This window comes from Janthinobacterium sp. UMAB-56, from assembly GCF_900095265.1.
Taxonomy (GTDB): domain Bacteria; phylum Pseudomonadota; class Gammaproteobacteria; order Burkholderiales; family Burkholderiaceae_D; genus Janthinobacterium.
Map to the genome: position 1 here is coordinate 437241 of NZ_LT607651.1, position 55797 is coordinate 493037.

At 60.8% G+C, this 55797-nt stretch carries 61 protein-coding genes and 1 tRNA gene (2 of these 62 running past the window's edge); 8 read left to right on the top strand and 54 right to left on the bottom strand.

The genetic code is table 11. The annotated features are described in order from the left end of the window. Positions 1–364, bottom strand: partial view of a TetR/AcrR family transcriptional regulator gene (locus K0F85_RS02010; RefSeq protein ID WP_219114317.1) — the 5' portion only. The gene continues 257 nt to the left of window position 1, outside the view; 364 of the gene's 621 nt are visible here — the first part of the coding sequence; the start codon lies at positions 362–364; the stop codon falls past the left edge of the window. Between the two features lie 92 nt (positions 365–456). Here K0F85_RS02010 and K0F85_RS02015 point away from each other — a divergent pair, with 92 nt between their 5' ends. Continuing rightward, complete coding sequence (locus K0F85_RS02015; RefSeq protein WP_219114318.1) at positions 457–1674, top strand: MFS transporter; 1218 nt, start codon at positions 457–459, stop codon at positions 1672–1674. 13 nt (positions 1675–1687) lie between these two features. On the opposite strand, the gene K0F85_RS02020 is transcribed toward K0F85_RS02015, so the two are convergent. From K0F85_RS02020 to rpsO, 31 genes are all read right to left on the bottom strand, one after another. After that, positions 1688–1990, bottom strand: coding sequence for a hypothetical protein (locus K0F85_RS02020; protein ID WP_219114319.1), 303 nt, complete (start codon positions 1988–1990; stop codon positions 1688–1690). Between the two features lie 57 nt (positions 1991–2047). After that, positions 2048–3211 (bottom strand): PQQ-dependent sugar dehydrogenase, encoded by a 1164-nt coding sequence (locus K0F85_RS02025; protein WP_219114320.1) that lies wholly within the window; start codon positions 3209–3211, stop codon positions 2048–2050. A gap of 36 nt (positions 3212–3247) precedes the next feature. Next, complete coding sequence (gene ispF / locus K0F85_RS02030; RefSeq protein WP_219114321.1) at positions 3248–3751, bottom strand: 2-C-methyl-D-erythritol 2,4-cyclodiphosphate synthase; 504 nt, start codon at positions 3749–3751, stop codon at positions 3248–3250. Positions 3752–3771: 20 nt separating this feature from the next. Next, a complete protein-coding gene (gene ispD, locus K0F85_RS02035) occupies positions 3772–4476 on the bottom strand; it encodes a 2-C-methyl-D-erythritol 4-phosphate cytidylyltransferase (RefSeq protein WP_219114322.1) in 705 nt (234 codons plus the stop codon). 16 nt (positions 4477–4492) lie between these two features. Continuing rightward, a complete protein-coding gene (locus K0F85_RS02040; protein WP_219114323.1) occupies positions 4493–5191 on the bottom strand; it encodes a hypothetical protein in 699 nt (232 codons plus the stop codon). Between the two features lie 8 nt (positions 5192–5199). Next, positions 5200–5772: an NUDIX domain-containing protein gene (locus K0F85_RS02045; RefSeq protein ID WP_219114324.1), complete on the bottom strand. Its 573-nt coding sequence runs from the start codon at positions 5770–5772 to the stop codon at positions 5200–5202. Positions 5773–5830: 58 nt separating this feature from the next. Then, positions 5831–6160, bottom strand: coding sequence for a DUF2818 family protein (locus K0F85_RS02050; protein WP_219114325.1), 330 nt, complete (start codon positions 6158–6160; stop codon positions 5831–5833). A gap of 3 nt (positions 6161–6163) precedes the next feature. Next, positions 6164–7666, bottom strand: a complete 1503-nt coding sequence (gene nuoN / locus K0F85_RS02055) for an NADH-quinone oxidoreductase subunit NuoN (protein ID WP_219114326.1) — start codon at positions 7664–7666, stop codon at positions 6164–6166. Between the two features lie 16 nt (positions 7667–7682). After that, positions 7683–9182, bottom strand: coding sequence for an NADH-quinone oxidoreductase subunit M (locus tag K0F85_RS02060; protein ID WP_219114327.1), 1500 nt, complete (start codon positions 9180–9182; stop codon positions 7683–7685). Between the two features lie 29 nt (positions 9183–9211). After that, entirely contained in the window at positions 9212–11296 is a 2085-nt protein-coding gene (gene nuoL, locus K0F85_RS02065; RefSeq protein WP_219114328.1) for an NADH-quinone oxidoreductase subunit L, read from the bottom strand. A 46-nt stretch (positions 11297–11342) separates the two neighbouring features. Beyond that, positions 11343–11651 carry an NADH-quinone oxidoreductase subunit NuoK gene (gene nuoK, locus K0F85_RS02070; protein WP_010399724.1) on the bottom strand — a complete coding sequence of 103 codons (309 nt, stop codon included), beginning with the start codon at positions 11649–11651 and terminating at the stop codon, positions 11343–11345. Continuing rightward, the gene (locus K0F85_RS02075; protein WP_076567084.1) at positions 11648–12280 is read right to left on the bottom strand and encodes an NADH-quinone oxidoreductase subunit J; all 633 of its coding nucleotides are present in this window, start codon (positions 12278–12280) and stop codon (positions 11648–11650) included. Before K0F85_RS02075 ends, nuoK begins: the two co-directional genes overlap by 4 nt. A gap of 66 nt (positions 12281–12346) precedes the next feature. Then, complete coding sequence (nuoI, locus tag K0F85_RS02080; RefSeq protein ID WP_010399726.1) at positions 12347–12835, bottom strand: NADH-quinone oxidoreductase subunit NuoI; 489 nt, start codon at positions 12833–12835, stop codon at positions 12347–12349. A gap of 14 nt (positions 12836–12849) precedes the next feature. After that, positions 12850–13932: an NADH-quinone oxidoreductase subunit NuoH gene (gene nuoH / locus K0F85_RS02085; protein WP_070255609.1), complete on the bottom strand. Its 1083-nt coding sequence runs from the start codon at positions 13930–13932 to the stop codon at positions 12850–12852. Beyond that, positions 13932–16265: an NADH-quinone oxidoreductase subunit NuoG gene (gene nuoG / locus K0F85_RS02090; protein ID WP_219114329.1), complete on the bottom strand. Its 2334-nt coding sequence runs from the start codon at positions 16263–16265 to the stop codon at positions 13932–13934. Before nuoG ends, nuoH begins: the two co-directional genes overlap by 1 nt. A 22-nt stretch (positions 16266–16287) precedes the next feature. Then, the gene (gene nuoF / locus K0F85_RS02095; RefSeq protein ID WP_141170144.1) at positions 16288–17583 is read right to left on the bottom strand and encodes an NADH-quinone oxidoreductase subunit NuoF; all 1296 of its coding nucleotides are present in this window, start codon (positions 17581–17583) and stop codon (positions 16288–16290) included. Further along, positions 17580–18059: an NADH-quinone oxidoreductase subunit NuoE gene (gene nuoE, locus K0F85_RS02100; protein WP_035820520.1), complete on the bottom strand. Its 480-nt coding sequence runs from the start codon at positions 18057–18059 to the stop codon at positions 17580–17582. The genes nuoF and nuoE overlap by 4 nt, the downstream gene beginning before the upstream one ends. 12 nt (positions 18060–18071) lie before the next feature. Continuing rightward, on the bottom strand, positions 18072–19325 hold the full coding sequence (locus tag K0F85_RS02105) for an NADH-quinone oxidoreductase subunit D (protein ID WP_034749992.1): 1254 nt from the start codon (positions 19323–19325) through the stop codon (positions 18072–18074). Continuing rightward, entirely contained in the window at positions 19325–19918 is a 594-nt protein-coding gene (locus K0F85_RS02110; RefSeq protein WP_219114330.1) for an NADH-quinone oxidoreductase subunit C, read from the bottom strand. Before K0F85_RS02110 ends, K0F85_RS02105 begins: the two co-directional genes overlap by 1 nt. Before the next feature lie 17 nt (positions 19919–19935). After that, positions 19936–20412, bottom strand: coding sequence for an NADH-quinone oxidoreductase subunit B family protein (locus K0F85_RS02115; RefSeq protein WP_010399733.1), 477 nt, complete (start codon positions 20410–20412; stop codon positions 19936–19938). Between the two features lie 3 nt (positions 20413–20415). Next, on the bottom strand, positions 20416–20775 hold the full coding sequence (locus K0F85_RS02120; RefSeq protein WP_010399734.1) for an NADH-quinone oxidoreductase subunit A: 360 nt from the start codon (positions 20773–20775) through the stop codon (positions 20416–20418). Positions 20776–20952: 177 nt separating this feature from the next. Continuing rightward, positions 20953–21037 (bottom strand) — tRNA-Leu (locus tag K0F85_RS02125). Positions 21038–21228: 191 nt separating this feature from the next. Continuing rightward, on the bottom strand, positions 21229–21630 hold the full coding sequence (secG, locus tag K0F85_RS02130; protein ID WP_219114331.1) for a preprotein translocase subunit SecG: 402 nt from the start codon (positions 21628–21630) through the stop codon (positions 21229–21231). Positions 21631–21658: 28 nt separating this feature from the next. Beyond that, entirely contained in the window at positions 21659–22408 is a 750-nt protein-coding gene (gene tpiA, locus K0F85_RS02135) for a triose-phosphate isomerase (RefSeq protein WP_219114332.1), read from the bottom strand. Between the two features lie 72 nt (positions 22409–22480). Then, positions 22481–23461 carry an NAD(P)H-quinone oxidoreductase gene (locus K0F85_RS02140; protein ID WP_219114333.1) on the bottom strand — a complete coding sequence of 327 codons (981 nt, stop codon included), beginning with the start codon at positions 23459–23461 and terminating at the stop codon, positions 22481–22483. A gap of 73 nt (positions 23462–23534) precedes the next feature. Then, the gene (locus K0F85_RS02145) at positions 23535–24143 is read right to left on the bottom strand and encodes a tetratricopeptide repeat protein (RefSeq protein WP_219114334.1); all 609 of its coding nucleotides are present in this window, start codon (positions 24141–24143) and stop codon (positions 23535–23537) included. Between the two features lie 60 nt (positions 24144–24203). Next, the gene (locus tag K0F85_RS02150; protein ID WP_219114335.1) at positions 24204–24965 is read right to left on the bottom strand and encodes a GIN domain-containing protein; all 762 of its coding nucleotides are present in this window, start codon (positions 24963–24965) and stop codon (positions 24204–24206) included. A 108-nt stretch (positions 24966–25073) separates the two neighbouring features. After that, positions 25074–25283, bottom strand: coding sequence for a hypothetical protein (locus K0F85_RS02155; protein ID WP_219114336.1), 210 nt, complete (start codon positions 25281–25283; stop codon positions 25074–25076). A gap of 164 nt (positions 25284–25447) precedes the next feature. Beyond that, entirely contained in the window at positions 25448–27400 is a 1953-nt protein-coding gene (locus tag K0F85_RS02160; protein WP_219114337.1) for a methyl-accepting chemotaxis protein, read from the bottom strand. Positions 27401–27657: 257 nt separating this feature from the next. After that, complete coding sequence (pnp, locus tag K0F85_RS02165) at positions 27658–29775, bottom strand: polyribonucleotide nucleotidyltransferase (RefSeq protein ID WP_219114338.1); 2118 nt, start codon at positions 29773–29775, stop codon at positions 27658–27660. Positions 29776–29996: 221 nt separating this feature from the next. Beyond that, positions 29997–30266 carry a 30S ribosomal protein S15 gene (gene rpsO, locus K0F85_RS02170; RefSeq protein ID WP_010399743.1) on the bottom strand — a complete coding sequence of 90 codons (270 nt, stop codon included), beginning with the start codon at positions 30264–30266 and terminating at the stop codon, positions 29997–29999. A 185-nt stretch (positions 30267–30451) separates the two neighbouring features. Here rpsO and bamE point away from each other — a divergent pair, with 185 nt between their 5' ends. Together bamE and K0F85_RS02180 are read left to right on the top strand one after the other, a co-directional pair. Next, the gene (bamE, locus tag K0F85_RS02175; protein ID WP_219114339.1) at positions 30452–30949 is read left to right on the top strand and encodes an outer membrane protein assembly factor BamE; all 498 of its coding nucleotides are present in this window, start codon (positions 30452–30454) and stop codon (positions 30947–30949) included. Positions 30950–31080: 131 nt separating this feature from the next. Further along, positions 31081–33135: an Ig-like domain-containing protein gene (locus K0F85_RS02180; RefSeq protein ID WP_219114340.1), complete on the top strand. Its 2055-nt coding sequence runs from the start codon at positions 31081–31083 to the stop codon at positions 33133–33135. Positions 33136–33154: 19 nt separating this feature from the next. On the opposite strand, the gene K0F85_RS02185 is transcribed toward K0F85_RS02180, so the two are convergent. From K0F85_RS02185 to K0F85_RS02225, 9 genes are all read right to left on the bottom strand, one after another. Then, on the bottom strand, positions 33155–34699 hold the full coding sequence (locus K0F85_RS02185; protein WP_219114341.1) for a 2-isopropylmalate synthase: 1545 nt from the start codon (positions 34697–34699) through the stop codon (positions 33155–33157). A 48-nt stretch (positions 34700–34747) separates the two neighbouring features. Continuing rightward, a complete protein-coding gene (pssA, locus tag K0F85_RS02190; protein WP_219114342.1) occupies positions 34748–35599 on the bottom strand; it encodes a CDP-diacylglycerol--serine O-phosphatidyltransferase in 852 nt (283 codons plus the stop codon). Positions 35600–35754: 155 nt separating this feature from the next. Next, positions 35755–36510: an SIMPL domain-containing protein gene (locus K0F85_RS02195; RefSeq protein ID WP_219114343.1), complete on the bottom strand. Its 756-nt coding sequence runs from the start codon at positions 36508–36510 to the stop codon at positions 35755–35757. 103 nt (positions 36511–36613) lie between these two features. Next, positions 36614–37369, bottom strand: a complete 756-nt coding sequence (locus K0F85_RS02200; protein WP_219114344.1) for an SIMPL domain-containing protein — start codon at positions 37367–37369, stop codon at positions 36614–36616. Positions 37370–37576: 207 nt separating this feature from the next. Beyond that, entirely contained in the window at positions 37577–38803 is a 1227-nt protein-coding gene (locus K0F85_RS02205) for an MFS transporter (RefSeq protein WP_219114345.1), read from the bottom strand. A 179-nt stretch (positions 38804–38982) separates the two neighbouring features. Continuing rightward, a complete protein-coding gene (locus tag K0F85_RS02210; RefSeq protein ID WP_219114346.1) occupies positions 38983–39393 on the bottom strand; it encodes a hypothetical protein in 411 nt (136 codons plus the stop codon). 149 nt (positions 39394–39542) lie between these two features. Continuing rightward, positions 39543–40559 carry a ketol-acid reductoisomerase gene (ilvC, locus tag K0F85_RS02215; RefSeq protein ID WP_219114347.1) on the bottom strand — a complete coding sequence of 339 codons (1017 nt, stop codon included), beginning with the start codon at positions 40557–40559 and terminating at the stop codon, positions 39543–39545. A 76-nt stretch (positions 40560–40635) separates the two neighbouring features. Further along, on the bottom strand, positions 40636–41127 hold the full coding sequence (ilvN, locus tag K0F85_RS02220; RefSeq protein WP_010399754.1) for an acetolactate synthase small subunit: 492 nt from the start codon (positions 41125–41127) through the stop codon (positions 40636–40638). 2 nt (positions 41128–41129) lie between these two features. After that, positions 41130–42860 (bottom strand): acetolactate synthase 3 catalytic subunit, encoded by a 1731-nt coding sequence (locus K0F85_RS02225; protein ID WP_219114348.1) that lies wholly within the window; start codon positions 42858–42860, stop codon positions 41130–41132. 497 nt (positions 42861–43357) lie between these two features. Here K0F85_RS02225 and K0F85_RS02230 point away from each other — a divergent pair, with 497 nt between their 5' ends. From K0F85_RS02230 to K0F85_RS02250, 5 genes are all read left to right on the top strand, one after another. After that, positions 43358–43927, top strand: coding sequence for an RNA polymerase sigma factor (locus K0F85_RS02230; protein ID WP_034779551.1), 570 nt, complete (start codon positions 43358–43360; stop codon positions 43925–43927). Next, positions 43924–44328 (top strand): DUF3619 family protein, encoded by a 405-nt coding sequence (locus K0F85_RS02235; RefSeq protein ID WP_219114349.1) that lies wholly within the window; start codon positions 43924–43926, stop codon positions 44326–44328. Before K0F85_RS02230 ends, K0F85_RS02235 begins: the two co-directional genes overlap by 4 nt. A gap of 2 nt (positions 44329–44330) precedes the next feature. Next, the gene (locus tag K0F85_RS02240; RefSeq protein ID WP_219114350.1) at positions 44331–45095 is read left to right on the top strand and encodes a DUF3106 domain-containing protein; all 765 of its coding nucleotides are present in this window, start codon (positions 44331–44333) and stop codon (positions 45093–45095) included. Then, on the top strand, positions 45085–45618 hold the full coding sequence (locus K0F85_RS02245) for an RDD family protein (protein ID WP_219114351.1): 534 nt from the start codon (positions 45085–45087) through the stop codon (positions 45616–45618). Before K0F85_RS02240 ends, K0F85_RS02245 begins: the two co-directional genes overlap by 11 nt. 63 nt (positions 45619–45681) lie before the next feature. After that, positions 45682–46110 (top strand): group III truncated hemoglobin, encoded by a 429-nt coding sequence (locus tag K0F85_RS02250; RefSeq protein WP_219114352.1) that lies wholly within the window; start codon positions 45682–45684, stop codon positions 46108–46110. Here K0F85_RS02250 and K0F85_RS02255 read toward each other — a convergent pair. The 13 genes from K0F85_RS02255 to maiA all read right to left on the bottom strand — a co-directional run. Beyond that, complete coding sequence (locus tag K0F85_RS02255; RefSeq protein ID WP_219114353.1) at positions 46107–46865, bottom strand: rRNA pseudouridine synthase; 759 nt, start codon at positions 46863–46865, stop codon at positions 46107–46109. The two genes, K0F85_RS02250 and K0F85_RS02255, sit on opposite strands and share 4 nt — an antisense overlap. 80 nt (positions 46866–46945) lie before the next feature. Next, a complete protein-coding gene (locus K0F85_RS02260) occupies positions 46946–47863 on the bottom strand; it encodes an SAM-dependent methyltransferase (RefSeq protein WP_219114354.1) in 918 nt (305 codons plus the stop codon). Next, positions 47850–48044 (bottom strand): Fe-S cluster assembly protein IscX, encoded by a 195-nt coding sequence (gene iscX / locus K0F85_RS02265; RefSeq protein WP_219114355.1) that lies wholly within the window; start codon positions 48042–48044, stop codon positions 47850–47852. The genes K0F85_RS02260 and iscX overlap by 14 nt, the downstream gene beginning before the upstream one ends. 1 nt (position 48045) lies before the next feature. Then, positions 48046–48387: an ISC system 2Fe-2S type ferredoxin gene (gene fdx / locus K0F85_RS02270; protein WP_034750070.1), complete on the bottom strand. Its 342-nt coding sequence runs from the start codon at positions 48385–48387 to the stop codon at positions 48046–48048. A gap of 71 nt (positions 48388–48458) precedes the next feature. Then, a complete protein-coding gene (gene hscA, locus K0F85_RS02275; protein WP_219114356.1) occupies positions 48459–50339 on the bottom strand; it encodes a Fe-S protein assembly chaperone HscA in 1881 nt (626 codons plus the stop codon). A gap of 124 nt (positions 50340–50463) precedes the next feature. After that, positions 50464–50979: a Fe-S protein assembly co-chaperone HscB gene (gene hscB / locus K0F85_RS02280; RefSeq protein WP_219114357.1), complete on the bottom strand. Its 516-nt coding sequence runs from the start codon at positions 50977–50979 to the stop codon at positions 50464–50466. A 66-nt stretch (positions 50980–51045) separates the two neighbouring features. Beyond that, positions 51046–51366: an iron-sulfur cluster assembly protein IscA gene (gene iscA / locus K0F85_RS02285; protein WP_010399774.1), complete on the bottom strand. Its 321-nt coding sequence runs from the start codon at positions 51364–51366 to the stop codon at positions 51046–51048. A gap of 51 nt (positions 51367–51417) precedes the next feature. Then, entirely contained in the window at positions 51418–51807 is a 390-nt protein-coding gene (iscU, locus tag K0F85_RS02290; protein ID WP_102122353.1) for a Fe-S cluster assembly scaffold IscU, read from the bottom strand. A 54-nt stretch (positions 51808–51861) separates the two neighbouring features. After that, the gene (locus K0F85_RS02295; RefSeq protein WP_219114358.1) at positions 51862–53118 is read right to left on the bottom strand and encodes an IscS subfamily cysteine desulfurase; all 1257 of its coding nucleotides are present in this window, start codon (positions 53116–53118) and stop codon (positions 51862–51864) included. A 40-nt stretch (positions 53119–53158) separates the two neighbouring features. Beyond that, positions 53159–53635 (bottom strand): Fe-S cluster assembly transcriptional regulator IscR, encoded by a 477-nt coding sequence (gene iscR / locus K0F85_RS02300; protein ID WP_219114359.1) that lies wholly within the window; start codon positions 53633–53635, stop codon positions 53159–53161. Positions 53636–53849: 214 nt separating this feature from the next. Next, positions 53850–54401, bottom strand: a complete 552-nt coding sequence (locus K0F85_RS02305; protein ID WP_219114360.1) for an NADAR family protein — start codon at positions 54399–54401, stop codon at positions 53850–53852. Between the two features lie 38 nt (positions 54402–54439). Further along, positions 54440–55219: a uracil-DNA glycosylase gene (locus K0F85_RS02310; protein WP_219114361.1), complete on the bottom strand. Its 780-nt coding sequence runs from the start codon at positions 55217–55219 to the stop codon at positions 54440–54442. A gap of 130 nt (positions 55220–55349) precedes the next feature. Then, positions 55350–55797, bottom strand: the 3' portion of a protein-coding gene (gene maiA, locus K0F85_RS02315; RefSeq protein WP_219114362.1) for a maleylacetoacetate isomerase. 203 nt of this gene lie beyond the right edge of the window; the window shows 448 of its 651 coding nt (coding positions 204–651); the start codon falls outside the window, past its right edge; it ends in the stop codon at positions 55350–55352.

Below are 55797 nucleotides of genomic sequence, written 5' to 3' on the forward strand. Positions count from 1 at the left end.
CTGCATTCACGCCCATGCAACCGTGCGGTCCGTCCGGCATGGTTTGCGCGTCGACATATTGCGTCAGCAGGGCTTCCACCACCTGGCGCGCCGTCGGCTGTTCCAGCGCCGCATCGAAAAACCGCATGCGCGTGTCGCTGTAGCGCTCGAGCGCCTTGTGGAACAGCTGCTCCTTGTTGCCGAAGACGGCATACAGGCTGGGGCGGTTCATGCCCATCGCTTTCGTCAATTCCGGCAAGGAACTGCCCTCATAGCCCTTTTCCCAGAACACTTTCATGGCGCAATCGAGCGCCTCGTCCGCGTCGAAGGTGCGTGGCCGCCCCGTTTTCGCCTTGGCTACTGGCTCTTTTTTATTTTGTTTCATACCGTTCGGTAAAAAATTGTTGACAACAATGTCTGCCTGCCCTGATTATATACCGACCGGTTAAAAACCTCCCGGCTTTTCAGGAACCTCCCATGCACACATCTTCCAACGCTACTGGCGACGACACCACCGTGGCGCCGTGGCTGGCCGTCTTATCCGTCGGCATCGGCGCCTTCGCCCTCGTTACTTCCGAATTCCTGCCCGTCGGCCTGCTGCCGGCCATGGCCGCCGAATTGGCCATCAGCAAGGGCCAGGCGGGACTGATGATCACCACGCCCGGCATCGTTGCCGCATTTGCCGCCATCTTCGTGACCGTCGGCTCGGGCCGCATGGACCGCCGCATCGTGCTGCTGGCGCTCACGGCCCTGCTCGTCGCCTCGAACCTGCTGGTGGCGCTGGCGCCCTCATATGCGTGGATATTGCTGGGCCGCGCCATGCTGGGCGTGGGCGTGGGCGGCTTCTGGGCCATCGGCAGCGCCATCGGCCCGCGCCTGGTGGCGCCACAGCATGCGTCGCGCGCCATGTCCATCATCTTCGCCGGCGTCTCGCTGGGGACGGTGGCGGGCGTGCCGGCCGGCGCGCTGGTGGGCGAGCTGGTCGGTTGGCGCGTGGCTTTCGGCGCAGCCAGCGCCATTGCCGTGCTGGTCTTTCTCGGACAGCTATTGCTGCTGCCCAAGCTGCCGCCGACACAAGCCATCCGCTTGCGCCAGTTGCCGATGATTTTCGGCATCCGCAAAGCCAGGCTGGGCCTGGTCGCCACGGCCATGCTGTTTACGGGCCAGTTCGCCGCCTACACGTATATCGCGCCTTTCCTCACGCAGATCTCGCACCTGGCGGCCGGCACGGTCAGCGCCATGCTGCTGGTGTATGGCGCTTCCGGCTTCATCGGCAATCTGGTGGGCGGCTGGGCGGCTGGCCGCTACGAACGGGCCGCGCTGATGCTGACGGGCGTCGTGCTGGGCTTGTCCACCCTGGCGCTGGCCGCGTTCGGCAGCCATGCTCTCACCGCCATGCTGCTGGTGGCCGTGTGGGGCTTCGGTTTCGGCGCCATGCCGATCGCCGTACAGACGTGGATGTTCAAGGCCGCGCCACACTTGATGGAAGGCAGCAGCGCGCTCTTCGTTGCCATCGTGCAAGTGTCGCTGGCGTCGGGCGCCTTGCTCGGTGGCCTGGCCGTCGACCAACTGGGCGTATCGAGCGCGATGCTGGTCGGCGGTCTGTTTGCCCTCGGCTGCGCCATGACGATCGCGCTCTTCGGCAAGCCGCAAACGAGCGCCAAGGCGTGCGCCAGCGCGGCCTGCGAAGCCTAGCAATGAAGTCGGTTCAGATGCGGCCGCGGCGGAATTCCCCGAGGAACTTCGTCACTTCGGCCGGCGTCATCGGCACGTCTGCATCGCCGTGAAACGCATACAGGAACGGCGTGCCGCCCAGGCGGTCCGTCAGCTTGGCAAAGAGCAAAAAACGGCTGCCCAGCGGATAGCGCTGCAGGTCGACCAGGCGGCGCGAGCACTGCACGGCCAGTTCGGGCGAAAAAGCCTGGCCCGGCACGGGGCGCACTTCCACGCGACCATGGATCGCGCGCGATTCGACGGCAACGTGCCGGTATGCATAAGTATCACGGGCCATGCCACCACCTTGAATGGAGTAAAGGCGCCATCTTAAGCGAAGTGGGCGCCTGGCGTGTTACTGCGGCACGATGCGCAGCAAGCGGCCGTTGTCTTCATCCGTCAGCGCATACAAGTAGCCATCCGGCCCCTGGCGCACGTCGCGCACGCGCGCGCCGATGGCCAGGCGGTCCTGCCCCGTCACCTTGCCGCTGGCATCGACGGCGATGCGGCGGATATCCTTGGCCGCCAGGCCGCCGCTGAAGATGCTGCCACGCCAGGCGGCAATCTTGTCGCCCGTGTAGACGGCCAGCCCTGACGGCGCCGGCGATGGCACCCAGGCCACGCTCGGCTTGAGCATGCCCGGCACTTCATGCTGGCCGACGGCTTCATGCGTCTTGTAGTCGGCGCCATAGCTTTGCAGGGGCCAGCCATAGTTGCCGCCCGCCACCACCAGGTTCAGCTCATCACCGCCGTACGGACCGTGTTCCGTGGCCCATACGCGGCCGGAAACAGGATCGAGCGCCAGGCCCTGCACGTTGCGGTGACCAAGCGACCAGATTTCCGGCAAGGCACCCTTGGCCGCCAGCGGATTGCCGGGCGCCGGCTTGCCGTCTTCCGTCAGGCGCAGGATGGAACCCTGGTGCGTGGCCAGGTTTTGCGCCTGCTCGCGCGCCAGGCGGTCGCCGATGCGCAAGGGCGGATTGCCGCCATCTGCCACGCTCATCAGCAAAGTGCCATCCGGCAGCCACAGCAGGCGTGAACCGAAGTGCTGGCCGCCGCTTTTGTCCGTGGCCACCTTGAACAGGGTCTGGATGCCCGTCACCTTCTTGCCATCGAACACGCCGCGCACCAGGGTCGTGCGGTTGGCGTCACTGGTGCCCGTCGACACTGTCATGTACACGCGCGGGTTCGGTTTGTTGACATCCTGCGGGTGCAGCACGATATCGAGCAAGCCGCCCTGCCCGCCCGTAAACACCTTGGGCATGCCTTCCAGCGTCACGTCGGCGAAGCTCTTGCCATTCAGCAGATGCAAGCTGCCCTGCTTGCTGGTGACGAGCGCGCGCCCCTCGCCCAGCCAGGCGATGCCCCACGGCTGGCGCACGCCCTGCGCTACGGTCTCGGCCTTCCAGCCCTGCCTGGCGGCGGGCGGCTCGCCCGTGGCTTGCAGTTCGGCCCAGGCCGCTGGCGCGGCGGTCAGTGCCCATGCAAGCAAGATACTGTTACGGCGTAGCTGGAACATGCTCTCTCCTGTCAGTGGTCGATCGTCGGTGGCGTATCAGGCGCGCAGCAGCAAGGCCACGGCTTCGGCCGCGATGCCTTCTTCCCGGCCCAGGTAGCCCAGTTTCTCATTCGTCTTGGCCTTGATGTTGACCTGGCCCACGGTGACGCCCAGGTCTTCGGCCACGTTGGCGCACATGGCGGCGATATGCGGCGCCATTTTCGGGCGCTGGGCGATGATGGTGGCGTCGATATTGCCGATGATATATCCGGCGCCTTGCACGCGGCGCACGGCTTCGCGCAGCAGGGTGCGCGAATCGGCGCCCTTGAATTGCGCATCCGTATCGGGAAAATGGCGGCCAATGTCGCCCAGCGCGGCGGCGCCGAAGATGGCGTCCGTGATGGCGTGCAGCAGCACGTCGGCGTCGGAATGACCGAGCAAGCCCAGGTGATGGGGGATTTTCACGCCGCCGATGATCAGGTCGCGGTGCTCCACCAGCGCGTGGCAGTCATAGCCCTGGCCGATGCGGAAAGGCAGTACGGGAGTGGTGATGGTCGTCATGCGGTCTTTCTGTTCAGGATTCAAGGATGGGCCAGGTACAGCTCGGCCGTGTGTATGTCGCGCGGCAAGGTCACCTTCAGGTTGCGCGGGTGGCCTTCGACGAGCCGGGGCGCCAGGCCCAGCGCTTCGACGGCGCTGGCGTCGTCCGTGATGGCGTGCGGGTCGGCTGCCTCGGACAAGGCCCGGTGCAGCAAGGCATAGGAAAACATTTGCGGCGTCTGCGCCAGCCACAGGCCGTCGCGCGGCACCGTCTGCGCCGACACGCTCGCCGGACCGGCCCGCTTGACGGTGTCGACCACGGGCAAGGCCAGCAAGCCGCCGGCCGCATGCTCGCCCACTTCCGTGATCAGCTTTGCGATCAAGGCCGGGGTCAGGCCGGGCCGGGCCGCATCGTGCACCAGCACCTGGTCGTAGGCGGCCAGGCTGCCGTGCAAGGCTTGCAGGGCATTCAATATCGTTTCCATGCGCGTGGCGCCGCCGCAGCGCAGCACAGTCACGCCCTGCTCGGGCACGACAGTATCAATCAATCCATCCTCGGCGCTGACGACAATATAGGTATGCGCGATCAGGGGGCTGGCGAGAAAGGCGTCGAGCGCGTGGCGCAGCATGGGTTTGCCGGCGATGGGCAAATACTGCTTGGGACTGCCCGCCTCCATGCGCGCGCCCACGCCGGCGGCGGGGATCAGCGCAAAGTAACGGACCTGCTTCGGTGCTGCTGCTGTCATGCGGTTCCTTGTCTTGTCACTGCCGGGCGGGCTGTACCTTGCCCGCCAATATATTCTGGATTTCACCCTTGCACGCCTTGCCCAGGCGCGCATATTCCTGCGGCGAATCGATGGCCGCCTGCAGGGTTTCCACCTTGCGCATTTCGGCCTTGATGTAGGGCAACCAGCCCGTGTCGATCTCGCGCGCCAGCGCCGCCTTGGCCGTGCCGCTGGGCGCATACAGTGGCCGCGCCTCGAAGCGTTTGGCGAGCGCGGCGCGCACGGTCTTTTCCACGCGCGGCAAGTGTTCCATATAGGTTTTCATGTGCCGCAGCTCGTGCGCGAGTATCTCATCATACGCGCAAGTGCCAGGGGCAAACTCGCGACCGATATAGATCACCACGGGCGCATAGGTGAGCGTCACGCTAATCTGCGGCGCCACGCATTCATAGCCGCTGGCCGGGTCTTGCAGCATGGGTCCGGCCAGGCCGATGGCCACGCGTGAATCCGTCTTGGTCAATCCCAGCACCCAGGTATTGGCGCGCGCCGTGCCCTTCATCACGGTCAGGGCCTTGTACGGCAGATGCGTGTCGATGCTGTAACCGTTCTGCTGCGCCGTCAGCACCGACACCGTCTTGCTGATCGTGTCTTCGCAGCGCACCTGGAACGGCGTGCGCGGTGCGGCCAGCGCATCCAGGCCGGCAAACGCCAACAGCAAGCAGAGAGCCTTATGCATGGGCTAAATCAGGCCGCTTGCCAGGCGCCGCTGGTGATCTTGTCGAGCCAAAAGATGCCGATGACCGTTTTCACATCCGTGATGCTGCCATCCTTCACCCAGTCGAGCAATTGCGGCACCGTGGCCGTAAACGTTTCCAGGAATTCGCCGTCGTCGAGCTGGCGTTCGCCCGCTACCAGGCCACGCGCCAAAAACAGTTCCAGGTGTTCGTCGGAATAGGCGATGGCGTTGTGGATGGTGGAAACGAACTGCCAGTCGCTGGCTGTGTAGCCTGTTTCTTCCAGCAACTCGCGCTGGGCGCAAGCGAGGTGCGATTCGCCCGCATCGATCTTGCCAGCAGGGAATTCAATGAAGACCCGGTCCAGCGGATAGCGGTACTGGCGCTCCATCAGCACCGTGCCGTCGTCGAGCAGCGGCAGGATGACGACGGCGCCCGGGTGCAGGATGAATTCGCGCGCCGTGATCTTGCCGTCAGGCAGGGCGACCCGGTCGCGCTGCACGCGCAGGAAGCCGCCCTCGTAGACGAGCTCGCCGTCCACTTTGGTTTCAATCAATTGCGTATCGGTGGATTGGGTATCCATGCATTTCCTTATGTTCAATAAAAAACGGCGCCAGAGGCGCCGCTTTCGGTCGATGCTGCTAACGGCGTTTACGCAAGTAGCGTCCGACAAAGCCGGGAAAAGCCAGCACCAGAAACAGACAGCCGGTGATGGCATAGAACTCCCACGTCTGCGGGAAACCGTTGCCGATGCGCGCTTCGAGCGCGAACGCCACGGCGCCGACGATGAAGTACAGCATCACCATCTCCAGCAGGCGTAGTGCCAGTGGCTTGCGCCAGCCTTCCCTCCCCTCTGTCTGCGCCGCCCTTTTCAGGGGCACGGCAGCAAACAGTTTCTCGTTCAGGAAAGGCAGGTTGGCGCCCAGGATGCCCAGGGCGATCACCAGCCAGCTCGATGCGCTGACATCCATCGGTCAGGACGCCAGGGTCTTGCTGATGGCGGTTGCGCAGGCAGCCAGGATGCTGTTAGGCATCACGCCCAGCGCCAGGACGAACACGCCGTTCAGGGCCAGCACGACGCGCATGTCGCCATGCACGACCAGCGCGTTGCTGTCGGTCGGCTCGTCGAACCACATCATTTTCACGACGCGCAGGTAGTAGAAAGCACCGATCAGCGAGAACAGCACGGCAGCGATGGTCAGCCACAGCTGGCCCGTGGCCAGCACGGAAGCGAGCACCGAGTACTTGGCCATGAAGCCCATCAGCGGTGGCACGCCGGCCAGCGAGAACATGAACAGGGTCATCACCAGCGCAAAGATCGGGCTGCGTTTGCCCAGGCCCTTGAAGTCGGCCAGTTCTTCTGCTTCGAAACCATTACGTGCCAACAACATGATCACGCCAAAGGTACCCAAGGTGGTAAACACGTAGGTGATGACGTAATACATCGAAGCGCCGTAGGCGGTGGCTGCGCCAGCCGCGTTCAGGGTGTTGTTCGGTGCATCAACGGTACCGGACAGCAGGCCCAGCAGCACGAAGCCCATTTGCGCGATGGTCGAGTACGCCAGCATGCGCTTCAGATTCGTTTGCGCGATGGCGGTGAAGTTACCGATGGCCAGCGACATCACGGCCAGCACCAGCAGCATTTGCTGCCAGTCATGTGCCATCGGCAGCAAGCCCTCGCCCAGCAAACGCAGGGTGATGGCAAACGCGGCCAGTTTCGGCGCACCGCCCAGCAGCAGGGTCACGGCCGTCGGCGAACCTTGATACACGTCAGGCACCCACATGTGGAATGGCACGACGCCCAGTTTGAAGGCCAGGCCGGCGACCAGGAAGACCAGGCCGAAGACCATGATGGTGCCGTTGGTCTTGCCGTTTTCCAGCGCCACGCGCAGTTCGCCCAGATCCAGCGTGCCCGAGGCGCCGTACAGCATCGAGATACCGTACAACATGAAACCGGAAGCCAGCGCGCCCAGGATGAAGTATTTCATGGCCGCTTCCGTGGCCTTGGCATTGTCACGGCGCAAGGCGATCAGTGCGTACAGCGACAGCGACATCAGTTCCAGACCCAGGTAAATGATCAGGAAGTTGTTGGCCGAGATCATGATCATCTGGCCCAGCAGTGCAAACAGGGCCAGCACGTAGAACTCACCGCCCAGGTTACCCGACAGCATGTTGCGGTCGGTGGCATAGGCGCGCGAGTAGATCAGGGTCAGCGCCACGGCGCCGTAGGAGAACAGTTTCAACAACTGCGACATCGGGTCCGACACGAACATATTGTGGAACGTGTAGACGGTGGTGCCCGCATTGAAGTCGCCCACGGTCAGCAAGGCGCAGCCTGCCAAGGTCAGCAAGGACAGCGCATAGGTGATCGAACGCTTCGCCGCAGGCAAGAACATATCGATCAGCAAGAGCGCCGAGGTGGCGATCAGCAGAAAGATTTCCGCGTACAGCGGTAGCAGATTAGGTGCATTAGTCATGTTATCGGTCTTCTATTTAAGGCAACTTGCTGATGGCGACATGCTGCAGCAGGTCGGCAACCGAAGTTTGCATCGTGTCGGTGAACGGGGCTGGGTACAGACCCATCACGAGCACGGCGATGGCCAGCACGGCAAGCATGAAGAACTCACGTTTGTTGATGTCGGTCAGTTCGGCCACATGCTTGTTCTTGATCTTGCCGAACACCACGCGCTTGGCCATCCACAGCGAGTACGCCGCGCCCCAGATCAATGCCGTTGCAGCCAGCAAACCTATCCAGAAGTTGAATTGCACCGCGCCCAGGATCACCATGAATTCGCCGACGAAGCCGGAGGTGGCTGGCAAGCCGCAGTTGGCCATCGAGAACAGCAGGAAGAAGGCGGCAAATTTCGGCATGCGGTTCACGACGCCGCCGTAGTCGGCGATGTTGCGGGTATGCATGCGGTCATACAGCACGCCGATGCACAGGAACATTGCGCCGGAGATAAAGCCGTGCGAGACCATTTGCACGATACCGCCCTGCACCGAGATGTCATTGAACATGAAGAAGCCCAGGGTGACGAAACCCATGTGCGCGATCGACGAATAGGCGACCAGTTTTTTCATGTCGGTTTGCACCAGGGCAACCAGACCGATGTAGATGACGGCGATCAGCGACAAGGCGATCATGAAGCCCGACAGGTAGTGGCTGGCGTCCGGCGTGATCGGCAGCGAAAAACGCAAGAAACCATACGCGCCCAGTTTCAGCATGATGGCGGCCAGCACGGCGGAACCGCCCGTAGGCGCTTCCACGTGGACGTCCGGTAACCACGTGTGGACAGGGAACATCGGCACTTTTACGGCAAACGCCATCAGGAAGGCCAGGAAGATGAAGATCTGCTCGTTCATCGTCAGCTTGAACGCATGCCAGGCCAGGATGTCGAAGCTACCCGTCACATTGCGCAAGTAGATGATGGCAACCAGGGTCAGCAGCGAACCGAAGAAGGTGTACAGGAAGAACTTGAACGAGGCGTACACGCGGTTCGAGCCGCCCCAGATACCGATGATGATGAACATCGGGATCAGGGTTGCTTCAAAGAAGAAGTAGAACAGCAAGCCGTCCAGCGCGCAGAACACGCCGATCATCAGGCCCGACAGGATCAAAAAGGCACCCATGTACTGGGCGATGCGCTTCTCGATCACTTGCCAAGCCGAAATGACGACGATGACCGTGATGAAGGCCGTCAGTGGAATGAACCACAGCGACAGGCCGTCGATACCCAGCGAGTACCAGATATTGAAGGTGGCTATCCACGGTGCTTTTTCGACGAATTGCATGCCGTGTGCGGCGTTGTCGAAATGCTGGATCAGCGGCAAGGTGCACAGCATGCTGAGCACGGCGCCAGCCAGCGACAGCCAGCGGGTAAAGCCCGCTTTGCTGTCACGGCCGAGAGCCAGGACCAGGACGCCGCAAATGATCGGCACCCAGATCGACAGACTCAGGTAAGGAGGTAGTGTAGAAATCGTAGACTGCATCATGGTTCTCAGTATTCTTTTATCAGGTCAGCTTACTTAGCGGGCCAGAATGGCAGGAAATAGATCAGGAAGCCCAGCACGCCCAGGATCATCACGAATGCATAGTGATAGATGTAGCCGGTCTGCAAGCCTCGCGACAGCGAGGACAGCCAGGCGACGACCTTGGCGCTGCCATTCACGACGAAACCGTCGATCAGCTTCTTGTCACCGAAGTTCCACAGGCCATTACCCAGCAAGCGGGCACCGCCGGCGAACACGACTTCATTGAACTTGTCCAGGTAGTACTTGTTGTCCAGCAGGGTGTGGATCGCGTGGAACTTGGCGAAGAACCAGGCCGGCACACGCGGGTTGACCATGTAGCAGTAGTAGGCTGCCACTACGCCGGACAATGCCAGCCAGAACGGTGCCGTCGACAGGCCGTGCAGCGCCATCGCCATTGCGCCGTGGAATTCATGCGACAACTCTTCCATTGCTGGATGGTTTTCGCCAACGAAGATCACGCCCTTGAAGAAATCGCCATGCAGCATAGGACCGATGGTCAGGTAGCCGATCAACAACGACGGGATGGCCAGCATCACCAGCGGGAACCACACGACGAATGGCGATTCATGTGGCTTCTGGCCAGGTTCCAGACCGTGGTGCGCGTGGTCGTCTTCCTCTTCTTCATCGTGCGCGTCCGAATCATGCTTGGCCGCCGGTGCGTGATGGTCGTCGTGGCCATGCGCATGCGCCTGACCGAAACGTTCCTTGCCATGGAAGACGAGGAAATACATGCGGAACGAGTAGAAGGCGGTGACGAACACGCCAGCCAGCACGGCGAACTGGGCAAAGCCAGCGCCCCAGATATGCGTCGCTTCGACGGCTTCGATGATGCTGTCTTTCGAGTAGAAACCGGAGAACAGTGGCGTGCCGATCAGGGCCAGCGAACCGACCAGTGAGGTGATCCAGGTGATCGGCATGTACTTGCGCAAGCCGCCCATGTTGCGGATATCCTGGTCATGGTGCATGCCGATGATGACGGAACCGGCGCCCAGGAACAGCAGTGCCTTGAAGAAGGCGTGCGTCATCAGGTGGAACACGGCCACGGAGTACGCGGACGAGCCCAGCGCGACGGTCATGTAGCCCAGTTGCGACAGGGTCGAGTAAGCGACGACGCGTTTGATGTCGTTCTGGATCATGCCCAAAAAGCCCATGAACAGCGCCGTGATGGAACCGATCACCAGGATGAAGGACAGTGCCGTGTCGGACAGTTCGAACAGCGGCGACATGCGCGACACCATGAAGATACCGGCCGTCACCATCGTCGCGGCGTGAATCAGTGCCGAGATCGGGGTAGGACCTTCCATCGAGTCAGGCAGCCACACGTGCAGCGGGAACTGCGCCGATTTGCCCATCGCGCCGATAAACAGGCAGATGCAGGCAACGGTCAGCAGGGCCCAGTCGGTACCAGGCAGGCTCAACAGCGCCAGTTCGTCTTTCTTGGCGAACACTTCCTGGTAGTTCATGGTGCCGGCGTAAGCCAGCAGCAGGCCGATGCCCAGGATGAAGCCGAAGTCGCCCACGCGGTTGACCAGGAAGGCCTTCATGTTGGCCACGATGGCCGTCGGACGCTGGTACCAGAAACCGATCAGCAGGTAAGAGACCAGGCCCACGGCTTCCCAACCGAAGAACAGTTGCAGGAAGTTGTTGGCCATGACCAGCATCAGCATCGAGAAGGTGAACAGCGAGATGTAGGCGAAGAAGCGGTTGTAGCCTTCGTCATCCTTCATGTAGCCGATCGTGTAGATGTGCACCATCAGGGAAACGAAGCTGACCACGCACATCATCATCGCCGACAGCGAATCGATCTGGAAGCCCACTTCCATCTTCAGGGTGCCGATCGTCATCCAGTTATAGATCGTGCCATTGAATGTCGCGCCATCCATCACTGCCAGCAGTGTCTGCACGGACAGGATGAATGCAATCAGTACGCCCAGGATCGTCGCGGTATGCGACGTCTTGCGTCCGACCAAATTACCCAGGAACTGGGTGCCAAGCAAGCCTGCAATCGCGGCACCGGCCAGCGGCGCCAGCGGTACGGCAAGAAGGAGGTTAGGGTTGAGGAGTTGCCCCGCCATGATGAACCTTAATCGTTATTATTCGAGAGATCGAGTCTGAAAAACATCAGCCTTTGAGGCTGTCCAGGTCTTCGACGTTGATGGTATCCAGATTACGGAACATCACCACCAGAATAGCCAGACCGATAGCCGACTCAGCGGCGGCAACCGTCAGGATGAAGAAAACGAAGATCTGACCGGCCGCGTCGCCCATGAAATGGGAGAACGCGATGAAATTCATATTCACCGCCAGCAGCATCAATTCGATTGCCATCAGCAATACGATGATGTTCTTGCGGTTCAGGAAAATACCGACGATCGAGATTGCGAACAGGATCGCGCCCAGGACCAGAAAATGTGTGAGCGATAATGTCATGGTGCCTCCTTAACTTCCGGCTCAGCCGCAGGACGCTCGACGACCGCGTCCATCTTGATGATCTTCAAGCGGTCGTTGCGCTTGACGCGCACGGCATCGCCCGGAGCAAAATGCTTGGTGTCCTTGCGTTTGCGCAGGGTCAGTGCAACCGCAGCAACGATGGCCACCAGCAGCACGACGGCGGCGATCTCGAAGGCGAACACATATTTCGTGTAGATCAGCAGGCCCAGTTCCTTGGTGCCGCCCAGGTTGACGTTCACCGGAGCGATGCTAGGCGCAAAGTTGCGGAAACCGTGCCACAGGACAGCGGCCATTTCCAGCACGATGATCACGCCCACCGTCACCGACAAAGGCAGGTAGCCCCAGAAGCCTTCGCGCATGCGGTCGATATTGATATCGAGCATCATGACCACGAAGAGGAACAGCACCATCACGGCGCCGACATACACCAATACCAGCACGATGGCCAGGAATTCAGCTTGCAGCAGCATCCAGATGCCCGCTGCGGAAAAGAAGGACAGCACCAGGAACAGTACTGCGTGGACCGGATTACGGGCCGTGATGACGCGTGTCGCCGCTATGATCAGAATCAGCGCGAAGGCGTAAAACAAAATTGTTTTAAAGTCCATAAAAAACCCAATAGACGTACAGATGAACGAGGGGCGCGCCGCAGCTTGAGGGCTGCGGCGCATCCATCAGCGATAAGGTGCGTCGGCGGCGCGCGCGGCGGCGATGTCATTTTCATAACGATCACCCACGGCCAGCAACATCTCTTTCGTGTAATACAAATCCCCGCGTTTCTCGCCGTGGTATTCCAGGATTTGCGTCTCGACGATCGAATCGACCGGGCAGGACTCTTCGCAGAAACCGCAGAAGATGCACTTGGTCAAGTCGATATCGTAACGCGTGGTGCGGCGCGAGCCGTCGTCACGCTGTTCCGATTCGATCGTGATGGCCATCGCCGGGCAAACCGCTTCGCACAGTTTGCAGGCGATGCAACGTTCCTCGCCGTTCGGGTAGCGGCGCAGCGCGTGCAAGCCACGGAAACGCGGCGAGATCGGTGTCTTCTCTTCCGGGAATTGCACCGTGATCTTGCGCGAAAACATGTACTTGCCTGTCAACGCCATGCCCTTGATCAGCTCGCCTAACAAGAGGCTGCTGAAGAAATCTTTTACCTTATCCATTCGTATGCACTCTCTTACTTCCAAATATTCCAGGATGTCTGCATCCAGGCAGCGACGAAGACCAGGTAGACCAGCGTCAACGGGATAAACACTTTCCAGCCGAGGCGCATGATCTGGTCATAACGGTAGCGTGGGAAAGTACCGCGCACCCAGATGAACACCGACACGATGAAGAAGGTCTTGGCGAACAGCCAGAAGAAGCCGCCGAAACCACCCCAGAACTCAAGGAAAGCAAATGGTGCGGACCAGCCACCGAGGAACATGATCGAAGCCAGGGCGCCGATCAGTATCATGTTGGCGTATTCGGCCAGCATGAACATGGCGTAGGCCATGCCCGAGTACTCGACCATGTGGCCGGCGACGATTTCCGACTCGCCTTCGACGACGTCGAACGGGTGACGGTTGGCTTCAGCCAGGCCCGACACCAGGTAGATGACGAACATCGGCAGCAGCGGCAACCAGTTCCACGACAGGAAGTTCACGCCCTTGTCGGCGAAGAAGCCGATTTGCTGGCCGCTGACGATGTCGATGAAGTTCAGGCTGCCAGAGACCATCAGCACGATGACCATCACGAAGCCCATCGGGATTTCATACGAAATCATCTGTGCCGAAGCGCGCATGGCACCCATGAACGAGTACTTCGAGTTCGAGGCCCAGCCGGCGATGATGATGCCGTAGACTTCCATCGAGGTAATCGCCAGCAGCATCAGCAAGCCCGCGTTGACGTTGGCCAGCACGGCTTGCGGGCCGAATGGCACGACCGACCAGGCGGCCAGGGCCGGCATGATGGTCATGATAGGACCGATCACGAACAGGCCTTTGGCAGCCTTGGACGGGATGATGATCTCTTTGAACAAGAGTTTCAGTGCATCGGCGATCGGTTGCAGCAAGCCCAGCGGGCCCACGCGGTTCGGGCCGACGCGGATCTGGATCCAGCCGATCAGCTTGCGCTCCCACAAGGTCAGGTAGGCAACCAGGCCCATCAGCGGCAACAGCACGCACAGGATCTTGATCAGGGTCCAGAAGAACGGCCAGGAGCCGCCCAGCAAATCCTGGCCGCTGCTGTTGATGACGTTTACAAATTCAGGCAGAGCCATCAGATTTTCCCCTCTGCTGTTTCAACTGTGATGTCACCGAACATGCCGCCCAGGCTAGCCGTCGAGGCATGCGCCGCCGACACTTTCACCACATTGGCTGGCAGGCCGGCATGGAGTGCCGCCACCAGGATGGCGCTGCCGGAGCCTTGCGCCACTTTGACCTTGTCGCCTGCCTTGATGCCCAGCTTGTCAGCCAGGGCCAGGGACAGGTGCGCTTGCGGCGCGGCACCATCGACCGTGCGTTGCAAAGGCTCGGAGCGGCGTACCAGCGCGTCGGCGAAGTAGATCGGCACGTCGGCGATGCGTTGCAGCGTTGGTGAAGCCGGTGCGTAGCTTGCCGCTTCCGGCGCGTTTTTCGCGATGTTGTTCAGCTGTGCCGACAGATCGGTCACGCCGGCACCAAACGCTTCGTCGCGGATCGCTTCGGAGGTGTCGTAGTCGAAACCGGCCAGGCCCAGGATGTTGCCCAGGACGCGCAGCACTTTCCAGGCTGGACGGGTTTCCGCCAGCGGTTTCACGGTGCCGTTGAAGCTTTGCGCACGGCCTTCGCAGTTGACGAAGGTGCCCGAGGTTTCAGCGAACGGGGCGATCGGCAGCAAGACGTCGGCGTAATCCATGCCGTGCTTGAAGGCCGACATGGCCACGACCATCTCGGCGCCATCCAGGGCGGCGCGGGCCGCTTGTGGGTTGGCGCTATCCAATTCCGGCTCGGCGTGCAGCAGCACGTAGGCTTTCTTCGGCACGGCAAAGGCAGCTTGCACCTTGGCGCGCGGCTTGGCGACCAGGTGTGCGCCTACCGTGTTGGCCGCTTCCGTCAGGTAACCGAGCTTGGCGCCCGTCTGTTCGGCGATCCATTGTGCGGCAGCGTGCAGTTGCGACGCTTGCGGGTGTTGCGTTGCCGCGTTACCCAGCAACACGGCACCGTGGTCGCCGGCCATCAGGCTGGCGGCAATTGCAACGGCCACGTCCGAAGCGGCAACCGCTTCGAAACCGTTTGGCGCAGCGATTTCTTTCGCTTTAGCAACAGCGACGACCACTTCCGACAAGGCCGCCAGCCAGTTACTCGGCGCGACGATCATCTTGTTGGCGATGGTGATCAGCTGATCATCGTCGGAAGCGTGCAGGATCGACAGCTTGGCGCCGCCCTTCACGGACGCGCGCAAACGCGTGGCCAGCAATGGATGATCCTTGCGCAGGAACGAACCGATGACGAAGGCGCGCTTGATCTGGCCAAATTCGTTGATCGGCATGCCCAGCCATGGCTTGACGCCGGCGTCCAGCGCGAAGTCGGTCTGACGCAGACGGAAGTCGACGTTCTCGCTGCCGAGACCGTGAGCCACTTTTTGCAGCAGCACCAGCTCTTCGACGGTCGAATGCGGCGTTGCCAGCGCGGCGATGGCGTCTGCGCCATGCTCGTGCTTGATATTTTTCAAACCGTGCGCCACGTATTCCAGCGCGGTCTGCCAATCGACTTCTTTCCACTCGTTGCCTTGTTTCAGCATCGGGGAAGTCAGGCGTTCGGCACTGTCCAGCGCTTCATACGAGAAACGGTCCTTGTCCGAGATCCAGCACTCGTTGACGGCTTCGTTTTCCAGTGGCAATACGCGCTTGACCTTGCCAGCTTTCACTTGCACGATCAGGTTCGCGCCCAGGCCATCATGCGGGCTGACCGATTTGCGGCGCGACAGTTCCCAGGTACGGGCACTGTAGCGGAACGGCTTCGAGGTCAGTGCGCCGACCGGGCACAGGTCGATCATGTTGCCCGACAGTTCGGAGTCGACCGTCTGGCCGACAAACGACACGATTTCCGAGTGTTCGCCACGGCCGATCATGCCCAGCTCCATCACGCCGGCCACTTCCTGGCCAAAGCGCACGCAGCGGGTGCACTGGATGCAGCGCGACATTTCCTGCATGGAGACCAGCGGACCGGCTTCCTTCGGCTGCACGACGCGCTTGTCTTCCTTGTAGCGCGATTCGCTCTTGCCGTAGCCCACGGCCAAGTCTTGCAACTGGCATTCGCCGCCCTGATCGCAGATAGGGCAATCGAGCGGGTGGTTAATGAGCAAGAATTCCATCACCGACTTTTGCGCCTGCACAGCTTTATCGCTGGCGGAGCGCACGATCATGCCGGCACTGACCGGGGTCGCACAAGCGGGCAAAGGCTTGGGCGCCTTTTCCACTTCGACCAGGCACATGCGGCAGTTCGCTGCGATCGACAATTTCTTGTGATAGCAGAAGTGCGGAATGTAGGTTCCCAATTTGTTGGCGGCGTCCATCACCATGCTACCAGCAGGGACTTCGACTTTTTTGCCGTCTATTTCGATTTCAACCATGGTGATCGTTACCTGACGCAGCTTAGATATATGCGGGCACTAAGCAATGCTTGTGCTCGATATGATATTCAAATTCTTCACGGAAATTCTTAATGAAGGCCCGTACCGGCATGGCAGCCGCATCGCCCAGCGCGCAAATGGTGCGGCCCTGGATGTTGTCGGCGATCGAGTTGAGCATGTCCAGGTCGTCTGGACGACCCTGCCCCTGCTCGATGCGGTGCACCATGCGGTACATCCAGCCTGTGCCTTCACGGCAAGGCGTACACTGGCCGCACGATTCTTCAAAGTAGAAGTAGGACAGGCGTTCCAGCGCCTTTACCATGCAGCGTGTTTCGTCCATCACGATGACGGCGCCCGAACCCAACATCGAACCGGCTTTCGCGATCGAGTCGTAGTCCAGGTCGGTCTGCATCATGATGTCGCCGCGGATCACCGGCGCGGACGAGCCGCCAGGGATCACGGCCTTGATCTTTTTGCCACCGCGCATGCCGCCTGCCAGTTCCAGCAGTTTGGCGAACGGGGTGCCGAGCGGCACTTCGTAGTTGCCCGGTTTTTCCACGTCGCCCGAGATCGAGAAGATCTTCGAACCGCCGTTGTTCGGCTTGCCCATCGCCAGGTATTTCTCTGGACCAATGTTCAGCACGAACGGTACGGCCGCGAAGGTTTCCGTGTTGTTGATCGTCGTCGGCTTGCCGTACAGGCCAAACGAGGCGGGGAAAGGCGGCTTGAAGCGCGGCTGGCCTTTCTTGCCTTCCAGGGACTCCAGCAGGGCCGTTTCTTCGCCGCAGATGTAGGCGCCATAACCATGGTGCGCATGCAACTGGAACGAGAACTCGCTACCCATGATCTTGTCGCCCAGGAAACCGGCGGCACGCGCCTCTTCCAGCGCTTCTTCGAAACGGGCGTACTCGGCCCAGATTTCGCCATGGATATAGTTGTAGCCGACGGTGATGCCCATCGCATAAGCGCCAATGGCCATGCCTTCGATCAGGGCATGGGGATTGTAACGAATGATGTCGCGGTCCTTGAATGTACCCGGTTCGCCTTCATCTGTATTGCAGACGAGGTATTTCTGGCCCGGGAACTGGCGCGGCATGAAGCTCCACTTCAAGCCGGTAGGAAAACCCGCGCCGCCACGGCCGCGCAAGGACGACGCCTTGAGGTCGGCGATGATCTGTTCCGGCGTGATTTTCTCTTCCAGGATACGCCGCAGGGCGCTATAGCCGCCGCGGTTCACATAATCTTGCAAATGCCAGTTCTTGCCATCCAGATCCTTCAGGATCAATGGATCGATATGGCGGTTGTGGAGTGACGTCATTTCTTGAGTTCCTCCAGCATGGCGTCGATTTTCTCGTTCGACATCCAGCTGCACATGGTTTTATTACTGACCAGCAAGACAGGCGCATCGCCGCAAGCACCCATGCACTCGCCTTCAACCAGGGTGAACTGGCCGTCTGCGGTGGTTTCGCGGAAATCGATACCCAGTTTCTGCTTCAGGTACTCTGCAGCGCGCACGCCGCCCGACAGGGCGCATGGCAGGTTGGTGCACACGGTGATCTTGTGCTTGCCCACGGGCTTGACGTTGTACATATTGTAGAACGTGGCCACTTCCTGCACGGCAATCGCCGGCATGCCGATGTAATCGGCCAGTTCCTTCATGGTTTCCGGCGCCAGCCAGCCCAGTTCATCCTGGGCATGGGCCAGCGCGGCCATGACGGCCGACTGACGCTGGTCGGCCGGGTACTTGGCCAGCTCGCGGTCAATTTTCTTATAGCATTGCTCTGATAACAACATACTTTTTGCCTCTTAGCGGTCAATACTGCCGAACACGATATCTTGCGTCCCGATGATGGTCACGGCGTCGGCAAGCATGTGCCCACGCGCCATCTCGTCGAGCGACTGCAAGTGAGCGTAGTCTGGCGCGCGCAGTTTCATGCGGTACGGCTTGTTGGCGCCATCGGACACCAGGTACACGCCGAACTCGCCCTTCGGATGCTCCACGGCGCTGTAGGCCTCGCCTGGCGGCACGTGGAAACCTTCCGTAAACAGCTTGAAGTGGTGAATCAGGGATTCCATGTTGGTCTTCATGTCGACGCGGCCCGGAGGCGCCACCTTGCGGTTGCTGGTCATGACAGGACCTTCATTGTTGCGCAGCCACTCCACGCATTGCTTGATGATGCGGTTCGACTGGCGCAACTCTTCCACGCGGACCAGGTAACGGTCGTAGCAATCGCCGTTGGTGCCGATAGGAATGTCGAAATCCATCAGGTCGTACACTTCGTACGGCTGTTTCTTGCGCAAGTCCCACTGCACGCCCGAGCCGCGCAGCATGGCACCCGTAAAGCCCATGGCCAGCGCATCTTCAGGAGAGACCACGCCGATGCCGACGGTGCGTTGCTTCCAGATTCGATTATCGGTCAGCAGCGTTTCGTACTCGTCCACGGAGTTCGGGAAGCGGCGCGCGAAGTCTTCGATGAAGTCCAGCAGGGAACCCTGGCGGTTTTCATTGAGCTTGCCGATCGCCTTGGCGTTGCGGATGATCGACGCCTTGTGCTGCGGCATCGCGTCCGGCAGGTCGCGGTACACGCCGCCCGGACGATAGTAAGCGGCGTGCATGCGCGCGCCCGAGACTGCCTCGTAGGCATCGAACAAGTCTTCGCGGTCGCGGAAGCAATACAGGAAGGGGCCCATGGCGCCAACGTCCAGCGCGTGGGTACCCAGCCACATCAGGTGATTCAGGATGCGCGTCATCTCGTCGAACATGACGCGGATGTATTGCGCGCGCAGCGGCACTTCCAGACCCAGCATCTTTTCGATGGCCATCACGTACGCATGTTCATTGCACATCATCGACACGTAGTCGAGACGGTCCATGTACGGCACGGATTGCAGATAGGTCTTTTGCTCGGCCAGCTTTTCGGTGGCGCGGTGCAACAGGCCGATGTGCGGGTCGGCGCGCTGAATGACTTCGCCATCCATCTCCAGCACCAGGCGCAGCACACCGTGCGCGGCCGGATGCTGTGGCCCAAAGTTCAGGGTGTAGTTCTTAATCTCAGCCATTATTTCATCCCGTAATGTTCTTCGCGGATCACGCGCGGCACGTTTTCCCGCGGCTCGATCGTCACGGGCTGGTAAATCACGCGCTTTTGTTCCGGATCGTAACGCATCTCGACATAGCCGGAGACGGGGAAATCCTTGCGGAACGGATGGCCGATGAAACCGTAGTCGGTCAGCAGGCGACGCAAGTCGTTGTGGCCTTCGAAGAGGATGCCCAGCAGGTCGAACGCTTCGCGCTCGTACCAGTTGACGGCACGCCAGATACTCACCACGGAAGGCAGCAGCGGCATGTCGTCGTCCGGCGCGAACACGCGCACGCGCACGCGCCAGTTGTGCTTGACCGACAGCAAGTGCGAGACGGCCGCAAAACGCAGGCCATCCCAGCTACCGTCGCCATAGGTCGAGTAGTCGACGCCGCACAGGTCGAGCAGTTGCTCGAAATGCAGGGTCGGATCGTCGCGCAAGGTCTGCATCACGGCCAGGTAGTCCTCGGCCTTGACGACCAGGGTGACTTCGCCCAGCGCAACGCTCGTGCTAACGCGATCGCCCAGGGCAGTGCCGAGGGCGTTTTGCAATACTTCTAAATGTGTTGTCATAATCTGAAGCGGCCCGGTTAGCGTGCGATCGTGCTGGTACGCTTGATCTTGTTCTGCAACTGCATGATGCCGTACAACAAGGCTTCAGCGGTCGGAGGACAGCCAGGCACATACACGTCGACGGGCACGATGCGGTCGCAACCGCGCACCACGGAATAGGAGTAATGGTAGTACCCGCCGCCATTGGCGCAGGAACCCATCGAGATGACCCAGCGTGGCTCTGCCATCTGGTCGTAGACCTTGCGCAGGGCCGGCGCCATCTTGTTGCACAGGGTGCCGGCAACGATCATGACGTCGGACTGACGCGGCGACGGACGAAACACGACGCCGAAACGGTCCATATCGTAGCGGGCTGCGCCCACATGCATCATTTCGACCGCACAGCAGGCCAGACCGAACGTCATCGGGAACATAGACCCGGTGCGCGCCCAGTTGATCAGCTTGTCGGCCGAGGTGGTGATGAAACCTTCGCTTAATACGCCTTCAATAGCCATGGCTTATTCCCAGTCAAGGGCACCTTTCTTCCAAATGTACCAAAATCCGACCACGAATTCAGCGATGAACACCATCATCGTGACGAAACCGGCCCAGCCCAGGTCGCGCATTGCAACGCCCCATGGGAAAAAGAATGCCGTTTCCAGATCGAACAAAATAAACAGGATTGCGACCAGATAGTAGCGCACATCAAACTTCATGCGCGCGTCTTCGAATGCTTCAAAGCCACATTCGTACGGGGAGAGTTTTGCTGCGTCAGGCTTGTTAGGGCCTAACAGGCGCCCCAGGAGCTGGGGAGCGATACCGACACCAAGGCCGATAATAATGAACAGCAGGACGGGGAAGTAATTTTCGAGGTTCACGATTGATAAGCTTATATTGAACGATCGGTTAAATGAGGACACTGCGATCATTTGCAGCGTATCTAACGCACGACCCCAATCAAAGCTAAGACCAGGATCGAACGACACATCCTCGTAAAAAAAGCCAGCAACTTTGTACGAGCCATGGCTCGTGCGCCGTTGCTGGCTTCTGATTTCTGGTGCCGACGACGAGACTCGAACTCGTACAGCTTTCGCCACTACCCCCTCAAGATAGCGTGTCTACCAATTTCACCACGTCGGCGGTAAGGCCCGTATTCTACTCTGCTTTGCCGCTAAAGTTAATGCACAAATGCATCAAAACACAGATAAAAACGATAAATTTTTACAGCTTACAGCGCGCCACGATTTTTTCCTGCCGCGCTGCTGAAACATTGAGCAATAATCTGCCCGTAATGAGAATTACTCTCGATGAGGTATCGAGATACGACAGAATTACTTTGGAATCGCGCCTGCCGGGGTGCTGGCAACCGCTGCCGCCGCTGCCGGAGCGCTGGCAGCCGGGGCTGCAGGCACCGTCGTCGGGATCGCGCCCGCGCCGGTGACCGGCACTGGCTTGACGACTTTATCCATCACGCCGCCACCCACCGTGGTGGCGCGCTGATTGGCCATCAGCGACAGGGCCAGGGTGGCGCCGAAGAAGATGGCGGCGGCAACGCCCGTCGATTTCGACATGAAGTTCGACGAACCCGTCGCACCGAACAGGCTGCCCGAGGCACCCGAACCAAAGGCGGCGCCCATATCGGCGCCCTTGCCGTGCTGCAGCAACACCAGCGCGATAATCGACAATGCCGAAATAACCTGTACTACCACTACCAGATTGAACATCATGTTCATTGCAATTCCATTCTCAGTTTAAATTAATTCAATCAGCGGCATGAATAATTGCCAGGAAATCCGCCGCCTTCAATGCTGCCCCACCGATCAGACCGCCATCGATATCCGGCATCGCCATCAATTCCCTGGCGTTCTCCGGCTTCATGCTGCCGCCGTACAGTATCTGCACGCCGGCCGCCGCTACCGCATTCTTTTCCGCCAATTGGTTGCGCAATATCTCATGCACGTACTGCGCCATTTCCGGCGTGGCCGTCATGCCCGTGCCGATGGCCCAGACCGGCTCATAGGCCAGCACCAGTTTCGCCACGTCGTCGGTGGAAATGGCCGCCAGCACGGCGCCCAGCTGCTGCGCCACCACCGCGTCGGTCTGGCCCGCCTCGCGCTGCGCCAGCGTCTCGCCGATGCAAACGATGGGCGTGATGCCTGCCGCCAGCGCGGCAACCGTCTTGGCCGCCACCTGCGCATCGCTCTCGCCATGGCCGGCGCGGCGCTCGGAATGTCCGATCACCACATGGCTGCAGCCAAAATCCTGCAACATGGCGGTCGAGATGTCGCCCGTGTAGGCGCCGCTGGCATGCGCGGACACATCCTGCGCACCCCAGCCGAGAGGCGAGCCTGCCAATTGCGCCTGGCACTGCGCCAGGTATGGCGCAGGCACACAGACGGCGCTGGCGGCGCCAGAGGCAGCCAGGCCAGCAACTATTTCAGACAATAACACCGCGTTCGAGGTGCGACTGCCGTTCATTTTCCAATTTCCGACGACGAGTTTGCGACGCATAGTAGCCTAAATTCTAATAACCCGTCATTCTAACTCCGGCACCGATGCCGGTCAAACAGGCAGTGCCCCGTTTCAGGCAACTTGCAACATGATCTTGCCCACGTGCGTGCTCGCTTCCATCAAGGCATGCGCCTCGCTGGCTTGTTCGAGCGGGAAAGTTTGATAGATCACGGGCTTGATCTTGCCCGCTTCGATCAGCGGCCAGACGGTCGCGCGCAAATGCTGCGCGATGGCAGCCTTGAAGGCGACGGGACGGGGACGCAGGGTCGAGCCGCTGACGCTCAAGCGGCGGCGCAGCACTTGCCCCAGGTCCAGGGTAGCCTTGCTGCCGCCCTGCACGGCGATCAGGCCGATGCGGCCGTCATCGGCCAGGCAATCGATTTCGCGCGGCAGGTAGTCCCCGCCCACCATGTCGAGGATGACATCGACACCCTTCCCCTCGGTCAATTGCTTGACGACGGCGACGAAATCTTCCGTGCGGTAATTGATGCCCCGTTCGGCGCCAAGCGCCTCGCAGGCGCGCGCCTTCTCGTCGCTGCCCGCCGTGGCGAACACGCGGTGACCGAGCGCGGCCGCCAATTGAATGGCCGCCACGCCGATGCCGGACGTGCCGCCCTGCACCAGCAAGGTTTCGCCGTCGGCCAGCGCGCAGCGGTCAAAGACATTGCTCCAGACGGTGAAGAAGTTTTCCGGCAGGGACGCGCCTTCCAGCGCCGTCAAGCCGCGCGGCAAGGGCAGGCACTGGCCGGCAGGCGCGGCACAGTATTCGGCATAGCCGCCGCCCTGCACCAGCGCGCAGACCAGGTCGCCCTTCCTGAATGCGGTATGGGCAAAGTCGCCATCGACGACTTCGCCCGCCACTTCCAGGCCAGGCAAGTCGGACGCGCCGGCGGGCGGCGCATACTTGCCCAGGCGCTGCAGCACGTCGGGGCGGTTGACGCCGGCCGCGTGCACCTTGATCAGCAGTTCGCCCGCTTGATACTGCGGCATGGGACGCTCAGCAATCTGCAAAACGTCGGCGGGACCTGGCTGGCTGATGGCAACTGCACGCATGGCGGGACTCTTTCAAGGGAAAACGGCGATTGTACGCCAAGCCGCCAGCCCTTGCAGCCTGCTCCCCCACCCGTCAAGTGCCGCCCGTCTTCGACTGGCGCGGCAAGGGCGTGCCGGGCTTCCATTTTGCCGACAGGGCTTGCCCTTCCTCGACTTGCTCAGGCGTCATCTTGCGCACCACGGCGGCGCGCTGGTCGGCCGCATTCGCGTTGCCATTCGCCGCTGCCAGATTCCACAGCATGTAGGCGATGACGTTGTCCTGCTGCACCCCGCCCATGTGGTAGCGGTACATCAGGCCCAGCACCTGCTGCGCCTCTGCATGGTTCTGCTCGGCCGCCTTGCGGAACCAACTGACGGCCTGCTTGTGATCCTGCAGCACGGCGTTGCCCGTGTAATACATGGCGCCCACCACATACTGGGCATCGGCCTTGCCCTGCTCGGCCGCCTTGCGGTGCCAGAACATGGCTTGCTTGTAATCCTGCGGCAAGCCGCGCCCCATGTAATACATCAAGCCCAGCAAATGCTCGGCATCGGCATTGCCGGTCTTGGCCAGTGGCAATATTTCCTTGTAAGCTAGCGCGTAATTCTTGTTATTGTAGGCGCTGGCGCCTTCGGCGAATCCAGCCCGCGCGGGTAGCTGTATCGTCAACAGCATGAGTAAGGTAATGATCAGTTTTTTCATCGGATTGGGATGTGGTCTGACTGCTTTTATTCTGCCCATAACACCTGGGGCAGGCTGCTTTTACTTCCAGCTAACTTTGCCCAGGCCCTCGACGCTGACATCGCGGTTGACCGGCTTGCCGTACACCACCACCGAACCGAGCCCGCTCAAGTTCAGCTTGGCATTCGTATGGGCGTTCACCGTGGCATTGCCCAGGCCGCTCAATTCCAGATTGACGGCATCGGCTTCGAATTGCCGCGCATTCAGGCTGCCCAGGCCGCCCAGGCTGGCTTTCAAGACACGCCCGTGTCCGCCCAGCACGACCGAGCCCGCGCCCTGCAAGTCCAGCTCCGCCCGCTCATTGTTGCCTATCCAGAGCTGCATGCTGCCCACGCCGCCCAGACTGGCATTGAGCTTGCGGTAGTCGCCCACCAGCTTGATGCTGCCCGCGCCCTCCAGCGACAGGGTCAGTTCCTCGTCCTTGAAACCGGTGATGTCGGTGCTGCCAAAGCCTTCCGAAGTCAGTTCGCGCAAGTTCGGCAAAACCAGGTCGGCGCGGATCGCCGAAGGGCCGATCTTGAAGCCACGCACTTCCGTTTCGATATGCAGGGTGTCGCCGCTTTGCGCCGTGCTGACATCGGCGATGTAGCGCTTGTCGGCCGTGATGCTCAGCGAAGGCACGTTGCCCTGGCGAATGCGCACTTCCATCACGCCGTCGAGCTTGACGCGCACCACGCGCGCATCGACGTTGCGCATTTCCAGCAAGCGGGTCTCGGCGGCCGCGCCGCGCACCAGGCCCAAAGTCGCCAGGAACAGCAGCGCCAGTTGCAGTGTCTTTTTCATGTAGTGCATCCTCGGTATCTTGTTTTTATGTGTCTGGTCGCCCGCCGTGGGCGCTTGCATTGCTCGCGCAACAGCACTGTAGCAGTGCCGAAAATGGCTGACAATCAATTATGCAAAACGGGATTTTTCCAGGGTGCTCAGGCGCTTGGCCTTGACTACCACCACGTGCATGGCAGCCTTGCCAGCTGGCGCGGCCATGGTGGCCGTGGAACTGGCCACTTGCAGGGCCGGGGCGGCCGGGGCGATGGCGTAGCAGCTGGCGCTGAGCAGGATGGCGGCCGCAACGACGATGACTTCCATGTTTTTAGCGACGTTCATTGGTATCTCCTCGGGTATCTGGCAGTGGGCTTGCGGTATGGTGTCACTATAGCCATACCGCCCCCGGCAGACACGCCGATTGCGACGAACTGCGCTTTTGGCAGGCTGGCCTGACAAAAACGCGGATGAACGTGCAAAATAAGCGTCAATTTCCAGCTGGGCGCTTAAAACTCTTCCCACTCGTCGGCGCCGGACTTGGCCGCCTTGACGCTCTTGCTCGGCGGCAGCGCGCGGGTTGGCGCGCGCGGCGCAGGAGCAGGAGCGGCCGACCTCGCCTTGAGGCGCGTCACGGGCGCGGGCGCCGCGCTGGCTGCTGCGTCGCCGAGGCGAAACATGCCGACCGCCTGCGCCAGGTCCACGGCCTGCTCCTGCAGGCTTTCCGCGGCAGCGGCCGCCTGCTCGACCAGGGCCGCGTTTTGCTGCGTCATGGTATCCATGTGCGTGACGGCCGTATTGATCTCGCCGATGCCGGCGCTCTGCTCGCGGCTGGCCACCGTGATCTCGCTCATGATGGTCGTCAATTGCTGCACCGAGGCCACCACCTGATCCATGGTCTGGCCCGCTTCATCGACGAGACGGCCGCCTGCATCCACTTTCTCGACCGAATCGCCGATCAATTCCTTGATTTCCTTGGCTGCACCAGCAGACCTTTGTGCCAGGTTGCGCACTTCGGACGCCACCACGGCAAAGCCCCTGCCCTGCTCGCCCGCGCGTGCCGCCTCGACGGCCGCATTCAGGGCCAGGATATTCGTCTGGAAGGCAATGCCGTCGATGACACCGATGATGTCGACAATCTTGCGCGAACTTTCCTGAATGCCGGCCATGGTGCCTACCACCTGCTGCACCACGCGGCCACCCTTGGCCGCCACTTCCGAGGCGGACATGGCCAGCTCGTTGGCCGCATGCGCGTTTTCCGCATTCTGCTTGACGGTCGAGGTCAGCTCATCCATCGAGCTGGCCGTTTCTTCCAGCGCGCCCGCCTGCGCTTCGGTGCGCGAGGACAGGTCGGCGTTACCGGCGGCAATATCGGCCGACTCGCTACGCACCAGGGTGCTGATGCTGCGGATCTGCACCAGCACGGTGGCGATCTTTTCGACGAACAAATTGAACGCCTTGGCGATCTGCGCCAGCTCGTCCGCGCCCTCCGCGTCGAGGCGGCTGGTCAGGTCGCCGTCGCCCGTGGCGATGGCTTCCATCGCATCGCGCACCAGGCCCAGACGGCGCAAGGCGCGCGCCACCAGCACGCTCAGTGCCGTGGCGGCCAGGGCCAGCACCAGCAAGGCCGTCAGGGCGGAGGCGCGCAGCATGGAGCCCAGGGCCTGCGTCGCTTCTGCGCGGTCGAGCACGGTCGCCAGCAGCCAGTCGCTGCCGGGCACCTTACTGACATGCAAGATGCCTTCGCGCTCGCCGAGGCGGATGGTGGCGCCATCGCCACTCTTTTCGATATCGGCCAGCGCCTGCGCGCTCAGGCCCGGGTCGAGCTCGGCCAGCGGTTTCAGGGTCAGCTTGCCGTCCGGGTGGGCGATAATCTTGCCGCCGCCATCGACGAGGAAGGCATAGCTGGACGCCGTCGGCTTGATCGAGGCGACGTTTTGCACCACCGCATCCATCATCACGTCGGCCGCCATCACGCCCGTCACGCTGCCCTTGCCGCCCAGCGGCTCGGCAAATGTGACCACCAGCTTGCCCGTGCTGGCGCCGATATATGGCGCCGTGATGATGGGGCCGCCCGTTTCGGACGCCAGCTTGTACCAGGGCCGCGCAGTGGGGTCGTAGTCGGCGGCGCGCTTGCGCTCTTGCGAAAAGACGGCGTGCTTGTCGGCAAAGCCGATATACGCCATGTCAAAGGTGCCCGCCTGCTCGGCCGCCTTCAGGGCTGGCAAGGGATCGGCCGCCGTGGCCCCCTGCTTGAGCGACCCTACGACGGCTTGCTTGGAACGCAGCCATTCGGCAATGGCATGCGCGTGACTGTGCGACAACTGCAGCATCTGCGTGTCGAGCGCGGCCAGGGTACTTGAGCGCGTCGTGAAGAAATTGGCGATGGCGACGGCCAGCATGGCCAGCACGACGATGGAAACAGCGATGGCAATCAGCCGTGCCTTAAGGGAGGACAACATGGTGCATCCAATAAAAAAGGGGAAATCGGGAGGGATGCACCATGGTCGATGAATAAGATTTTGTCGTCAAGCAATACCGACAGTCAATTACCCATAAACAACAATTGATACCATATATTAATCACCTTGCGCTGCAAGCCCGCCACCTTGATGATGCCGGGGTCGCTGACGGTGCGCGCAGGCTGGGCGTAAAAAAACCGCCAGGCTTGCGCACCGGCGGTTTTTGAGCATGCGGACCAAGCCGCCGTCAGGCGAACTTAAGCGGCTGGCGCTTCGTTGCCTTCAGCAGCTTTCATCGACAGCTTCAAGCGGCCGCGATCGTCCGTTTCCAGCACTTTGACGCGAACCAGCTGGCCTTCTTTCAGGTAATCGGCCACGGCGTTGACGCGCTCATTGGCGATCTGGCTGATGTGCAGCAAGCCGTCCTTGCCTGGCATGACTTGCACGATGGCGCCGAAGTCCAGCAGTTTCAGCACGGTGCCTTCGTAGGTCTTGCCCACTTCGACGGAGGCGGTCAGCTCTTCGATGCGGCGCTTGGCTTCCTGGCCGGCAGCAGCGTCGACGGAAGCGATGGTGACCACGCCTTCGTCGCTGATGTCGATCTGGGTGCCCGTCTCTTCGGTCAGCGCGCGAATCACGGCGCCGCCCTTGCCGATCACGTCACGGATTTTTTCCGGGTTGATCTTGATGGTGATCAGACGCGGTGCGAAATCGGACAGTTCGGTTTTGACGTGCGGCATGGCTTTTTGCATTTCGCCCAGGATGTGCTCGCGGCCTTCTTTGGCTTGCGCCAGTGCCACTTGCATGATTTCCTTGGTGATGCCCATGATCTTGATGTCCATCTGCAGCGCCGTGATACCGTTGCGGGTACCGGCTACCTTGAAGTCCATGTCGCCCAGGTGATCTTCGTCGCCCAGGATGTCGGACAGCACGGCAAACTTGCCGCCTTCCTTGATCAGGCCCATGGCGATACCGGCCACGTGTTCTTTCATCGGCACGCCGGCGTCCATCAGTGCCAGGCAGCCGCCGCACACCGATGCCATCGACGAGGAACCGTTCGATTCCGTGATTTCCGATACCAGACGCACCGAGTAGCTGAACTCTTCAGCTGCTGGCAGGGCGGCGATCAGCGCGCGCTTGGCCAGGCGGCCGTGGCCGATTTCGCGGCGTTTCGGCGTACCGACACGGCCCGTTTCGCCGGTGGCGAACGGAGGCATGTTGTAATGCAACATGAACGAATCGGTGAATTCGCCCATCAGCGCATCGATCTTCTGGCTGTCACGGGCGGTGCCCAGGGTGGCGACGACCAGCGCTTGCGTTTCGCCGCGCGTGAACAGGGCCGAACCGTGGGTGCGTGGCAGCACGCTGGTGCGGATCGAGATCGGGCGCACGGTGCGCGTGTCGCGGCCGTCGATACGTGGCTCGCCGTCCAGGATTTGCGTACGCACGATTTTCGCTTCGATGTCGAACAGGATGTTGTTCACTTCCGCGCTATCGATGGACGCGCCGCCGTTGGCAGCCGCTTCAGCCGACAGGTCGGCGATCACTTCCGACGTCGCTGCTTTCAGCTTGGCCGTACGCTCTTGCTTATCCTTGGTTTGATACGCGTCATTGATCTTGGCGTTGGCGAAATGCGCGACGCGGGCGATCAGTGCTTCGTTTTTCGGCGCAGGCGCCCATTCCACTTCCGGCTTGCCGCCGTCACGCACCAGGTCGTGAATCGCGTCGATGACGACTTTCATCTGGTCGTGGCCAAAGACCACGGCGCCCAGCATGACTTCTTCGGACAGCTGTTTGGCTTCCGATTCGACCATCAGCACGGCCGTTTCGGTGCCGGCGACTACCAGGTCCATTTCCGACGTTTTCAGCTGCTGAACGGTTGGATTCAGGATGTACTGGCCATTCGCATAACCGACGCGCGCAGCGCCGATCGGGCCACTGAAAGGCACGCCCGAAACGCACAGGGCAGCCGAAGCGCCGATCATGGCGGCGATGTCCGGATCGATTTCCGGGTTGACCGACAGCACGTGAATGATGACTTGCACTTCATTCAGGTAGCCTTCCGGGAACAGCGGACGGATAGGACGGTCGATCAAACGGGATGTCAGTGTTTCTTTTTCGGAAGGACGGCCTTCGCGCTTGAAAAAACCGCCCGGGATTTTACCGGCAGCATAGGTTTTCTCAACATAATCAACCGTCAAAGGGAAGAAATCCTGGCCTGGCTTGGCATCTTTGCGTGCCACGACCGTTGCCAGAACGACGGTATCTTCGATCGACACCAGTACTGCGCCGGATGCCTGACGTGCGATTTCGCCGGTTTCCAGGGTCACTTGGTGTTGACCGTACTGGAAGGTTTTCGTAACTTTGTTAAACATGGGGTATCCCTTTTCTAATTGCCGACAGATTTTCAGGGGCTGTCGTTCACCTCACCACAGGCGGTGGAAAAACCGTTGCCGCCTTTACTACTTTACTTTTAAAACATGATATCGGTAAGAGAATACGTTACTTACAGACATAAATCCGGAATTCAAATGACAAAATGCCCGCGTCAGCGAACTGGCGCAGGCATTTCTGTATAAACCTTGTACGGCAAAAATTACTTGCGCAGACCAAGTTTAGCGATCAGGTCGCGATAACGGGTAGCGTCTTTAGCCTTCAGGTAGGACAACAGGCTCTTACGACGGTTGACCATCATGATCAGGCCGCGGCGGGAGTGGTGATCTTTCGAGTGGGCTTTGAAGTGGCCGTTCAGTTCGTTGATGCGAGCTGTCAGCAGTGCAACTTGCACTTCAGGGGAGCCGGTGTCGTTTTGACCACGTGCGTTGTCCGCGATGATAGCGGCTTTGTTGATGTTTTCTACTGTCATGATAAACCTTTCACATGCGGTGCACAGAGTCTGAACCCTATCCACCGTGAACTACGATTATTAAAATACTGGCCTATGCTTCCAACCAGACGCGCAAGTATATCGGAAAAAAGCCCGCCTGTATCCTGCCGTGCGGGCTTTTCTCGGTGCATGATAGGATTTTCCTGCATTTCAGGAGCACAAACATGAAAAAACTGCTCAAATTAGCAACGCCGCTACTGCTTGCCGTACTGGCCGGCTGCGCCAGCTGGAACGCCCCGCCGCCGCAAGCGGGCGAACCGCGCGCCGCCGTGGAAGCGCGACTGGGCCGGCCTACGGCAATCTACCAGCTGCCCACGGGCCCGGAACTGGAATACGCCACGGGCCCCTATGGCCAGTACACCTACATGGCCCGCTTCGGCCCCGACGACAAGTTAATTTCCTATGAACAGGTACTCGATACGCCGGGCTTCGCCCGCATCAAGGTGGGCGTGTCGACCCGGCAGGATGTGCTGCAACTGCTGGGCCGACCGACGGAAAAATCCTACCTGCCGCTACCCAAACTCTACGTCTGGTCTTACCGCTACAAGGAGTCCGGCGTGTGGGATTCCATGATGCACGTACACTTCGACCATGACGGCATCGTGCGCATGCTGATGAACGGGCCCGATCCGGACAAGGAGGAGCGGCGTTTCTTCTGGTAGCAGGCAGGTCGCCGCACTCCTGTCTGTTGTGACAATGTGTGACTTTTCACATGTGAACATTGTGTAAAGTCTTGCGGAGAAAATGGCCTGCGCCGTGCTGGCCATACATACAATCTACTGCAAGGAACCAGATGCCGCATCAGCAGGAAGTCAGCCGTCCATATCATCGCGCCATCCCTCCCCTGTCCCTCACACTTGCCCTCCTGCTGTCCGCCTGCGGTGGCGGTGGCGGTGGCGGTGGCGGTGGCGGTGGCGGAGGCGGTACGTCGCCACCGGTGACGCCACCTGCCAGCACCAGCAATACACCTCTGCTACTCACTGCAAGCAATGCCACGGATTCCTCTATTCTGGCATTCGGCAATGGCGCTGTGGCACTGGGCGCCGCACAAATGGTCATCGACTGGGCGAGTCAGTTCAATACGAGCACCACGCAATCGAAGCCGTGCAGCGGTGGCGGCACGCAAAGCGCCACGTTTAGCGACGCCGATGCCAATGGCAAGGTTGGCGCGGGCGACAAGCTCAGCGTGACATATGTCGCTTGCTACTCGAAGGAACTGGAAGGCGTTGTCGACGGCACCATGGATGTCACGTTTACGGCGCCAGTCAACGAGCAGCAACTGGCGGGAACGATCAGCTTTGCTCCCGGCTTTGGCGACCACACCAGCACGCCACGCGAAGATCTGGCGGGCAGCCTGCGCTTTGACCATAGCATAGGGCCACTCTCTCGGATGCTGCGCATTCATTCCGACACGCAACCATTCATCATGGCGTATTCCGACGCCAAGCAGACTAAAAAGGAAACCATTACCGCGCTGGAGTTACAGCACGAGCTGCGCATCGATACGGCACGCGCCACCACCAGCATGCGCTACCACCTGGCCAGCGACTTGCTTGGCGGCAGCCTTGATGTCAGCACGGCGACGCCATGGCGCTCCTGGTTCGACACCTACCCCGATGCCGGGGAACTGCTGCTGACCGGCGCAAACAACAGCAAGGCCAGCTTGCGCGCCAATCCACGCCCGGCGCCAGACCATCTCAATATCTTGCTCGGCGATACCGTACTGGCTACCGCCCCTGCCCAAGGCACGGGTTTTTTATGGAGCAGTGGCGCCTGGCGGCCACAAAATGCCAGCCTGGACCGCTACGACATCCAGTCCGACCTACCCAGCGGCTTCAGGCTGCTGATCGCACCGGACACGGCCAAACTCCCGCCCGCTGGGGCACTTACCTGGGTCTATACGCGCACGTTGGGCACGCCACAGCTGCACAACGCGCTCTTCCGGCAACAGGGCAATGATCCCGAGGATATTCCGGCAACCATCAGCATCAATGGCGCCATGTTGACAGTCCAGCCAGCCACGCAACTGCGGGCCGGTGCCACCTATAACCTGACATTCGATAACCTGCAAATCGATCCCATACGCGATATGGCCGGCAATGCCCTGCGCTCGCCGGCCGGCATCGTAAATGTAGCGCAAAGTATCAGCGCCGCCATCAGCACCAATGGAACGCCGGCCCTGTTGCTGGGTACGGGTGCAACGCTGACGCTCGATGCTGGCGGCTCGTCGGCCCATGGCGCGCCGGCCAGCGGCACGCGCTGGCGGCAGCTTTCCGGTCCGGCGCTGGTCATGGATAATCCAAATGCGCAACGCGTCACGCTGTCGAGCCCGACGCCAGCCAAGGGCGTGGCGGTGATGGAACTGGAGGCAAGCAATGCCATCGGAGAATCCGACAAGCAGCGTATCAGCATCGATGTACTGACCGATACCACGCAGGCACTGGTCTTCAGCTACCGGGTCGGCACTGGAGACCAGGTCATCGACAGCAATGCCGCCGCAACCGAAACCAGCTATGTGCGCTATTTGTTGGACAAGAACGTGCTCGACATCATGTCCACCCGGGGCCATCTTCGCTTCCTGACAGGCTTGCCTGGCAACCAGTCCTGGCAGGCTGGCACCACTTTCGCCTATGGCCCGGGCAACGCTGACAGCGTCGAAGGCGGTCTGCTCGGCCGCTACAATTTACCGCAATGCACGTATGCGGCAGGCAGCTTCACCGTGCTCGAATTTGCGCGCGACGCCGCTGGACAGCCGTCGCGGGTCGCGCTCGACATCGACGACATGTGCGCCGGCACGCGCACGCAGATGTCGATCCGTTACGGCAGCGAACTGCCATTGCGCAAATAGGGACCACTGCACAGCTTGACTAGGGCTGCGGGTCGATGCGCTCATCCTTTGCATGCAACTTGTTCAAGGCCGACAAGTACGCCTTGGCCGAGGCGACGATGATGTCCGGGTCGGCACCGACGCCGTTGACGATGCGCCCGTCGCGCGACAGGCGCATGGTCACTTCGCCCTGCGACTGCGTGCCTGTGCTGATGGCATTCACGGAGAACAAGACCAGTTCCGCGCCGCTGGCGGCAGCGCTTTCGATAGCGTTGACGGTAGCGTCGACGGGGCCGTCGCCCTGCCCTTCGCAGCTGCGCTGCTGGCCGCCGACGAGAAACTCCACGCGCGCATGGGGTACGGCGCCCGTCGCCGACTGCTGCGTCAACGCAATAAAACGGTAGTGCTCACTTTCCTGCGCCTGCTGCTCCTCGCTGACGAGGGCCATGATGTCTTCGTCGAAAATCTCGGATTTCCTGTCCGCCAGCTCCTTGAAACGCAGGAAAGCGGCGTTGATTTCCGCTTCCGATTCCAGTGCGATACCCAGCTCGTGCAGCCGCTGCTTGAAGGCATTGCGGCCCGACAGTTTTCCCAACACGATCTTGTTGGCCGTCCAGCCCACGTCTTCGGCGCGCATGATTTCATACGTCTCGCGCGCTTTTAATATGCCGTCCTGGTGGATGCCGGACGCGTGCGCAAAGGCGTTCGCGCCCACCACGGCCTTGTTCGGCTGCACGGCAAAGCCCGTGATTTGCGACACCATTTTTGACGCCGCCACGATTTGCGTCGTATCGATGCCGACCGTCAAGTTGTAATAGGCAGCGCGCGTGCGCAGCGCCATCACCACTTCTTCCAGCGCCGTGTTGCCGGCCCGCTCGCCGAGGCCATTGACCGTGCATTCGATCTGCCGCGCGCCGCCTATCATGACGCCGGCCAGCGAATTGGCCACCGCCAGGCCCAGGTCGTTATGACAATGGACAGACCAGATGGCTTTATCCGAATTTGGTATGCGTTCGCGCAAACGTTTGATGGTATTGCCAAAGATTTCAGGCACGGCGTAGCCCACCGTGTCGGGGAAATTGATGGTGGTGGCACCTTCGGCGATCACCGCCTCGAGCACGCGGCACAAGAAGTCTTCGTCGGAGCGGCTGCCGTCTTCGGGGCTGAATTCGATGTCGTCCGTAAACTGGCGCGCATAGCGCACGGCATTCTGCGCTTGCAGCAATACTTGCTCGGGCGTCATGCGCAGTTTCATCTGCATGTGCAGGGGCGACGTGGCAATGAAGGTGTGGATACGCTTGCGCTCGGCGGGCGCCAGGGCTTCGGCGGCGCGGGCGATGTCGCGGTCGTTGGCGCGCGACAGCGAGCAGATGGTGGACTCGCGCACGGCGCCGGCAATCGCCCGTATCGACTCGAAGTCGCCCTGCGAGGCGGCGGCGAAGCCCGCCTCGATCACGTCGACCTTCATGCGTTCGAGCTGCTTGGCGATGCGCAGCTTTTCCTCGCGCGTCATGGAAGCGCCCGGCGATTGCTCGCCGTCGCGCAAGGTGGTATCAAAAATGATGAGTCGGTTGCTGGTGGTCATGGCTGCTCCTGGCTGGCTGAAGACTGGCGACACTACCGACTCAGGGCATCAAGGCTCGGGGTCGGTCTGGATGATGCTGACGGGCTTGCCCTTCGCCATGCGCCAGAAAAACACGGCGTAGCCGGACAGGCCATAGGCGACGAAAATCGGGAACAGCACTTTCGGCGGGTCGATGGAAATGAGCGCGAAGAACAATGCCAGCAGGAATACCACGATGAAAGGCACGGACTTGCGGAAATTCACATCCTTGAAGCTGTAGAACGGCACGTTGGTGACCATGGTCAGGCCCGAGAACAGGGCAATCGTCCAGGAGACCCAGGCCAGCTGGTTGCCGGCAAATTCCAGGTCGTTCATGAGCAGGATGAAACCTGCCACCATGGCCGCCGCCGCCGGGCTGGGCAAGCCCTGGAAGAAGCGTTTGTCGACCACGGCGATGTTGGTGTTGAAGCGGGCCAGGCGCAGGGCGGCGCCGGCGCAGTACACGAAGGCCGCCAGCCAGCCCAGCTTGCCCATGCCGCGCAGCGACCATTCATAGATCACCAGCGCCGGCGCGGCGCCGAACGACACCATGTCGGACAGGCTGTCGTACTGAGCGCCGAATTCGCTCTGCGTATTCGTCAGGCGCGCGATGCGACCGTCGAGGCCGTCGAGGATCATGGCAATGAAGATGGCCCAGGCCGCGTGTTCGAATTTCTGGTTCATGGCCATGACGATGGCGTAGAAGCCGCAAAACAGGGCTGCCGTCGTGAAGGCATTCGGCAACAGATAGATGCCGCGGCGACGCAAGGTTTTCTTGCCACTGCCATCATTCACCGGCTGGCGCACGAATTTGCTGAAGCGGGACGCTTTGGATGCTGCGGGGGTGCCGTTCTTGCCTCTACGACGGGGGAAGTTTGCCATGTTGTTCCATATCTTGTGTACAGCGGGGGATTCGGTGCCGGATGGCGGGCGCATGACTGTCACGCTGCACCCGCCGATGTTGTCATTATAGAGGAGCCGCCGCCAAAGAAAAGCGCGACGGCGTCAAGCTGACAATATTGACGCCGATTCAAGCTTTATTTGAAGCGTATCTTCGCCACCAGGCCCATGTTGAGGGTCGTTTCGCCTGCTTCGAAGCTCGGTTCGGCCACCAGGCTACCGCCATAAGCGGCCGCATCGGCGCTCATGTTGCGCGCGCCAGTCACATTGACGCGCTGCGCGTAATTGCCCGAGCCTTCGAAATCGATGGTGTCGATCACGGCGTCATTGACATTGCGCCCCATGGCGCCGGCGATGGCGGCCACGCGCTGGTTCAGGTTCTGATAGGCGGCAACGATACGCTGGTCGTCGAGCTTGCGGATTGTGGCGGGCGCCAGGCCGAAATTCAGGCGGTTCAGGGTCAGCACGCCTTGCGCTGCGGAAACTGTTTTTGGCAAGGCGGCCAGGTTGGTCGTCGTCACCTGCAGATATTGACCCACGCGCCAGCCGGTCGGCACTCTCGGCTTGGCAGCACTGCCTGGCGGCAAGGGTGCCGTTTCCGGATACACGGCATACGTGTAGTAACCCTGCGTCTTGAGCACGGCTTGCGGATCGGCTTTCTTGACGATGGCCGCGCCCTGGTTCATCTTCTGGTTGACGCGCGAGGCGGCGGCGGCCTTGTCCTTGTCCTGCTCTTCGATGGCCAGAGTGACGGTCACCTGGTCATTCGCATGCACTACTTCGCCGTTCGCCGGCACTACCACGAGGGTGCCGGAGGTGGGCAAGGTCTGGGCTTGTGCGCTCAGGGCAACGGTAGCGACGGCGGCTGCCAGCATAGCTTTCATGACGGTCATGGTGTTCTCCTGGAAAATAGTGGGGCAAAAACGATCATGGGGCCTACAGCCCCATGATCGTTTCAAAACATGCTAATGCGGAAATATTTCCACCTTAGTGAGCTTACTTGAATTTGACCTTGCCGACGACACGCATGTCGAGCGTGGTTTCGCCCGGCTCGAAGCTCGGCTCGGCGACGACGCTGTCTTCGGCCATCTTGGCGCTGCGCATCATCATCGGTGCGGCGGCAGGACGGCTTTCGTTGGCGTAGTTGCCCGAACCTTCGAAGTCCACCGTGTCGAGCACGGCGTCGGAGACGTTGCGGCCCATGGCCTTGGCGATGGCGGCCACGCGCTCGTTCAGGTTCTTATACGTGGCGGCGATGCGCTGATCGTCCAGCAGGCGGATGGTTTCCGGCTTCAGGCCGAAATTCAAGCCATTCAGGGTCAGCACGCCTTGCGCCGCCGACACGGTCTTCGGCAAGGACGCCAGGTTGGCTGTCGTCACTTCCAGGTACTGGCCAACGCGCCAGGCCGTTGGCAGACGCGGCTTGGCCACGGCGCCGGCTGGCAATGGACGCTCTTCCGGATACACGGGATAGGTGTAATAACCATACGATTTCAATGCCGCAGAAGGGTCGGCCTGCTTGACGATGGCGATACCCTTGTTCATCTTCTGGTTGACGCGCGACGCGGCGGCGGCCTTGTCTTTGTCCTGTTCTTCGATGGCCAGGGTAGCGACCACCTGGTCATTGACATGCTTGACTTCGCCAAACGCGGGTACGACCACCAGGGTGCCGGAAGTCGGCAAGGTTTGGGCTTGTGCGCTCAAGGCAACGGTGGCTGCGGCGGCAACAAGGACGGATTTCATCACGGTCATGGGGTACTCCTAGGTGGTTAATATGGGATGACAGTGCGCGAAGGGGGCGCTATTTGCCACCCCTTTCGCTTGAGAAACTTGTCAAACTGTGTAGATTCTAACGCCTCGTTCGTTCCTGTGGCGCAAATTAACAAATCGTCACAAAATGTGCTTGCCAGTCACATCTGCTCACATTTCAACACACTGCCATTCAAAATAACAATGTTTTTAGTGCCCCATCACCGCGCCGCCGCTACGCCGGCCCGGTTTGAAACTGTAGCGGTGCGCGCGCCAGGCGATAGCCAGCGCCAGCAGCAGCAAGGCCAGCATGGCCCACGGGAAGGATGCCGCGCCATAGCCGTCGAGCAACATGCCGCCCGCCAGGCCGCCGCCCGCGATGGCCACGTTCCAGATCGTCGCCACCATCGCTTGCGCCACATCCATGCCGTCGCCGGCCGCGTCCGCCGATGCCGTCTGCAGCAAGGTGCCGGCGCCGCCGAAGGTGATACCCCAGATGGCCATGCTGATATAGATGACGGCAGGCGAGTCCATCGCCAGTCCCAGCACGACGACCACCAGGGCAAAGGCGGCGATGCATCCCAGCACGAGCGGGCGCAGCCAGCGGTCGATCAGCTGGCTGACCAGCCAGATGCCGGCCAAGGAACCGACGCCATACACGAGCAGCACCAGGTCGACGCGGGGGCGCAAGCCGGACGGTGCGAGGAAGGGCGCGATATACGTATATAAAATATTATGCGCCAGCATCCAGGCGACGATGACAAACAGAATCGGCCGCACGCCCGGCGTCATGAACACCTGGCGTATCGACAGGCGCTCGCCATTCTTTTGCCCCGGATAATCGGGCACGGCCAGCATCACCCACGCGACCAGCACCACGGCCAGGCCGGACATGATGCCGAAGATACTACGCCAGCCCAGCACGCCGCCCATCAGGGTACCCAAGGGCACGCCCAGCGACAGGGCCAGCGGCGTGCCGATCATGGCAATGGCCATCGCCCGGCCCTGCTGCTCGGCACGCACCATGCGGCGCGCATAGCCAGCCATCAAGCCCCAGGCCAGCCCGGCCGCCATGCCGGTGACGAAGCGCGAGACCAGGGCAACGATGTAGTTGGGCGCCAGGGCCGTCGCCGTATTGAAGATCAAGAAGCCGATGATGGCCAGCAACAATACATTGCGCCGGCGCCAGGTGCTGGTCAGCGCCGTCAGGGGAATGGCCGTCAGGATGGAGCCGATGGCGTAGACGGTCACCATCTGGCCCGTCATGACTTCGGAAATGCCGAGGTCCAGGGCAATCTGCGGCAGCAAGCCGGCCGGCAAGGTTTCGGACAGGAGGGCGAGAAACGCCGTCATGGCCAGGGCCAGCAAGGCCAGGATGGGAATGGAAGAGTCAACAGCAGGCTGCGAGGGCGCCGTGGCGGTGATACGCTCAGTCATGTGGGGGTCTTTCAGTTTGCGCAAGCGGCTAAGATACTAGCGCCTGGCGTGCTACAAAAGCGGTGATGCGCGTTGCGGTCGGCAGATACCGAAACAGATGCAGTCCAGAGGAAACTGCAAAGGAAGGGCGGGATTATATAGGAGGCGGGCGAAAAGCGTGCACACGAAAACAGCCGTGCTCAAGATGGCGTCATGCAGGCATCATTGGCCGCCTTGCGTGGCGAAAACCAGGCATTCGATTTCGGGCTGAACAGGAAGGCGCAGATGACGGCGAACGTGAGTGCGCCAGGCAAGACGTTCATCTTGAGCGGCACCGTGGCCAGGCTCAGCACAATGTCGATCACGCCCCACACCAGATACGCAGTGCGCGCGCCGGGCTGCCTGCGCAGCATGGCCACCGCTGCCGCCAGGGTAATGCCCAGCCCGGCGAGCAAAATCGCGTATTGCAGCTCGGCAGGAATCGCGCCGTGCGCCATCCCGGCCAGCATGGCGGCATCGTTACGGCCGAGGTAAGCCGACACCAGGGATGACAGCGTGCTGATGATGAGAAACCAGCAACTGATGGCAAGCGAGATGGGGCGCTTGACCACATGCAGACTCCCGACAAAAACTTTAGAAAAAACAAGCATGGTGCTGACGGTATTTTTGAATGGGCCTGATTGTAACGGATGTTGCCTGCCACGCGCCTACGCACAAAAAAGCCGGCTTGCGCCGGCTTCCTGTGAAGAACGATAGCTGCTTAGTTTTTCGACTGGTCAACCATCTTGTTCTTGGCGATCCAAGGCATCATGGCGCGCAGTTTCGCACCCACTTCTTCGATCTGGTGCTCGGACGTCAGGCGACGGCGCGAGATCAGGGTTGGTGCGCCTGCCTTGTTTTCCAGGATGAAGCTCTTCGCGTACTCGCCCGTTTGAATGTCTTTCAGGCATTGACGCATCGCATCCTTGGTAGCCGAGGTCACGACTTTAGGACCGGTCACGTATTCGCCGTATTCGGCGTTGTTCGAGATCGAGTAGTTCATGTTGGCAATGCCGCCTTCATAGATCAGGTCGACGATCAGCTTCAGTTCGTGCAAGCACTCGAAGTATGCCATTTCAGGCGCGTAGCCCGCTTCCGTCAGGGTTTCGAAGCCGGCCTTGATCAGTTCCACGGCACCGCCGCACAGCACGGCTTGTTCGCCGAACAAGTCCGTTTCGGTTTCTTCACGGAAGTTCGTTTCGATGATGCCGGCACGGCCGCCGCCATTGGCCGAGGCGTAGGACAGGGCGATATCGCGGGCGATGCCCGATTTGTCCTGGTACACGGCGATCAGGTGGGGCACGCCGCCGCCCTGGGTGTAGGTGGCGCGCACGGTGTGGCCCGGGGCTTTCGGCGCGACCATGATCACGTCCAGGTCGGCGCGTGGCACGACTTGGCCGTAATGCACGTTGAAGCCGTGGGCGAAGGCCAGTACGGCGCCCTGCTTGGCGAACGGGGCGATGTTTTCGCTGTAAACCTGGGCGATGTTTTCATCCGGCAGCAAGATCATGATGACGTCGGCGGCTTTCACGGCGTCGTTGACTTCCGCTACTTTCAAGCCGGCTTGCTCGACCTTGGTCCACGAAGCGCCGCCCTTGCGCAGGCCGACGGTGACGTTGACGCCCGAATCGTTCAGGTTTTGTGCGTGCGCATGGCCTTGCGAACCGTAGCCGATGATGGCAACGTTTTTGCCTTTGATCAAGGAGAGGTCAGCGTCTTTGTCGTAAAAAACTTTCATGGTATTTCCTATAAATTTGATGATGCGTTGTTGTTTTAAATGCGGCGCCAGCGCCGCGTAGTGCTGCTGTGTGCTTTTATACTTTGAGGATGCGTTCGCCGCGGCCGATGCCGGAACCACCCGTGCGGACGGTTTCCAGGATGGCAGCGCGGTCGATCGAATCGATGAACGCGTCGAGCTTGACCTTGTTGCCGGTCAATTCGATCGTGTACGTCTTTTCGGTGACATCGATGATGCGGCCACGGAAAATATCGGCGGTGCGCTTCATTTCCTCGCGCTCCTTGCCGACGGCACGAACCTTGATCAGCATCAACTCGCGTTCGATATGCTGGCCTTCGGTCAGGTCCACCACCTTCACCACCTCAATGAGGCGGTTGAGGTGCTTGGTGATCTGTTCGATGATGTCGTCCGAACCGCTGGTGACGATGGTCATGCGCGACAGAGTCGAGTCTTCCGTCGGCGCCACCGTCAATGTTTCGATGTTGTAGCCGCGTGCCGAGAACAGGCCCACCACGCGCGACAGGGCACCCGCTTCGTTTTCCAGCAAGACAGAAATAATATGGCGCATGATTAGAGATCCTCCGAACCGAGCATCATTTCGGACAGGCCCTTGCCGGCTTTCACCATTGGCCACACGTTTTCAGACTGGTCGGTAATGAAGTTCATGAATACCAGCCTGTCTTTCATGCCAAACGCCTCTTTCAGGGCGCCGTCGACGTCGCCCGGTTTTTCAATTTTCATGCCCACGTGGCCATATGCTTCGGCCAGCTTCTCGAAGTCGGGCAGCGAATCCATGTACGACTCGGAGTAACGCGAACCGTAATCGATTTCCTGCCACTGGCGCACCATGCCGAGGAAACGGTTGTTGAGCATGATGATCTTCGGCGTCAAATGATACTGCTTGCACGTGGCGAGTTCCTGGATGCACATCTGGATCGAGCCTTCGCCGGTGATACAAGCGACGGTGGCGTCCGGATTGGCCATCTGCACGCCCATGGCGTACGGCAAGCCGACACCCATGGTGCCCAGGCCGCCGGAATTGATCCAGCGGCGCGGCTTGTCGAAGCCATAATATTGCGCCGCCCACATCTGGTGCTGGCCCACGTCGGAGGTGATGAAAGCGTCGCCCTTGGTGAGCTGGAACACTTTTTCCACCACCGCTTGCGGCTTGATGACCAGGTCGGAGGTCGGGTATTTCAGGCATTCACGGCCACGCCATTCGGCGATCTGCTTCCACCAGTTACTCAAAGCATTGACATTCGGCTTGGCTTCGGCCGCGTCCAGTTGCGCGAGGAACTCGATCAGCACGTCCTTGACGTTGCCGACGATGGGAATATCGACCTTGACGCGCTTGGAAATCGACGATGGGTCGATGTCCACGTGGATGATCTTGCGCGGATGCGAGGCGAAATGTTTCGGGTTGCCGATCACGCGGTCATCGAAACGGGCGCCGATGGCGATCAGCACGTCGCAGTTCTGCATCGCCATGTTCGCTTCATAAGTGCCATGCATGCCCGGCATGCCGACATACTGCTCGCTCGAGGCGCGGTAGCCGCCCAGGCCCATCAAGGTGTTGGTGCACGGGAAACCCAGGCGGTCGACCAGCTTGTTCAGCTCGGGAGCCGCATTCGCCAGGATCACGCCGCCGCCCGTATAGATCATCGGGCGTTCGGCTTGCAGCAGCAGCTGCACGGCCTTGCGGATCTGGCCCGAGTGGCCCTTGTCGACGGGACGGTAGGAGCGCATCTCGACTTCCTTCGGATAGGCGAAATGGCATTTGTGCATGCTGATATCCTTGGGGATATCGACCAGCACGGGTCCCGGACGGCCGGTACGGGCGATGAAGAAGGCTTTCTTGATCGTCGCTGCCAGGTCCTTGACGTCCTTGACGAGGAAGTTGTGCTTGACCACGGGGCGCGTGATGCCGACCGTGTCGCATTCCTGGAACGCATCCTGGCCGATGGCGTGGCTCGGCACCTGGCCAGAGATCACCACCATGGGAATCGAGTCCATATACGCGGTCGACAAGCCCGTGACGGCATTCGTGACGCCCGGACCGGACGTGACGATGGCGACACCGACTTTGTTCGAGCTGCGCGAATAGGCATCGGCGGCGTGGATCGCGGCCTGCTCGTGGCGTACCAGGATATGCTGGAATTTGTTTTGCTGGAAGATGGCGTCGTAGATGTAGAGTACGGCTCCGCCCGGATATCCAAAGACGTGCTCGACGCCCTCTTCAGCCAGACAGCGCACGACAATTTCTGCGCCGGTAATGGGTCCTGCTGCTGCTTCGGTATTCATGAAACATTCCTTTCAAGGTCCATTGGAGATTGATCGGATGTTCTTTCCTGACGAGGTACGCCTAACGCAACAGTGCTCCTGCTTCCCTTTTCATGCGGTCACGCAATTTCTTTGGGCACCCATAGATACCTTACAAAACAACGCTTAACGCAACTCGTTTGGCCGGAGTTTCTGTGGCGCCTGTACGAACCGCTCGCGCTTGTGGCACGGGTTAGAACAAACTGCCTACAAATGAAAGCGCGTCTTGCCGCGGATGGCCTTGTGTGCCGGTCGCGACCTGACCATAGGGCTTTGGGGTGTTCAAAGCGTCCCATACGTTATCGCGTTGCACCATTATGGTCAAGGAAAATGTCGACCGCGCTGCCTTTTTGCTCACCCGCCATGCAAAAATCATGCGGAAACGCACATTTTTTGCTAGCATGCGCTCAGTTTACGAAAAGCAGTCCCGCCTCCCTTCCGTCCACAGCACACGCAGCCGTTAGCTCGCCCCATACCGCATGGCAACAGACAAAGAATTATCCGACTTTCTAGAAAATGTCGAGCGGCGCGCTTTCAAGCAGGCCGCCTACGCGGTCCGCAAGGAAGAATCGGCACTCGACATCGTGCAGGACGCCATGATCAAGCTGGCCGAAAAATACGGCGACAAGCCGGCTGCGGAACTGCCGATGTTGTTCCAGCGCATCTTGCAAAACACCATACTCGACTATTTCCGCCGCGAAAAAGTACGCAACACCTGGGTCAGCCTCTTCTCCGGCATGAAACCCTCGGGCGACGAGCATGAGGATTTTGATATACTTGACACCTATGAATCGGAACAGGGTTCCAGCGCCGCCGAATCCTCGGCCGACCAGGTCGAACGCGCGCAAATCCTTGATTTGATTGATGCAGAGGTACAAAAACTGCCGTCACGTCAACGCGAAGCCTTCCTCATGCGTTACTGGCAGGACATGGATGTGGCTGAAACAGCGGAAGCGATGGGTTGCTCCGAAGGTAGCGTGAAAACACATTGCTCTAGAGCTACCCACACGCTCGCCGAATCGCTGAAAGCCAAGGGAATTAAATTATGAACACCGACGATCTCAATTTCGCTTACAAAGTGCGCCATGCACTGAACGAAAAACTCGACGACCTGCCCGCATCGGCCACCGATCGCCTGGCAGCGGCACGCAAGCTGGCCCTGTCGCGCAAGAAGGCGGACGCCCCTGCCGCCGTCGCCGTGCGCAAGGACGTCTTCGCCGGCATCGCCAGCCACCTGTTGGTCGAGCCGCTGTCGTGGCTGGGCCGCATGAGCGTGATCATCCCATTGCTGCTGCTGGTCGGCGGCCTGGTGGGCATCTACCAGTTTGAGCAGGAACAACATATTGCCGAACTGGCAGAAATCGACGCTGCCGTCCTGTCGGACGAATTGCCGCTCTCCGCGTATATGGACCATGGCTTCAACGCCTACCTGACGAAACGCGAGCAATAAGCATGGCACGCCTGAGCGCACGCAAAGGCTGGCTGGCCGCCGGCATCGGCCTGGGCGCCTGCGCCCTGGCTGGGGCCGCCTGGCTAGGCGAGCAGCAAGCTGCCACGCCCACCGCCCCTCCCGTCGCGGCAGCACCCGTTGCAGCGCCCGTGGTGGCGGCGCCCCCGGCCGCCAAGTCCGGTTCGCCCCGCACGGCCGGCAAGGGTGGCACGCCGCCCAAAGCCAGCGACAACCCGTCATGGAACAAGCTGTCGCGCGTGCAGCAGGAAGCCCTGCAGCCGCTGGCCAGCGAATGGAACAAGCTGGAAGCCTTGCGCAAGCAGAAATGGCTCGATATCGCCAACCGCTTTGCCTCCATGTCAGCCGATGAGCAAACCCGCGTGCATGAACGCATGCGCGAGTGGGTCAAGCTGACGCCGGAACAACGCCGCCTGGTGCGCGAAAACTATACGCGCACGAAGAAGATTGATCCTGGCCGAAAAACCGCGCAATGGGAGCAGTACCAGCAATTGCCGGAAGATCAAAAGAAAAAGCTGGCGACCGAACTCGTGCAGAAAAAACCGCTGGGCAAGGTGCCAGCGATCAATTCGACGACGAGCAAACCGGCCGCGGTCCTGGCGCCCGCCACGCCGCCAGCGCCTGTCCTGCCGCTCGCTCCTGCAGCCGCAGCGGCTGCCGTGCCGGTAGCTGACCCTGCCGCAGCCCCCGCCGCCGTGCCCGTCACGCCACCCGCCACGCCTGCCCCACTACCGAACTATGCCAAATAGCACGTCTGCCGCCAGCATCAGCCATCCCACGATCAAGCGCCGCCTGATTTCCATGGTGTACGAATCACTGCTGGCCCTGGCCGTGCTGTTTTTACCCTTCCTCCTGTTTGAACTGGCCGTGCAGGGCGCGCATACGCCACTGACGGAACACATGCGCCAATGCCTGGCCTTCCTCATCATGGGTGCCTATTTCATCCATCAATGGAGCCGCGAAGGGCAAACCCTGGCCATGAGGACGTGGCGTTTGCAACTGGTGCTGCCGGGCCACGCCCACGTGCCGCTGCGCGTGGCAGCCTGCCGCTACCTGCTGTCATGGATGTGGCTGCTGCCGGCATTGCTGGTGTCCTATGTATTCGACTTGCAGCACTGGACAGCCCTGGGCGCCATCGGCATCGGCATCCTGGCCTGGTCGGCCACGGCCCTGTTCACGGGCAATGGACAATTCCTGCACGACAAGCTGGCAGGCACGCAGATCGTGCAATTGCCAGCCCCAGCGAAGAAGTCGAAGAAAGTCGCCGCCTGACTTTTTACGCGGCTTGACCTGCGTCATTGAAGCGCCACGGGGGCTCTGCGATCATGGCATGCCATGAAGAATACCGCCCCCCTCCCCCACACACACATCGCCGCCTGCCGCGAGGAAGTCTGCAGCGAAGACGACGTCAGGCATCTCGTCCACACCTTTTATGCGGCCGCACGCGACGACGCCATGCTGGGTCCCATCTTTGCCGCCGAGGTCAAGGATTGGGATGCCCATCTGGCAACACTGGTCGATTTCTGGTCGGGCTTGCTGCGCGGCACCATGCGCTACCACGGCAAGCCGCTGGCCCAGCACGCGCAGATGGAACACCTGACGCCCTGCATGTTCCGCCGCTGGCTGACCCTGTTCTTCGCTACCACCGAAAGCATGGGCAATGCGGCCCTGCAGGAAAAGGCCGATACCATCGCCTTGAATATTGCCGAACGGCTATGGAAAAGCTTTGCGGAAAGCCACGCCATCGTCGCGCCGCAGCTTTAGAAGCGCTCGTACCCTTGAAGGTAACGCCATTGCCCCACGGGCATGGCACCCATCGGGATGCGGCCGATGCGCAAGCGCTTCATGGCGACGACGTCCAGTCCCACCATCTTGCACATGTGGGCGATCTGGCCCGGCTGCACGTTTTTCAGGGCGAAGCGCAAGCGCGTCTCGTTCTGCCAGCTGACCTTGATCGGCGGCAAAGGCTTGCCATTGAAGGGCAAACCGTGATTCAGCAGCGCCAGGCCGTTCTCCATGATCGCGCCCGACACTTCCACGATGAATTCCTGCTCCACCGTTTTCGCTTCGTCGACCAGCTTGCGGGCGACGCGGAAATCCTGCGTAAACACCAGCAAGCCGGAAGCCATGGTGTCGAGCGGATTGGTGATGGTCAGGCCGATCAAATGGCGCTTGAGGAAGCGCGTGATGGAACTGGGCGCCACGTTCTCGGGCGTGAAAATCTCTTCAGGCTGCAGACAGCTCAGGGCCGGCTTGCCTTCGCTGCCCACGCCGCCGTTGATGCCGGCCGGCTTGTGCAGCAAGATCGTCACCGGCGGCATTTCTTCCAGGGTGGCGTTCGGCAGCAGCACCACTGCTTGATTGTCGGCCACGCGCGCGCCCGATTCCTCCACCAGCACGCCATCGACCGTGACCCAGCCGCCCTCAATATACAGCTCGGCCTCGCGGCGCGAACAGGGCACGTCTTCGGACAGGCGCTTGGCCAGGCGGACGGTGGGCATTTCGTGTGGTGTGGTCATGGGAGGCGCAAAAAGCAAGAGGAGGAGAAAGCCGGTATTGTAACCGACCCGCTCCTCCCCTCGTGTGCGACAACGTATGCTTACGCGCTGGCCTTGGCCAGCTCTTCGGCAAAGAAACGCTGGCCCATCTCTTCCAGGCCCAGGGTTTGCAACACTTCCTGCAGGCGCTCGGTCGGACGCTGGCGCGGCAAGTTTTTATAACTGGCGATGATCAGTTCATTCTTCATCGAATGCTCCCAGCCCACCAGCTCGGTCACGCTGACCTGGTAGCCATGCGCTTCCAGTTGCAGACAGCGCAGCACGTTGGTGATTTGGCTGCCGAACTCGCGCGTGTGCAGCGGGTGGCGCCACAATTCCGTCAAGACATTCGTGCCCAGGCTCTTGCCCTTGTTCTTCTTCAAGACGGAAGCGACTTCGGCCTGGCAACACGGCACCAGCACCATGAATTTCGCCTTTTTCTTCAAGGCGAAATGGATGGCGTCATCGGTGGCCGTATTGCACGCATGCAAGGCGGTGACGATGTCGATCTGCTGCGGCAGCAAGTTTGACTGCGTCGATTCGGCCACCGACAGCGGTAAAAACGACATACCGGGGAACTTGAACTTCTTGGCCAGTTCTTGCGAGCGCTGCACCAGCTCTTCGCGCGTCTCGATACCGTAGATGTGCGAACCGTCGTTGCCGTTCTTGAAGAACAGGTCGTACAGGATGAACCCCAGATACGACTTGCCGGCGCCATGGTCGACCAGCGACACGCCGGGGTGGTCAAGCTGCACTTCGCGCAGCAGCGGCTCGATGAACTGCGTCAGGTGATATACCTGTTTCAGCTTGCGGCGGCTGTCCTGGTTCATCTTGCCGTCGCGCGTCAGGATGTGCAATTCCTGCAGCAAGGCGACCGACTGGCCATCCTTGATCTCGGGCATGTTGCTGGCGGCCGTGATGACGTCTTTCGGCGCAGCGACTGCGGTGGCGGCGGCTGCCGCGCCCTTAGCGCGCTTCATCGATCCACGCCATCTGTATCGCTTCGAGCACTTTTTCGCCGCCGCGCATGTGGTCATCGTCGAAGCCGTCCAGTGCCACCACCCAGTTATGCAGGTCGGTGAAACGCACGGTCAGGGGATCGATGTCCGGATGCGTGTCGAACAAAGCTTCGGCAATCGCGTTGATATCGGACCATTTCATGTTAGTGACTGCCTTCGCTGACCTGGTTGATCGTGTATTTAGGAATTTCGACGACAAGGTCGGCCTCAGCCACGATGGACTGGCACGACAGGCGCGACACGGCTTCCAGGCCCCAGGCCTTGTCCAGCATGTCTTCTTCCAGTTCCGTCGCTTCATTCAGCGATTCGATGCCTTCACGCACCAGCACGTGGCAAGTGGTGCAAGCGCACGATTTTTCGCAGGCGTGCTCGATATCGATGTCGTTTTCCAGCAGGATGTCGCAGATGGACTTGCCGGCAGGGGCTTCGATGACGGCGCCGTCCGGGCAAAGCTTGGCGTGCGGCAGAATGACGATTTGGGGCATATTACCTCTACAATTTCAATGATTCGGAGCGCTGCCGCAGCAATGGCACACGGCGCGCATTTCAGTTATCTTTAAACGACCTGGTCGAGCGATTTGCCCTTCAGGGCAGTGCGCACGCTGCGGTCCATGCGGCGCGAGGCAAAATCCTCGGTGCCGTCGGCGAGCAGCTCGATCGCCAGCTTCAATGCCTGGTGGTCGATGGCGCCGCTTTGCGATTGCGCGATGGCCTCGCGCACCTTGTTCATCAAGCCATCTACCAGCACGCGTTCCGCGTCATCGAGCAAGCCGCCGTCTTCATCGAGGGCCGACTGCGTGGCCAGCAGGATGCGTTCCGCTTCCACCTGCTCTTCGCGCAGCGCGCGCGCCACCATGTCGACGTCGGCCGAGGTGTACGACTCTTGCAGCATGCGCGCGATATCGTCATCGCCCAGGCCGTAGGCCGGTTTGACGCTGATCGACGCTTCCACGCCCGAGCGCAGCTCGCGCGCCGAGACGGACAGCAAGCCATCCGCATCGACCTGATACGTGATGCGGATGCGCGCGGCGCCCGCCACCATCGGCGGAATGCCGCGCAGTTCAAAGCGCGCCAGCGAACGGCAGTCGCTCACCAGTTCGCGCTCGCCCTGCAGCACGTGCACGGCCAGCGCCGTCTGGCCATCCTTGAAGGTCGTGAATTCCTGCGCACGCGCGCACGGTATCGTCGAATTGCGCGGGATGATCTTTTCCACCAGGCCGCCCATGGTCTCGATGCCCAGGGACAGCGGGATCACGTCCAGCAGCAGCCAGTCGTCGCCGGCGGCGCGGTTGCCGGCCAGCAAGTTTGCCTGGATGGCCGCGCCCAGCGCCACCACCTTGTCGGGATCGATATTGGCGTGCGGCGTCGTGTGGAAGAATTCGCTGACGGCGCGCTGCACGTGCGGCATGCGCGTGGCGCCGCCCACCATCACTACGCCGTCGACGTCGTCCGCATCCACGTTCGCGTCGCGCAAGGCTTTCTTGATGGCGTTCATGGTCTTGGCCACCAGGTGCTGCGTCATGGCGGCAAATTCCGCCGCCGTGATGCGCAGGTGGATCTCTTCGCCGGAGTTCAGGGCCGCATCGATCATCGTTTCCGACTTGGTCGACAGCGTTTCCTTGATCTCGCGCGCTTTCACCATCAGTATGGCCGTGTCTTCGTCCGACAGGGGCGCCAGCTTGGCGTGTTCGCTGATCCAGCAGAACAGGCGGCGGTCGAAATCGTCGCCGCCCAGGGCCGAGTCGCCGCCCGTGGACAGCACTTCAAATACGCCCTTGCTCAGTTTCAGGATCGAAATGTCGAAGGTGCCGCCACCGAGGTCATACACGGCGTACACGCCTTCGGAGGCGTTGTCGAGGCCATACGCGATGGCGGCGGCGGTCGGCTCGCTCAAGAGGCGCAGCACATTGATGCCGGCCAGTTGTGCCGCATCCTTCGTGGCCTGGCGCTGTGCGTCGTCAAAGTAGGCGGGCACGGTGATCACGGCGCCCACCAGGTCGTCGCCCAGCGAATCTTCCGCGCGCTGGCGCAGGGTGGCGAGGATTTGCGCCGACACTTCGACGGGGCTTTTCACGCCGGCCACGGTTTTCAGCTGCACCATGCCAGGCGTATCCTGGAAGTCGTAGGGCAGGTTTTCCGCATAGGCGATGTCGGCCAGGCCGCGCCCCATGAAGCGCTTCACGGAAACGATGGTGTTCTTCGGATCAGTGGTTTGCGCGGACAGGGCCTTGTAGCCGATGTTCGCATGGCCGTTCGGCAGGTAGCGTACGACGGAGGGCAGCAAGGAGCGCCCGTCCTCGTCGTTGAGCACCTCGGGGATGCTGTTGCGCACGGTGGCGACCAGCGAATTGGTGGTGCCCAGATCGATGCCGACGGCCAGGCGGTGCTGGTGCGGCGCGGTCGACATGCCTGGTTCGGAAATTTGCAGAAGTGCCATTGTATTCGTGCCTCGATTAATTTTTAGCGTAATGCTGCTGGTGCCTGTCGCTGCTGATGCCTGTCGCGCATTATAAGACGCGCGCCAGACCGGCGCTTGGCACGCGGGTCAGGCGATAGCCCGGTCAGGCTTCCATGGCTTCGTATGCAAAACGCACTTCCTCGCCGAATTTGTCGAGGAACATCAGGGCGCGCACGCTTTGCGCGGCATTGACATAATCGCCCGCGTCGAGCTGGGCGGCCACCTGGGCCAGCAAGGCCTTGCGTTCGCCGCGCAACTGGCGGTCCAGGGCGTCGAGCGCGTCGGCATCCTTGCCTGCGCGCGCGTCGCCCAGTTCTTCGCGCCATTCCATCTGCTGCATCAGGAAGCTGACGGGCATGGCCGTGTTCGACTCCGTCTGCAGATCGACGCCATTGAGCTCGCACAGGTATTGCGCGCGCTTTTGCGGGCTTTTCAGGGTCTGGTAGGCTTCATTGGCGCGCGTGGCCCATTGCATCGCCACGCGCTTTTCAGCGCTGCTGGCGTTGATGAAACGGTCCGGATGGACCTTGCCCTGCACGTCGCGGTAGGCCGCGTCGAGCGCGCTCATGTCGAGCCCGAACTGTGCCGGCAACTGGAATAATTCGAAGTGGTTTTGCATAATGGTCAGTGGTCGCTGTACCGCAATCGATGGGTACAGCGCACCGACCGGGGTCTTGCCAGCTGTTTAAATCCTGAAGGACTCGCCGCAGCCGCAGGCGTCTTTTTCGTTCGGATTGTGGAACTTGAAGCCTTCGTTCAAGCCTTCGCGCGCGAAATCGAGTTCCGTGCCATCGATGTAAGGCAGGCTTTTCGGGTCGACGAAAACTTTCACGCCGTGCGACTCAAAAACGCTGTCTTCGGCCGCCACTTCATCGACATATTCGAGCTTGTAGGCCAGGCCCGAGCAACCCGTGGTGCGTACGCCAAAGCGCAAGCCCATGCCCTTGCCGCGCCGTTCGATATAACGGTTGATGTGTTTCGCCGCTTTTTCGGTCAGTGTGATCATGTATTTCTCCGCTCCTGCCCCAGGCCTTGCGGCACGGGGCAGAATGCAAACTTAGGCAGCAGCCGGATGACGGGTTTTATAATCAAGGACGGCAGCCTTGATCGCGTCTTCCGCCAGGATGGAGCAGTGGATTTTCACTGGCGGCAGGGCCAGTTCTTCGGCGATCTGCGTGTTCTTGATGGCCAGTGCCTGGTCCAGCGTTTTACCTTTAACCCATTCGGTCACCAGCGAGCTCGAAGCGATGGCCGAACCGCAGCCGTAGGTCTTGAACTTCGCATCTTCGATCAGGCCATCGGCGCCAACCTTGATCTGCAGTTTCATCACGTCGCCGCAGGCGGGCGCGCCCACCATGCCGGTGCCGATGGTTTCATCACCCTTGTCGAAAGCGCCCACGTTGCGCGGGTTTTCGTAGTGATCGAGTACTTTGTCCGAGTAAGCCATTTTGATGCTCCTTTAATATTCTTGCCGGCCCCATTGGCAGAGGCCAGGTGTTGGTTAGTGGGCAGCCCATTGGATGGAATTGATGTCAATACCATCTTTAAACATATCCCACAGCGGCGACAGTTCGCGCAGCTTGTGTACTTTCGATTTCAGCAGGTTCACGGCGAAGTCGATGTCTTCTTCGGTCGAGAAACGGCCGATGGTGAAGCGGATCGAGCTGTGCGCCAGTTCGTCGCTGCGGCCCAGGGCGCGCAACACATACGATGGCTCCAGGCTGGCCGAGGTGCAGGCCGAACCGGACGACACGGCGATATCCTTGATTGCCATGATCAGCGACTCGCCTTCGACGTAGTTGAAGCTGACGTTCAGGTTGTGCGGCACGCGGTGGTCCATGTCGCCGTTGATGTAGACTTCTTCGATCTCTTGCAAGCCCTTGGCCAGGCGGTCGCGCAAAGCCTTGATGCGGCCGATTTCGCTGTCCATTTCTTCCTTGGCAATGCGGAAGCTTTCGCCCATGCCGACGATCTGGTGCGTAGGCAGGGTGCCCGAGCGCAGGCCGCGCTCATGGCCGCCACCGTGCATCTGCGCTTCCAGGCGCACGCGCGGCTTGCGGCAGACGTACAGGGCGCCCACGCCTTTCGGGCCGTAGGTCTTGTGCGCCGTGAAGGTCATCAGATCGACCTTGGTCTTTTGCAGGTCGATGACGACCTTGCCCGTCGCTTGCGCAGCGTCGCAATGGAAGATGATGCCTTTCGAGCGGCAGAAGGCGCCAATCTCGTCGATCGGCTGGATCACGCCGATTTCGTTGTTCACCAGCATCACCGACACGAGGATGGTGTCCGGGCGCACGGCTGCGGCCAGTTGCTCGACAGTGATCAGGCCGTTGTCCTGCGGTTCCAGATACGTCGCTTCGAAGCCGACGCGTTCCAGTTCGCGCACCGTGTCGAGCACCGATTTATGCTCGGTCTTGACGGTGATGATGTGCTTGCCCTTGGTCTTGTAGAACTGCGCCGCGCCCTTGATGGCCAGGTTGTTGCTTTCCGTCGCGCCGGAAGTCCAGATGATTTCGCGCGGATCGGCGTTCACCAGAGCGGCCACGTAGCCGCGTGCCTCTTCCACGGCTTTTTCCGCCGTCCAGCCGTACATGTGGCTGCGCGATGCCGGATTGCCGAACTGCTCGCGCAGGTAAGGAATCATCTTGTCGGCGACGCGTGGATCGATCGGCGTGGTGGCCGAGTAATCCATGTAGATCGGGAAATGCGGTGCGGTTTCAAAGTGCACTTGGCCTACGTTTTTTTCTGGGGCGTTCATCAATAACTCCTGCAATCAGCAACTGGGTATTTTGTAATGTTCAACCGAGGGCGGCGTGGTTACGGTGCATCACCATCACGCTTTGCTCGGCCATCTTTTGTCTCTGCTGGTCGACCAGGTCCTGCAAGGACACAGAATCCAGATAATCGACCATTTTTTCGTTGAGTGTGGACCACAATTCATGCGTCATGCAGCGCGCGCCCGTGGCCGCGTCGGCGCCGTGGCAATGCTCCTTGCCGCCGCACTGCGTGGCATCGAGCGGTTCGTCGACGGCGATGATGATGTCGGCCACCGTCACCTTGTCGGCACGGCGCGCCAGACTGTAGCCGCCGCCTGGGCCACGAATCGATTCAACGATCTCATGCCGGCGCAACTTGCCGAACAACTGTTCCAGGTAGGACAGGGAAATCGACTGGCGCTGACTGATGCCGGACAAGGTGACCGGCCCCTTGCCCTGGCGCAGGGCAAGATCGATCATCGCTGTCACGGCAAAACGGCCTTTTGTAGTCAGACGCATACATCCTCGGCTCAACTGTTCAATAACTGGTTTAAAATATTGCGGTTTTTCAACTTCTCAAACCCTGAGTAGTTGAATGATTTAGTCAAGTATAACAAATTCGGCGGGGTTTGTCAGAGCGCCCCGCGATGACCACAAGGCTGGCAGGGGCATGGCCGGCCGCGCCAGGCGCGGCGGTATCAGGAATGCAACAGGCGGAAAATCGCAGGCGTTCTCAGCCCCGTAAGGCCGTCCGCACTTTCATCAGTTCAAATCCCAGCAGGTTCAAGCCGTCCCAGCGCGCCGGATCGCCGATGCGCGGATTGTCCGACGCCAGGCCCACGCCCCAGATGCGGTCGACGGGACTGGCTTCGACGATGACGCGCTCGCCCGTGCCCAGCAAAAACTTGCGCAACGCCGCCTTTTGCGAGAACTTGGCAAAATTGCCGTCGAAGACGATGCCGGCACGCGCCGCTTCCCAGACCCTGGCGTCGAAGTTCGCCACTTCACGTCCGAGTTTTTTCACTTCCGACGGGCGCTCGGCCGCCACGATGCGCGCCTGCACGCCCGTGTCGCCAAACAGGGCTGCCTTTTGCGCCATCATGTAATGTTCGGCGGTCGCGTAGGTCACGCCAGCAAGGCTGAACGGTGATGGAAACCACTGGCTGAAGCAGCTTTTGTCAGGCACCTGAGGCTGCGCCGGCGTGTGGCCCCAGAAATACAGATAATCGGGCACGCCGCCCGCTGCGATCCACGCCTTCAATTCTTCCACGTTACTGATTTGCATATTCCCCGCACTTCCGCCAGACAGGCGATGATTCAAGCTCAAGCACGCAATAGTTGCATCGGGCCAAACAAGGCCTGCATGTCACGATTGCCGATAAAGGACAGATTATACGGATGTTCCGCCGTCACCTGCGGCAAGAATGCCGCCACCGGCAGGCGCTTGATGAGCTCGGCAATCTTGCCCCACAGCACCAGTTGCGGCAAGGCGCCCCCGCCCTGCTGCGCCAGCGCTTCCAGCACCACCTGCAGGAAAGGCAGCCAGCCGCGCGCATCCTGCACGGGCGGCACGTGGGAACGGAACACCAGCGCCGCGTTGAGCAGCAAGAAACCCTGCGCCGTCATCTTGCCTTGCAAGTCGGGCAAGGTCTGGATCACGCCGCTACCCGGCATTTGCGCGGCCGCCGCCACGGGCGCCATGGCCACGCCCGAGGTGTCGCCGCCCTGCAACTGACCATCGGCCACCAGCAGCATCTTCATGAAGTTGCGCAAGGAGGTGGCGCGGTTGACGGGCTTCGACAGGCCCGTCGCCGACCATAAGCTGCCGACTGCGCCATCCATGAAGCATACGCCCGTGGCGCTCTCGGCGCGCGGATACGGTCCCTCGCCCACCAGCAAGTAACGCACCTGCGCCAGCGGCAGGGCAAAGGCGGCAAACAGCCGGCCCTGCGTCGGCAGGTAATCATCGGCGGCCAGCGCCGGCAGGTAGGCGGGATCGGCCGCCATCACGGCCTGCAAGCCGCGCAGCAATATGGGATGCCAGGAAGCATGCGCCAGGGACAGGGCATCGGTGATGCTGGCAGGAACGGTTGTTACGGTCATGTGGCCTGAAGTAGTTGGGCAAACGCAAATTGTAGCCTACCTGCAAGCTCGCATTGGCTGCCCAAAATCAAGCACGCATAAAAAACCGCCTGTTGCCAGACGGGTTATCCTGCCTTCCGCCGCATGCAGGCTATTCGGCGTCAGGCTGTTGCGACGGATGCGCGGCGGCAAACGCCGGCAAGCCGGCGCAATGCGCGTGGATGCGCGTCACGCGCGGATAGGGCGCCAGGTCGATGGCGAAGCGCTGCGCATTGAATACCTGCGGCACCAGGCAGCAATCGGCCAGCGTCGGGCTGTCGCCATGGCAGTACAGGCGCGTAGCAGCAGGGTCACCCTGCGCCAGCAGCGCCTCCACGGCCGCCAGTCCCTCGGCCATCCAGTGGCGGTACCACTCCTGCTTGGCCTCGTCCGACAGCCCCAGTGTGTTTTTCAGGTACTTCAAGACGCGCAAATTCGTCAGAGGATGCGCGTCGCAGGCGATCGCCAGCGCGCACGCGCGCACGCGGGCACGCCCCAGCGCGTCCGGCGGAAGCAGCGGCACGCCAGGGCGCGTCTCGTCCAGGTATTCGAGCATCGCC

Coding starts and splice junctions, on each gene's coding strand:
- rpsO (WP_010399743.1), bottom strand. CDS start 30,266: ATGACAGTAGAAAACATCAACAAAGCCGCTATCATCGCGGACAACGCA.
- bamE (WP_219114339.1), top strand. CDS start 30,452: ATGAAAAAACTGCTCAAATTAGCAACGCCGCTACTGCTTGCCGTACTG.
- K0F85_RS02200 (WP_219114344.1), bottom strand. CDS start 37,369: ATGACCGTGATGAAATCCGTCCTTGTTGCCGCCGCAGCCACCGTTGCC.
- nuoF (WP_141170144.1), bottom strand. CDS start 17,583: ATGACGTCACTCCACAACCGCCATATCGATCCATTGATCCTGAAGGAT.
- pssA (WP_219114342.1), bottom strand. CDS start 35,599: ATGGCAAACTTCCCCCGTCGTAGAGGCAAGAACGGCACCCCCGCAGCA.
- K0F85_RS02015 (WP_219114318.1), top strand. CDS start 457: ATGCACACATCTTCCAACGCTACTGGCGACGACACCACCGTGGCGCCG.
- K0F85_RS02045 (WP_219114324.1), bottom strand. CDS start 5,772: ATGGATACCCAATCCACCGATACGCAATTGATTGAAACCAAAGTGGAC.
- K0F85_RS02075 (WP_076567084.1), bottom strand. CDS start 12,280: ATGGACTTTAAAACAATTTTGTTTTACGCCTTCGCGCTGATTCTGATC.
- K0F85_RS02240 (WP_219114350.1), top strand. CDS start 44,331: ATGGCACGCCTGAGCGCACGCAAAGGCTGGCTGGCCGCCGGCATCGGC.
- K0F85_RS02050 (WP_219114325.1), bottom strand. CDS start 6,160: ATGGATGTCAGCGCATCGAGCTGGCTGGTGATCGCCCTGGGCATCCTG.
- nuoN (WP_219114326.1), bottom strand. CDS start 7,666: ATGACTAATGCACCTAATCTGCTACCGCTGTACGCGGAAATCTTTCTG.
- ilvN (WP_010399754.1), bottom strand. CDS start 41,127: ATGCGCCATATTATTTCTGTCTTGCTGGAAAACGAAGCGGGTGCCCTG.
- K0F85_RS02140 (WP_219114333.1), bottom strand. CDS start 23,461: ATGCGTGCAGTTGCCATCAGCCAGCCAGGTCCCGCCGACGTTTTGCAG.
- K0F85_RS02020 (WP_219114319.1), bottom strand. CDS start 1,990: ATGGCCCGTGATACTTATGCATACCGGCACGTTGCCGTCGAATCGCGC.
- ispF (WP_219114321.1), bottom strand. CDS start 3,751: ATGACGACCATCACCACTCCCGTACTGCCTTTCCGCATCGGCCAGGGC.
- K0F85_RS02060 (WP_219114327.1), bottom strand. CDS start 9,182: ATGATGCAGTCTACGATTTCTACACTACCTCCTTACCTGAGTCTGTCG.
- K0F85_RS02245 (WP_219114351.1), top strand. CDS start 45,085: ATGCCAAATAGCACGTCTGCCGCCAGCATCAGCCATCCCACGATCAAG.
- K0F85_RS02040 (WP_219114323.1), bottom strand. CDS start 5,191: ATGCATAAGGCTCTCTGCTTGCTGTTGGCGTTTGCCGGCCTGGATGCG.
- K0F85_RS02310 (WP_219114361.1), bottom strand. CDS start 55,219: ATGACCGTAACAACCGTTCCTGCCAGCATCACCGATGCCCTGTCCCTG.
- K0F85_RS02230 (WP_034779551.1), top strand. CDS start 43,358: ATGGCAACAGACAAAGAATTATCCGACTTTCTAGAAAATGTCGAGCGG.
- K0F85_RS02185 (WP_219114341.1), bottom strand. CDS start 34,699: ATGACCACCAGCAACCGACTCATCATTTTTGATACCACCTTGCGCGAC.
- nuoL (WP_219114328.1), bottom strand. CDS start 11,296: ATGGCGGGGCAACTCCTCAACCCTAACCTCCTTCTTGCCGTACCGCTG.
- secG (WP_219114331.1), bottom strand. CDS start 21,630: ATGAACATGATGTTCAATCTGGTAGTGGTAGTACAGGTTATTTCGGCA.
- K0F85_RS02150 (WP_219114335.1), bottom strand. CDS start 24,965: ATGAAAAAGACACTGCAACTGGCGCTGCTGTTCCTGGCGACTTTGGGC.
- pnp (WP_219114338.1), bottom strand. CDS start 29,775: ATGTTTAACAAAGTTACGAAAACCTTCCAGTACGGTCAACACCAAGTG.
- K0F85_RS02260 (WP_219114354.1), bottom strand. CDS start 47,863: ATGAAGCGCGCTAAGGGCGCGGCAGCCGCCGCCACCGCAGTCGCTGCG.
- K0F85_RS02295 (WP_219114358.1), bottom strand. CDS start 53,118: ATGAACGCCCCAGAAAAAAACGTAGGCCAAGTGCACTTTGAAACCGCA.
- K0F85_RS02225 (WP_219114348.1), bottom strand. CDS start 42,860: ATGAATACCGAAGCAGCAGCAGGACCCATTACCGGCGCAGAAATTGTC.
- K0F85_RS02110 (WP_219114330.1), bottom strand. CDS start 19,918: ATGACAACACATTTAGAAGTATTGCAAAACGCCCTCGGCACTGCCCTG.
- K0F85_RS02305 (WP_219114360.1), bottom strand. CDS start 54,401: ATGCAAATCAGTAACGTGGAAGAATTGAAGGCGTGGATCGCAGCGGGC.
- tpiA (WP_219114332.1), bottom strand. CDS start 22,408: ATGCGTCGCAAACTCGTCGTCGGAAATTGGAAAATGAACGGCAGTCGC.
- K0F85_RS02180 (WP_219114340.1), top strand. CDS start 31,081: ATGCCGCATCAGCAGGAAGTCAGCCGTCCATATCATCGCGCCATCCCT.
- K0F85_RS02025 (WP_219114320.1), bottom strand. CDS start 3,211: ATGTTCCAGCTACGCCGTAACAGTATCTTGCTTGCATGGGCACTGACC.
- K0F85_RS02235 (WP_219114349.1), top strand. CDS start 43,924: ATGAACACCGACGATCTCAATTTCGCTTACAAAGTGCGCCATGCACTG.
- iscA (WP_010399774.1), bottom strand. CDS start 51,366: ATGATCACACTGACCGAAAAAGCGGCGAAACACATCAACCGTTATATC.
- nuoH (WP_070255609.1), bottom strand. CDS start 13,932: ATGGCTCTGCCTGAATTTGTAAACGTCATCAACAGCAGCGGCCAGGAT.
- ilvC (WP_219114347.1), bottom strand. CDS start 40,559: ATGAAAGTTTTTTACGACAAAGACGCTGACCTCTCCTTGATCAAAGGC.
- ispD (WP_219114322.1), bottom strand. CDS start 4,476: ATGACAGCAGCAGCACCGAAGCAGGTCCGTTACTTTGCGCTGATCCCC.
- iscX (WP_219114355.1), bottom strand. CDS start 48,044: ATGAAATGGTCCGATATCAACGCGATTGCCGAAGCTTTGTTCGACACG.
- K0F85_RS02195 (WP_219114343.1), bottom strand. CDS start 36,510: ATGACCGTCATGAAAGCTATGCTGGCAGCCGCCGTCGCTACCGTTGCC.
- hscA (WP_219114356.1), bottom strand. CDS start 50,339: ATGGCACTTCTGCAAATTTCCGAACCAGGCATGTCGACCGCGCCGCAC.
- K0F85_RS02145 (WP_219114334.1), bottom strand. CDS start 24,143: ATGAAAAAACTGATCATTACCTTACTCATGCTGTTGACGATACAGCTA.
- iscU (WP_102122353.1), bottom strand. CDS start 51,807: ATGGCTTACTCGGACAAAGTACTCGATCACTACGAAAACCCGCGCAAC.
- nuoG (WP_219114329.1), bottom strand. CDS start 16,265: ATGGTTGAAATCGAAATAGACGGCAAAAAAGTCGAAGTCCCTGCTGGT.
- nuoE (WP_035820520.1), bottom strand. CDS start 18,059: ATGTTGTTATCAGAGCAATGCTATAAGAAAATTGACCGCGAGCTGGCC.
- fdx (WP_034750070.1), bottom strand. CDS start 48,387: ATGCCCCAAATCGTCATTCTGCCGCACGCCAAGCTTTGCCCGGACGGC.
- nuoK (WP_010399724.1), bottom strand. CDS start 11,651: ATGACATTATCGCTCACACATTTTCTGGTCCTGGGCGCGATCCTGTTC.
- K0F85_RS02250 (WP_219114352.1), top strand. CDS start 45,682: ATGAAGAATACCGCCCCCCTCCCCCACACACACATCGCCGCCTGCCGC.
- nuoI (WP_010399726.1), bottom strand. CDS start 12,835: ATGGATAAGGTAAAAGATTTCTTCAGCAGCCTCTTGTTAGGCGAGCTG.
- K0F85_RS02115 (WP_010399733.1), bottom strand. CDS start 20,412: ATGGCTATTGAAGGCGTATTAAGCGAAGGTTTCATCACCACCTCGGCC.
- K0F85_RS02155 (WP_219114336.1), bottom strand. CDS start 25,283: ATGAACGTCGCTAAAAACATGGAAGTCATCGTCGTTGCGGCCGCCATC.
- hscB (WP_219114357.1), bottom strand. CDS start 50,979: ATGCAAAACCACTTCGAATTATTCCAGTTGCCGGCACAGTTCGGGCTC.
- K0F85_RS02160 (WP_219114337.1), bottom strand. CDS start 27,400: ATGTTGTCCTCCCTTAAGGCACGGCTGATTGCCATCGCTGTTTCCATC.
- iscR (WP_219114359.1), bottom strand. CDS start 53,635: ATGCGTCTGACTACAAAAGGCCGTTTTGCCGTGACAGCGATGATCGAT.
- K0F85_RS02105 (WP_034749992.1), bottom strand. CDS start 19,325: ATGGCTGAGATTAAGAACTACACCCTGAACTTTGGGCCACAGCATCCG.
- K0F85_RS02205 (WP_219114345.1), bottom strand. CDS start 38,803: ATGACTGAGCGTATCACCGCCACGGCGCCCTCGCAGCCTGCTGTTGAC.
- K0F85_RS02255 (WP_219114353.1), bottom strand. CDS start 46,865: ATGACCACACCACACGAAATGCCCACCGTCCGCCTGGCCAAGCGCCTG.